General features: G+C 68.5%; 51 protein-coding genes (2 of these 51 cut by a window edge). 35 read left to right on the forward strand and 16 right to left on the reverse strand.

What is annotated here, in order from left to right:
• The 3 genes in view from AC07AG_RS32835 to nusB are tightly spaced (at most 59 nt apart) and all read left to right on the forward strand, a layout consistent with a single transcriptional unit that may run on beyond the window.
• On the forward strand, window positions 1-512 hold the 3' end of the coding sequence (locus AC07AG_RS32835; protein ID WP_478759743.1) for a M24 family metallopeptidase. Its footprint begins 595 nt before the window's first position; only the last 512 of its 1,107 coding nucleotides appear in the window; its start codon lies off the left edge, out of view; the stop codon is at window positions 510-512.
• Window positions 513-571: 59 nt separating this feature from the next.
• Entirely contained in the window at window positions 572-1,138 is a 567-nt protein-coding gene (efp, locus tag AC07AG_RS32840; RefSeq protein WP_249591131.1) for an elongation factor P, read from the forward strand.
• Between the two features lie 2 nt (window positions 1,139-1,140).
• Window positions 1,141-1,575 (forward strand): transcription antitermination factor NusB, encoded by a 435-nt coding sequence (nusB, locus tag AC07AG_RS32845; protein WP_249591132.1) that lies wholly within the window; start codon window positions 1,141-1,143, stop codon window positions 1,573-1,575.
• 237 nt (window positions 1,576-1,812) lie between these two features.
• Here nusB and bldD read toward each other — a convergent pair whose 3' ends face one another.
• Complete coding sequence (gene bldD, locus AC07AG_RS32850) at window positions 1,813-2,313, reverse strand: transcriptional regulator BldD (RefSeq protein WP_135330908.1); 501 nt, start codon at window positions 2,311-2,313, stop codon at window positions 1,813-1,815.
• 198 nt (window positions 2,314-2,511) lie between these two features.
• On the opposite strand from bldD, the gene pyrR reads away from it, so the two are divergent.
• The 14 genes from pyrR (at window position 2,512) to AC07AG_RS32920 (ending at window position 19,252) form a co-directional block, all read left to right on the forward strand.
• Window positions 2,512-3,084 carry a bifunctional pyr operon transcriptional regulator/uracil phosphoribosyltransferase PyrR gene (pyrR, locus tag AC07AG_RS32855; RefSeq protein WP_383271943.1) on the forward strand — a complete coding sequence of 191 codons (573 nt, stop codon included), beginning with the start codon at window positions 2,512-2,514 and terminating at the stop codon, window positions 3,082-3,084.
• Between the two features lie 82 nt (window positions 3,085-3,166).
• Window positions 3,167-4,153, forward strand: coding sequence for an aspartate carbamoyltransferase catalytic subunit (locus AC07AG_RS32860; RefSeq protein WP_361057803.1), 987 nt, complete (start codon window positions 3,167-3,169; stop codon window positions 4,151-4,153).
• A 3-nt stretch (window positions 4,154-4,156) separates the two neighbouring features.
• Window positions 4,157-5,446, forward strand: a complete 1,290-nt coding sequence (locus AC07AG_RS32865; RefSeq protein ID WP_478759744.1) for a dihydroorotase — start codon at window positions 4,157-4,159, stop codon at window positions 5,444-5,446.
• Window positions 5,443-6,045, forward strand: a complete 603-nt coding sequence (locus AC07AG_RS32870; protein ID WP_478759746.1) for a PH-like domain-containing protein — start codon at window positions 5,443-5,445, stop codon at window positions 6,043-6,045. The genes AC07AG_RS32865 and AC07AG_RS32870 overlap by 4 nt, the downstream gene beginning before the upstream one ends.
• A complete protein-coding gene (carA, locus tag AC07AG_RS32875; RefSeq protein WP_478759748.1) occupies window positions 6,042-7,184 on the forward strand; it encodes a glutamine-hydrolyzing carbamoyl-phosphate synthase small subunit in 1,143 nt (380 codons plus the stop codon). Before AC07AG_RS32870 ends, carA begins: the two co-directional genes overlap by 4 nt.
• Window positions 7,177-10,485, forward strand: a complete 3,309-nt coding sequence (gene carB, locus AC07AG_RS32880; RefSeq protein ID WP_478759750.1) for a carbamoyl-phosphate synthase large subunit — start codon at window positions 7,177-7,179, stop codon at window positions 10,483-10,485. Before carA ends, carB begins: the two co-directional genes overlap by 8 nt.
• A 91-nt stretch (window positions 10,486-10,576) precedes the next feature.
• A complete protein-coding gene (locus tag AC07AG_RS32885; protein WP_478759964.1) occupies window positions 10,577-11,683 on the forward strand; it encodes a quinone-dependent dihydroorotate dehydrogenase in 1,107 nt (368 codons plus the stop codon).
• A complete protein-coding gene (gene pyrF / locus AC07AG_RS32890; RefSeq protein ID WP_478759752.1) occupies window positions 11,680-12,525 on the forward strand; it encodes an orotidine-5'-phosphate decarboxylase in 846 nt (281 codons plus the stop codon). The genes AC07AG_RS32885 and pyrF overlap by 4 nt, the downstream gene beginning before the upstream one ends.
• Window positions 12,526-12,801: 276 nt before the next feature.
• Window positions 12,802-13,125, forward strand: coding sequence for an integration host factor (locus AC07AG_RS32895; protein ID WP_005319887.1), 324 nt, complete (start codon window positions 12,802-12,804; stop codon window positions 13,123-13,125).
• Between the two features lie 38 nt (window positions 13,126-13,163).
• Complete coding sequence (gene gmk, locus AC07AG_RS32900; protein WP_478759753.1) at window positions 13,164-13,757, forward strand: guanylate kinase; 594 nt, start codon at window positions 13,164-13,166, stop codon at window positions 13,755-13,757.
• Between the two features lie 72 nt (window positions 13,758-13,829).
• The gene (rpoZ, locus tag AC07AG_RS32905) at window positions 13,830-14,102 is read left to right on the forward strand and encodes a DNA-directed RNA polymerase subunit omega (protein WP_005319902.1); all 273 of its coding nucleotides are present in this window, start codon (window positions 13,830-13,832) and stop codon (window positions 14,100-14,102) included.
• A gap of 118 nt (window positions 14,103-14,220) precedes the next feature.
• A complete protein-coding gene (gene coaBC / locus AC07AG_RS32910) occupies window positions 14,221-15,432 on the forward strand; it encodes a bifunctional phosphopantothenoylcysteine decarboxylase/phosphopantothenate--cysteine ligase CoaBC (protein ID WP_478759755.1) in 1,212 nt (403 codons plus the stop codon).
• Window positions 15,433-15,744: 312 nt separating this feature from the next.
• A complete protein-coding gene (gene metK / locus AC07AG_RS32915) occupies window positions 15,745-16,953 on the forward strand; it encodes a methionine adenosyltransferase (protein WP_249591142.1) in 1,209 nt (402 codons plus the stop codon).
• Window positions 16,954-17,086: 133 nt separating this feature from the next.
• Window positions 17,087-19,252: a primosomal protein N' gene (locus AC07AG_RS32920; RefSeq protein ID WP_478759758.1), complete on the forward strand. Its 2,166-nt coding sequence runs from the start codon at window positions 17,087-17,089 to the stop codon at window positions 19,250-19,252.
• 232 nt (window positions 19,253-19,484) lie between these two features.
• Here the strand turns inward: AC07AG_RS32920 and AC07AG_RS32925 are convergent, their stop codons facing one another.
• Window positions 19,485-20,051: a hypothetical protein gene (locus tag AC07AG_RS32925; protein ID WP_478759759.1), complete on the reverse strand. Its 567-nt coding sequence runs from the start codon at window positions 20,049-20,051 to the stop codon at window positions 19,485-19,487.
• Between the two features lie 320 nt (window positions 20,052-20,371).
• Here AC07AG_RS32925 and fmt point away from each other — a divergent pair, with 320 nt between their 5' ends.
• Together fmt and AC07AG_RS32935 are read left to right on the forward strand one after the other, a co-directional pair.
• Complete coding sequence (gene fmt / locus AC07AG_RS32930; RefSeq protein WP_478759761.1) at window positions 20,372-21,316, forward strand: methionyl-tRNA formyltransferase; 945 nt, start codon at window positions 20,372-20,374, stop codon at window positions 21,314-21,316.
• 34 nt (window positions 21,317-21,350) lie between these two features.
• Window positions 21,351-22,790 carry an RsmB/NOP family class I SAM-dependent RNA methyltransferase gene (locus tag AC07AG_RS32935; RefSeq protein ID WP_478759762.1) on the forward strand — a complete coding sequence of 480 codons (1,440 nt, stop codon included), beginning with the start codon at window positions 21,351-21,353 and terminating at the stop codon, window positions 22,788-22,790.
• A gap of 533 nt (window positions 22,791-23,323) precedes the next feature.
• Here the strand turns inward: AC07AG_RS32935 and AC07AG_RS32940 are convergent.
• Window positions 23,324-24,319: a hypothetical protein gene (locus AC07AG_RS32940; RefSeq protein WP_478759764.1), complete on the reverse strand. Its 996-nt coding sequence runs from the start codon at window positions 24,317-24,319 to the stop codon at window positions 23,324-23,326.
• A gap of 173 nt (window positions 24,320-24,492) precedes the next feature.
• On the opposite strand from AC07AG_RS32940, the gene AC07AG_RS32945 reads away from it, so the two are divergent.
• Window positions 24,493-26,739, forward strand: coding sequence for a WD40 repeat domain-containing protein (locus AC07AG_RS32945; protein WP_478759766.1), 2,247 nt, complete (start codon window positions 24,493-24,495; stop codon window positions 26,737-26,739).
• A gap of 62 nt (window positions 26,740-26,801) precedes the next feature.
• The gene (locus AC07AG_RS32950; RefSeq protein WP_468612725.1) at window positions 26,802-26,954 is read left to right on the forward strand and encodes a hypothetical protein; all 153 of its coding nucleotides are present in this window, start codon (window positions 26,802-26,804) and stop codon (window positions 26,952-26,954) included.
• A 133-nt stretch (window positions 26,955-27,087) separates the two neighbouring features.
• Here the strand turns inward: AC07AG_RS32950 and AC07AG_RS32955 are convergent, their stop codons facing one another.
• The 5 genes from AC07AG_RS32955 to AC07AG_RS32975 form a co-directional block, all read right to left on the reverse strand.
• Window positions 27,088-27,831: a hypothetical protein gene (locus AC07AG_RS32955; protein WP_478759768.1), complete on the reverse strand. Its 744-nt coding sequence runs from the start codon at window positions 27,829-27,831 to the stop codon at window positions 27,088-27,090.
• A 542-nt stretch (window positions 27,832-28,373) separates the two neighbouring features.
• Window positions 28,374-29,990: a UvrD-helicase domain-containing protein gene (locus AC07AG_RS32960; protein ID WP_478759770.1), complete on the reverse strand. Its 1,617-nt coding sequence runs from the start codon at window positions 29,988-29,990 to the stop codon at window positions 28,374-28,376.
• Between the two features lie 5 nt (window positions 29,991-29,995).
• Window positions 29,996-31,999: an AAA family ATPase gene (locus tag AC07AG_RS32965; protein ID WP_478759771.1), complete on the reverse strand. Its 2,004-nt coding sequence runs from the start codon at window positions 31,997-31,999 to the stop codon at window positions 29,996-29,998.
• A gap of 513 nt (window positions 32,000-32,512) precedes the next feature.
• Window positions 32,513-33,601: a helix-turn-helix domain-containing protein gene (locus AC07AG_RS32970; protein WP_478759773.1), complete on the reverse strand. Its 1,089-nt coding sequence runs from the start codon at window positions 33,599-33,601 to the stop codon at window positions 32,513-32,515.
• A gap of 72 nt (window positions 33,602-33,673) precedes the next feature.
• Window positions 33,674-34,330, reverse strand: coding sequence for a hypothetical protein (locus AC07AG_RS32975; RefSeq protein ID WP_478759775.1), 657 nt, complete (start codon window positions 34,328-34,330; stop codon window positions 33,674-33,676).
• Window positions 34,331-34,697: 367 nt separating this feature from the next.
• On the opposite strand from AC07AG_RS32975, the gene AC07AG_RS32980 reads away from it, so the two are divergent.
• From AC07AG_RS32980 to AC07AG_RS32990, 3 genes are all read left to right on the forward strand, one after another.
• Window positions 34,698-36,032 (forward strand): YopA family protein, encoded by a 1,335-nt coding sequence (locus AC07AG_RS32980; RefSeq protein WP_478759777.1) that lies wholly within the window; start codon window positions 34,698-34,700, stop codon window positions 36,030-36,032.
• Window positions 36,033-36,511: 479 nt separating this feature from the next.
• Entirely contained in the window at window positions 36,512-37,543 is a 1,032-nt protein-coding gene (locus tag AC07AG_RS32985; protein ID WP_478759778.1) for a hypothetical protein, read from the forward strand.
• Between the two features lie 225 nt (window positions 37,544-37,768).
• Window positions 37,769-39,100, forward strand: a complete 1,332-nt coding sequence (locus AC07AG_RS32990; RefSeq protein ID WP_478759780.1) for a hypothetical protein — start codon at window positions 37,769-37,771, stop codon at window positions 39,098-39,100.
• Between the two features lie 151 nt (window positions 39,101-39,251).
• Here AC07AG_RS32990 and AC07AG_RS32995 read toward each other — a convergent pair whose 3' ends face one another.
• Window positions 39,252-39,566: a class I SAM-dependent methyltransferase gene (locus AC07AG_RS32995; protein WP_478759782.1), complete on the reverse strand. Its 315-nt coding sequence runs from the start codon at window positions 39,564-39,566 to the stop codon at window positions 39,252-39,254.
• A 738-nt stretch (window positions 39,567-40,304) separates the two neighbouring features.
• Here AC07AG_RS32995 and AC07AG_RS33000 point away from each other — a divergent pair.
• The 3 genes from AC07AG_RS33000 to AC07AG_RS33010 all read left to right on the forward strand — a co-directional run bounded on the left by AC07AG_RS33000 (window position 40,305) and on the right by AC07AG_RS33010 (window position 41,767).
• Window positions 40,305-40,928 carry an RNA polymerase sigma factor gene (locus tag AC07AG_RS33000; RefSeq protein WP_478759783.1) on the forward strand — a complete coding sequence of 208 codons (624 nt, stop codon included), beginning with the start codon at window positions 40,305-40,307 and terminating at the stop codon, window positions 40,926-40,928.
• Between the two features lie 91 nt (window positions 40,929-41,019).
• Complete coding sequence (locus tag AC07AG_RS33005; protein ID WP_478759785.1) at window positions 41,020-41,298, forward strand: hypothetical protein; 279 nt, start codon at window positions 41,020-41,022, stop codon at window positions 41,296-41,298.
• 94 nt (window positions 41,299-41,392) lie between these two features.
• The gene (locus AC07AG_RS33010; RefSeq protein ID WP_478759787.1) at window positions 41,393-41,767 is read left to right on the forward strand and encodes a hypothetical protein; all 375 of its coding nucleotides are present in this window, start codon (window positions 41,393-41,395) and stop codon (window positions 41,765-41,767) included.
• 364 nt (window positions 41,768-42,131) lie between these two features.
• On the opposite strand, the gene AC07AG_RS33015 is transcribed toward AC07AG_RS33010, so the two are convergent.
• Window positions 42,132-42,806 carry a HEPN domain-containing protein gene (locus AC07AG_RS33015; RefSeq protein WP_478759789.1) on the reverse strand — a complete coding sequence of 225 codons (675 nt, stop codon included), beginning with the start codon at window positions 42,804-42,806 and terminating at the stop codon, window positions 42,132-42,134.
• Window positions 42,807-43,408: 602 nt separating this feature from the next.
• Window positions 43,409-44,470 carry an aldo/keto reductase gene (locus AC07AG_RS33020; RefSeq protein ID WP_478759791.1) on the reverse strand — a complete coding sequence of 354 codons (1,062 nt, stop codon included), beginning with the start codon at window positions 44,468-44,470 and terminating at the stop codon, window positions 43,409-43,411.
• A gap of 117 nt (window positions 44,471-44,587) precedes the next feature.
• Here AC07AG_RS33020 and AC07AG_RS33025 point away from each other — a divergent pair, with 117 nt between their 5' ends.
• Window positions 44,588-45,505: a helix-turn-helix transcriptional regulator gene (locus tag AC07AG_RS33025; RefSeq protein WP_478759793.1), complete on the forward strand. Its 918-nt coding sequence runs from the start codon at window positions 44,588-44,590 to the stop codon at window positions 45,503-45,505.
• 26 nt (window positions 45,506-45,531) lie between these two features.
• Here the strand turns inward: AC07AG_RS33025 and AC07AG_RS33030 are convergent, their stop codons facing one another.
• Window positions 45,532-47,751 (reverse strand): MMPL family transporter, encoded by a 2,220-nt coding sequence (locus AC07AG_RS33030; RefSeq protein WP_478759795.1) that lies wholly within the window; start codon window positions 47,749-47,751, stop codon window positions 45,532-45,534.
• A 133-nt stretch (window positions 47,752-47,884) separates the two neighbouring features.
• Here AC07AG_RS33030 and rpe point away from each other — a divergent pair, with 133 nt between their 5' ends.
• From rpe to AC07AG_RS33055, 5 genes are all read left to right on the forward strand, one after another.
• Entirely contained in the window at window positions 47,885-48,571 is a 687-nt protein-coding gene (gene rpe / locus AC07AG_RS33035; RefSeq protein ID WP_478759797.1) for a ribulose-phosphate 3-epimerase, read from the forward strand.
• A gap of 216 nt (window positions 48,572-48,787) precedes the next feature.
• Window positions 48,788-49,786, forward strand: coding sequence for a sugar-binding transcriptional regulator (locus tag AC07AG_RS33040; RefSeq protein ID WP_453399652.1), 999 nt, complete (start codon window positions 48,788-48,790; stop codon window positions 49,784-49,786).
• 82 nt (window positions 49,787-49,868) lie between these two features.
• Window positions 49,869-50,288: a guanyl-specific ribonuclease gene (locus tag AC07AG_RS33045; protein ID WP_478759799.1), complete on the forward strand. Its 420-nt coding sequence runs from the start codon at window positions 49,869-49,871 to the stop codon at window positions 50,286-50,288.
• Window positions 50,285-50,647, forward strand: a complete 363-nt coding sequence (locus tag AC07AG_RS33050; protein ID WP_361057729.1) for a barstar family protein — start codon at window positions 50,285-50,287, stop codon at window positions 50,645-50,647. The genes AC07AG_RS33045 and AC07AG_RS33050 overlap by 4 nt, the downstream gene beginning before the upstream one ends.
• 174 nt (window positions 50,648-50,821) lie before the next feature.
• Window positions 50,822-52,264: a GuaB1 family IMP dehydrogenase-related protein gene (locus tag AC07AG_RS33055; protein ID WP_478759801.1), complete on the forward strand. Its 1,443-nt coding sequence runs from the start codon at window positions 50,822-50,824 to the stop codon at window positions 52,262-52,264.
• A gap of 73 nt (window positions 52,265-52,337) precedes the next feature.
• Here AC07AG_RS33055 and AC07AG_RS33060 read toward each other — a convergent pair whose 3' ends face one another.
• From AC07AG_RS33060 to AC07AG_RS33070, 3 genes are read right to left on the reverse strand one after another with little or no spacing between them, the layout of a single operon-like run.
• The gene (locus tag AC07AG_RS33060) at window positions 52,338-53,264 is read right to left on the reverse strand and encodes a GDSL-type esterase/lipase family protein (RefSeq protein WP_478759802.1); all 927 of its coding nucleotides are present in this window, start codon (window positions 53,262-53,264) and stop codon (window positions 52,338-52,340) included.
• Window positions 53,265-53,272: 8 nt separating this feature from the next.
• Window positions 53,273-54,082 carry an SDR family NAD(P)-dependent oxidoreductase gene (locus AC07AG_RS33065; protein ID WP_478759804.1) on the reverse strand — a complete coding sequence of 270 codons (810 nt, stop codon included), beginning with the start codon at window positions 54,080-54,082 and terminating at the stop codon, window positions 53,273-53,275.
• A complete protein-coding gene (locus AC07AG_RS33070; protein ID WP_478759806.1) occupies window positions 54,079-55,194 on the reverse strand; it encodes an LLM class flavin-dependent oxidoreductase in 1,116 nt (371 codons plus the stop codon). Before AC07AG_RS33070 ends, AC07AG_RS33065 begins: the two co-directional genes overlap by 4 nt.
• A 349-nt stretch (window positions 55,195-55,543) precedes the next feature.
• On the opposite strand from AC07AG_RS33070, the gene AC07AG_RS33075 reads away from it, so the two are divergent.
• Window positions 55,544-57,013: an amino acid permease gene (locus tag AC07AG_RS33075; protein ID WP_478759808.1), complete on the forward strand. Its 1,470-nt coding sequence runs from the start codon at window positions 55,544-55,546 to the stop codon at window positions 57,011-57,013.
• A 10-nt stretch (window positions 57,014-57,023) separates the two neighbouring features.
• Window positions 57,024-57,479, forward strand: coding sequence for an Lrp/AsnC family transcriptional regulator (locus AC07AG_RS33080; RefSeq protein ID WP_190084898.1), 456 nt, complete (start codon window positions 57,024-57,026; stop codon window positions 57,477-57,479).
• Between the two features lie 64 nt (window positions 57,480-57,543).
• On the opposite strand, the gene AC07AG_RS33085 is transcribed toward AC07AG_RS33080, so the two are convergent.
• Window positions 57,544-57,671 carry the 3' portion of a hypothetical protein gene (locus AC07AG_RS33085; RefSeq protein ID WP_478759810.1) on the reverse strand. It continues 31 nt past the right edge of the window, so only the last 128 of its 159 coding nucleotides appear in the window; the start codon falls outside the window, past its right edge; it ends in the stop codon at window positions 57,544-57,546.

Below are 57,671 nucleotides of genomic sequence, written 5' to 3' on the forward strand. Positions count from 1 at the left end.
GGCCGAACTCGGGCAGGGGCGCCCACCGGCCGTCGGACCGGCGAGTGGAGGAAGGGGATTTCCTCTCCGTGTGCCTGGGGGCGAGCTATCGCGGCTATCGTTGTGAGATCGGGCGTACGTTCGTCATCGGTACGTCTCCCGCGGACTGGCAGATCGAGCTGTACGACCTCGTCTTCGCCGCTCAGCGGGCCGGCAGGGAGGCTCTCGCACCGGGCGCCGCCTACCGCGACATCGACCGTGCGGCACGGCATGTACTGGACTCCGCGGGGTATGCGGACGGTCTCGCTCCGCTGATGGGACACGGTGTGGGGCTCGAAATCGACGAGGACCCGCAGTTGGCGCCCGCGGCCATGGGTAAACTGGACGCCTGCGTGCCGGTCACCGTCGAACCGGGGGTTCACATCCCGGGACGGGGTGGTGTCCGGATCGATGACACGCTCGTCGTGCGCCCCGAGGCGGACGGCGGACCCGAGCTACTCACCATTACGACCAAGGAGCTGCTCGCGCTCTAGCTTTTCAGCTGTGCGCGTGCGCCGGGGTCGTCCACGTCAGTCCAGGAGATTCCGCAACCGTGGCTTCCACGAACGACCTCAAGAACGGCCTGGTGCTCAAGCTCGACGGGGGCCAGCTCTGGTCCGTCGTCGAGTTCCAGCACGTCAAGCCCGGCAAGGGCCCCGCCTTTGTGCGCACGAAGCTCAAGAACGTGCTGTCCGGCAAGGTCGTCGACAAGACCTTCAACGCCGGCGTCAAGGTCGACACGGCGACGATCGACAAGCGCGACATGCAGTTCTCCTACATGGACGGCGACTACTTCGTCTTCATGGACATGGAGACGTACGACCAGCTGCACGTCGACCGCAAGTCCGTCGGTGACGCCGCCAACTTCCTGATCGAGGGCTTCACGGCCTCCGTCGCGCAGCACGAGGGCGAAGTCCTCTTCGTCGAGCTGCCGGCCGCCGTCGAGCTGGTCATCCAGGAGACCGAGCCCGGCGTCCAGGGCGACCGCTCCACCGGCGGCACCAAGCCCGCGACGCTGGAGACCGGCCACCAGATCCAGGTGCCGCTCTTCATCACCACCGGCGAGAAGATCAAGGTCGACACCCGTGACAGTGGCTACCTCGGCCGGGTGAACAGCTAACCGTGGCTGCTCGTAATACGGCCCGCAAGCGCGCCTTCCAGATCCTTTTCGAGGCCGACCAGCGTGGTACCGACGTCTTGACGGTCCTCGCGGACTGGGTGCGTCACTCGCGGTCCGACACCCGGCAGCCGCCGGTCAGCGAGTTCACGATGGAGCTGGTCGAGGGGTATGCCCAGCACGAGCGCCACATCGACGAGCTGATCTCGCAGTACGCCGTCGGGTGGACCCTGGACAGGATGCCGGTCGTCGACCGCAACATCCTGCGGATCGGTGCCTACGAGCTGATCTGGGTCGACGCGACGCCGGACGCCGTGGTGATCGACGAGTCCGTGCAGCTCGCCAAGGAGTTCTCCACGGACGACTCGCCGTCCTTCGTGAACGGCCTGCTCGGCCGCTTCAAGGACCTGAAGCCGAGTCTGCGCCGCGACGAGGCGTAGGACGCCGCGACAAGGCCAAGGGCGAGGCGTCAGCCTCCCGCGCCGCTCAGAGGGCCCGCAGTGACATGCTGCGGGCCCTCTGGCGTTGCCCTGGGGCTCCTCTGGGGTCCCTGTGGCTCCAGGGGCCCGTGTGGCCTCCCGAGGGCTCACAGGCGTACGCAGAACGCCGGGGTGGCCGGAACCCATCGGTTCCGGCCACCCCGGCGTTACGTTTCTGCTCAGCTCTCGCTTGAGGGATCAGACGTCGTCGTGGGCGACGGCGCGGCGCGCGTCCGCGTCCAGGACGCCCCAGCTGATCAGCTGCTCGGTGAGAACCGAGGGCGACTGGTCATAGATCACGGCGAGGGTGCGCAGGTCGTCCTGGCGGATCGAGAGCACCTTGCCGTTGTAGTCACCGCGCTGCGACTGGATCGTGGCGGCATACCGCTGCAGGGGTCCTGCCTTCTCGGCCGGGACGTGCGCGAGGCGCTCAAGGTCGAGAACGAGCTTGGGCGGCGGCTCGGCCGCACCGCCGGGAGCGGTGCCGGGCAGCAGCTCCTGGACCGGGACGCCGTAGAAGTCCGCCAGCTCGGCAAGGCGCTGTACGGTCACGGCGCGGTCGCCGCGTTCGTACGAACCGACCACGACCGCCTTCCAGCGTCCCTGGGACTTCTCCTCGACGCCGTGGAGGGAAAGGCCCTGCTGGGTACGGATGGCGCGGAGCTTGGCCCCGAGCTGTTTGGCGTATTCGCTGGACATATAGCTCCCCGGACGAAGAACGGTAACTCACTGTGAGGTTACGCAGCGTTACTTGGGTGCGTCAAGCCGAATGGTCCGTACCGACCCCTCTCAGGGGGGTCGTGACCGGCGGTGTTGTCGGTGCTGGTACCGTGGATGGCGCAATTTCGACGTCCTTTAAGGTCCGTCCCGTGAGGCGGAGAAGGAGGTCCGTTTCATATGGACTCGCACGACACGAACGAACCCGATGTCGCCCGGCCCGTGCTCGAAGGCCCGGACATCGCACGGGTGTTGACCCGTATCGCACACGAGATCGTCGAGCGCGCCAAAGGCGCCGAGGACGTGGTGCTGCTCGGCATTCCCACGCGGGGTGTCTTCCTCGCGCGGCGACTCGCCGAGAAGCTCGAAGAAATCACCGGACGGACGATCCCGGTTGGCTCACTCGACATCACGATGTACCGCGACGATCTGCGCATGCACCCGCCGCGCGCACTCGCCCGCACCGAGATCCCCGGTGACGGCATCGACGGCCGCCTCGTCGTCCTCGTCGACGACGTGCTCTTCTCCGGCCGCACCATCCGCGCGGCCCTCGACGGCCTGAACGACATCGGCCGTCCGCGCGCGGTGCAGCTCGCCGTCCTCGTCGACCGCGGCCACCGCGAACTTCCGATCCGCGCCGACTACGTCGGCAAGAACCTCCCCACGTCGTTGCGGGAGACGGTCAAGGTCCAGCTCGCCGAGGAGGACGGCCGCGACGCCGTGCTGCTCGGCGCCAAGCCCGCTTCCGCGTAGCACCGGCTCCCTCCACGGGCACCGGGGCACACCCCTGCGCGCCCGCGTGCCCGCACACCTCCACATGACGGAGTACACCCAGATGATGCGACACCTCATCTCGGCCGCCGACCTCACCCGCGACGACGCCGTTCTCATCCTCGACACCGCCGAGGAGATGGCCCGGGTCGCCGACCGGCCGATCAAGAAGCTGCCCGCGCTGCGCGGCCGCACGATCTGCAATCTGTTCTTCGAGGACTCGACCCGGACCCGGATCTCCTTCGAGGCCGCCGAGAAGCGCCTCTCCGCCGACGTCATCAACTTCGCCGCCAAGGGCTCCAGCGTCTCCAAGGGCGAGTCGCTCAAGGACACCGCCCAGACCCTGGAGGCGATGGGCGTCGACGCCGTCGTCATCCGGCACGGCGCGTCCGGCGCCCCCTACCGGCTCGCCACCTCCGGCTGGATCGACGCCCCGGTGATCAACGCCGGCGACGGCACCCACCAGCACCCCACGCAGGCCCTGCTCGACGCCTTCACCATGCGGCGCCGTCTCGTCGGCAAGGACGAGGGCCTCGGCAAGGACCTGAGCGGCAAGCGCATCACGCTCGTCGGCGACGTCCTGCACAGCCGGGTCGCGCGCTCGAACGTCGACCTGCTGCACACCCTGGGTGCCCAGGTCACCCTCGTCGCCCCGCCCACACTCGTACCCGTCGGCGTCGACAGCTGGCCCTGCGACGTGTCGTACGACTTGGACCGCGTGCTCCCGAAGTCCGACGCCGTGATGATGCTGCGCGTGCAGCGCGAGCGCATGAACGCCGCGTTCTTCCCGACCGAGCGCGAGTACTCGCGTCGCTACGGCCTGGACGGCGAGCGCATGGCGAAGATGCCCGAGCACGCCATCGTGATGCACCCGGGCCCGATGGTGCGCGGCATGGAGATCACCGCCGAGGTCGCCGACTCCGACCGCTGCACGGTCATCGAGCAGGTCGCCAACGGCGTCCACACCCGGATGGCCGTCCTGTATCTGCTCCTGGGCGGGAACGAACCCGCCGTCACCCACACCCGCCCCACCGGTTCCGAGGAGAAGTAAGACATGAGCAAGACCCTGATCCGTGGTGCGAAGGTCCTTGGCGGCGAGCCCCAGGACGTCCTGATCGACGGCGAGACGATCCTGGAGGTGGGGACCGGCATCGCGGCCGGCGACGACGTGACCGTCGTCGAGGCCGACGGCAAGATCCTGCTGCCCGGCCTCGTCGACCTGCACACCCACCTGCGCGAGCCCGGCCGCGAGGACTCCGAGACCGTCCTGACCGGCACGCGCGCCGCCGCGTCCGGCGGCTACACCGCCGTGTTCGCCATGGCCAACACCTTCCCCGTCGCCGACACCGCGGGCGTCGTCGAGCAGGTCTACCGGCTCGGCCAGGAGGGCGGGTACGCGGACGTCCAGCCGATCGGCGCCGTCACCGTCGGTCTTGAGGGCAAGAAGCTCGCCGAGCTCGGCGCCATGCACGAGTCCGCTGCCGGTGTCACCGTCTTCTCCGACGACGGCAAGTGCGTCGACGACGCCGTGATCATGCGCCGCGCCCTGGAGTACGTGAAGGCGTTCGGCGGAGTCGTCGCCCAGCACGCGCAGGAGCCCCGCCTGACCGAGGGCGCCCAGATGAACGAGGGCGTCGTCTCCGCCGAGCTGGGGCTCGGCGGCTGGCCCGCCGTCGCCGAGGAGTCGATCATCGCGCGTGACGTGCTGCTCGCCGAGCACGTCGGCTCGCGGGTGCACATCTGCCACCTGTCGACCGCGGGCTCGGTCGAGATCGTGCGCTGGGCGAAGTCGCGCGGCATCGACGTGACCGCCGAGGTCACCCCGCACCACCTGCTCCTGACCGACGAGCTGGTCCGCTCGTACAACCCGGTCTACAAGGTCAACCCGCCGCTGCGCACCGAGCGCGACGTCATGGCGCTGCGCGAGGCCCTGGCCGACGGCACGATCGACATCGTCGCCACCGACCACGCCCCGCACCCGCACGAGGACAAGGACTGCGAGTGGGCCGCGGCCGCCATGGGGATGGTGGGCCTGGAGACCGCGCTCTCCGTCGTCCAGCAGACGATGGTCGAGACGGGCCTGCTCACCTGGGCCGCGGTCGCCGACCGGATGTCCGTCAAGCCGGCCGAGATCGGGCAGGCCAAGAGCCACGGCCGCCCCGTCTCGGCAGGTGAGCCCGCGAACCTCACGCTCCTCGATCCGGCTTACCGTGGTGTCGTGGACCCCGCGGGCTTCGCCTCGCGCAGCGGCAACACCCCCTACGAGGGCCGTGAGCTGCCGGGCCGCGTGACGCACACGTGGCTGCGGGGCCGCGCCACGCTCGTCGACGGGAAGCTCGCGTGACCTCTCTGATCTCCACCGCCGCAGGAAGTGCCGTCACCCTCGCAGCCGAGAAGAAGTCGGCGGACGTGACGGACTGGGCCGCCCGCGCGGGCTGGGTCGTCGGACTGCTGCTCTTCATCGCGCTCGTCTACTGGCTGATGCGCGAGGGCTGGAAGTGGCGCGGCACGCTCCAGGGCGACCTGCCGCCGCTTCCCGTGGTGCCGGATGACGCGGGCCCGGTGAGACTTGAGCTCAGCGGCCGCTACCACGGCTCGACCACGGCAGGGCAGTGGCTCGACCGCATCGTGGCGCACGGCCTCGGTACCCGCAGCCGCGTGGAGCTGACGCTCACGGACGCGGGCCTCGATGTCGTACGCCCCGGGGCAGCCGACTTCTTCATCCCGGCCGCACAACTGCGCGAGGCCCGCCTCGACAAGGGCATCGCCGGAAAGGTCCTCGCGGAGGGCGGTCTGCTGATCGTCACCTGGGAGCACGGCGAGAAGCAGATCGACTCGGGCTTCCGCTCGGACCACGCGGCCGAGCAGGCCGAGTGGGTCGAGGCCGTCAACAACATGATCAACACGAACACGAACGACCTGAAGGAAGGCACCGCACGATGACGACCTCCACAAGGGGAGCCGCCAAAACTCCCGCCGTACTCGTCCTGGAGGACGGCCGCATCTTCCGCGGCCGCGCCTACGGGGCCGTGGGGGAGACCTTCGGCGAAGCGGTGTTCTCCACCGGCATGACCGGCTACCAGGAGACCCTCACCGACCCCTCGTACCACCGCCAGGTCGTCGTCATGACGGCCCCGCACGTCGGCAACACCGGCGTGAACGACGAGGACCCCGAGTCGCAGCGGATCTGGGTCGCCGGATACGTGGTGCGGGACCCCGCGCGCGTGCCCTCCAACTGGCGCTCGCAGCGCACCCTCGACGAGGAGCTCGTCAACCAGGGTGTCGTGGGCATCAGCGGCATCGACACGCGTGCGCTCACCCGCCACCTGCGCGAGAGCGGCGCGATGCGGGTCGGCATCTTCTCCGGCAACGCGCTCCCCGACGAGGGCGTGATGCTCGCCGAGGTCCGCCAGCAGCCCGAGATGAAGGGCGCGAACCTCGCCGCCGAGGTCGCCACCAAGGAGACGTACGTCGTCCCCGCGGTCGGCGAGAAGCGCTTCACCGTCGCAGCCGTCGACCTCGGCATCAAGGGCATGACCCCGCAGCGCATGGCCGAGCGCGGGATCGAGGTGCACGTCCTGCCCGCGACCGCGACCGCCCAGGACATCTACGCGGTCCAGCCCGACGGCGTGTTCTTCTCCAACGGTCCCGGCGACCCGGCGACCGCGGACGGCCCAGTCGCCGTCATGCGGGCCGTCCTGGAGCGCAAGACCCCGCTCTTCGGCATCTGCTTCGGCAACCAGATCCTCGGCCGCGCGCTCGGCTTCGGCACGTTCAAGCTGAAGTACGGCCACCGCGGCATCAACCAGCCGGTGCAGGACCGCACCACCGGCAAGGTCGAGGTCACCGCGCACAACCACGGCTTCGCCGTCGACGCGCCGCTCGACAAGGTCTCCGACACCCCCTACGGGCGCGCCGAGGTCTCCCACGTGTGCCTCAACGACCAGGTGGTGGAGGGGCTCCAGCTCCTCGACCAGCCCGCGTTCAGCGTCCAGTACCACCCCGAAGCCGCTGCCGGCCCGCACGACGCCGCGTACCTCTTCGACCGCTTCGTATCCCTGATGGAGGACCAGCGTGCCTAAGCGCTCCGATATCCAGTCCGTCCTGGTCATCGGCTCCGGTCCGATCGTCATCGGCCAGGCCGCCGAGTTCGACTACTCCGGCACCCAGGCGTGCCGCGTGCTCAAGGCCGAGGGCCTGCGCGTCATCCTCGTCAACTCCAACCCGGCGACGATCATGACCGACCCGGAGATCGCCGACGCGACGTACGTCGAGCCGATCACCCCGGAGTTCGTCGAGAAGATCATCGCCAAGGAGCGCCCCGACGCGCTGCTCCCGACCCTCGGTGGCCAGACCGCGCTCAACACCGCGATCTCCATGCACGAGCAGGGTGTCCTGGAGAAGTACGGCGTCGAGCTCATCGGCGCCAACGTCGAGGCCATCAACAAGGGCGAGGACCGCGACCTCTTCAAGGGCGTCGTCGAAGAGGTCCACAAGAAGATCGGGCACGGCGAGTCCGCCCGCTCGTACATCTGCCACTCCATGGACGACGTCCTCAAGGGCGTCGACGAGCTCGGCGGCTACCCCGTGGTCGTCCGCCCCTCCTTCACCATGGGCGGCGCCGGCTCCGGCTTCGCGCACGACGAGGAGGAGCTGCGCCGCATCGCCGGACAGGGCCTCACGCTCTCGCCGACCACCGAGGTGCTCCTTGAGGAGTCCATCCTCGGCTGGAAGGAGTACGAGCTGGAGCTGATGCGCGACAAGAACGACAACGTCGTGGTCGTCTGCTCCATCGAGAACTTCGACCCGATGGGCGTGCACACCGGCGACTCGATCACCGTCGCGCCCGCGATGACGCTGACCGACCGCGAGTACCAGACCCTGCGCGACGTGGGCATCGCGATCATCCGCGAGGTCGGCGTCGACACCGGCGGCTGCAACATCCAGTTCGCCATCGACCCGACCGACGGCCGGGTCATCGTCATCGAGATGAACCCGCGCGTCTCGCGGTCCTCCGCCCTTGCGTCGAAGGCCACCGGATTCCCGATCGCGAAGATCGCAGCGAAGCTGGCAGTCGGCTACACGCTGGACGAGATCCCGAACGACATCACCGAGAAGACCCCGGCCTCCTTCGAGCCGACGCTCGACTACGTCGTGGTCAAGGCCCCGCGTTTCGCCTTCGAGAAGTTCCCCTCGGCGGACTCGACCCTGACGACCACCATGAAGTCGGTCGGCGAGGCCATGGCGATCGGCCGCAACTTCACCGAGGCGCTGCAGAAGGCGCTGCGCTCCCTGGAGAAGAAGGGCTCGCAGTTCACCTTCGTGGGCGAGCCCGGCGACAAGGCCGAGCTCCTGGCCGAGGCCGTGCGCCCGACCGACGGGCGCATCAACTCCGTCATGCAGGCCATCCGCGCCGGAGCCACTCCGGAGGAGGTCTTCGAGTCCACGAAGATCGACCCGTGGTTCGTCGACCAGCTCTTCCTGATCAAGGAGATCGCGGACGAGCTGACCGCCGCCGAGCGCCTGGACGCCGATCTGCTCGCCGAGGCCAAGCGGCACGGCTTCTCCGACGCCCAGATCGCCGAGATCCGTGGCCTGCGCGAGGACGTCGTGCGCGAGGTGCGGCACGCCCTCGGTGTCCGCCCGGTCTACAAGACGGTCGACACCTGCGCCGCCGAGTTCGCCGCCAACACGCCGTACTTCTACTCCTCGTACGACGAGGAGAACGAGGTCGCCAAGCGCGAGAAGCCCGCGGTCATCATCCTGGGCTCGGGCCCCAACCGCATCGGCCAGGGCATCGAGTTCGACTACTCCTGCGTCCACGCCTCCTTCGCCCTGAGCGACGCGGGCTACGAGACCGTGATGGTCAACTGCAACCCCGAGACCGTCTCGACGGACTACGACACCTCGGACCGTCTGTACTTCGAGCCGCTGACGCTCGAGGACGTCCTGGAGATCGTCAACGCCGAGGCGCAGGCAGGGCCGATCGCGGGCGTCATCGTGCAGCTCGGCGGCCAGACCCCGCTCGGCCTCGCGCAGGCGCTCAAGGACAACGGCGTACCGGTGGTGGGCACCTCGCCCGAGGCCATCCACGCCGCCGAGGACCGCGGCGCCTTCGGCCGGGTGCTCGCGGAGGCCGGTCTCCCGGCGCCCAAGCACGGCACCGCCACCACCTTCGCCGAGGCCAAGGCCATCGCCGACGAGATCGGCTACCCCGTCCTCGTACGCCCGTCGTACGTGCTCGGCGGCCGTGGCATGGAGATCGTCTACGACGAGACCCGCCTCTCCGCGTACATCGAGGAGTCGACCGAGATCAGCCCCTCGCGGCCGGTGCTCGTCGACCGCTTCCTGGACGACGCGATCGAGATCGACGTGGACGCGCTCTACGACGGCGAGGAGCTCTACCTCGGCGGCGTCATGGAGCACATCGAGGAGGCCGGCATCCACTCCGGTGACTCCGCGTGCGCGCTGCCCCCGATCACGCTCGGCGGCTATGACATCAAGCGCCTTCGTGCCTCCACGGAGGGCATCGCCAAGGGCGTCGGCGTCCGCGGGCTCATCAACATCCAGTTCGCGATGGCCGGGGACATCCTCTACGTCCTTGAGGCCAACCCGCGTGCCTCGCGCACTGTCCCCTTCACCTCGAAGGCGACCGCGGTGCCGCTGGCCAAGGCCGCCGCGCGCATCTCGCTCGGCGCGACCGTCGCCGAACTGCGCGCCGAGGGCATGCTCCCGGCGACCGGCGACGGCGGCACGCTGCCGATGGACGCGCCGATCTCGGTGAAGGAAGCCGTCATGCCGTGGTCGCGCTTCCGCGACATCCACGGGCGTGGCGTCGACACCGTCCTCGGCCCGGAGATGCGCTCCACCGGTGAAGTCATGGGCATCGACTCGGTGTTCGGCACGGCCTACGCCAAGTCGCAGGCGGGCGCGTACGGTCCGCTGCCGACCAAGGGCCGCGCCTTCATCTCCGTCGCCAACCGCGACAAGCGCACGATGATCTTCCCGGCGCGTGAACTGGTCGCGCACGGCTTCGAGTTGCTCGCCACGTCCGGCACGGCCGAGGTGCTCAAGCGCAACGGCATCAATGCCACGGTCGTGCGCAAGCAGAGCGAGGGCGAGGGTCCGAACGGCGAGAAGACGATCGTCCAGCTGATCCACGACGGCGCGGTCGACCTCATCGTCAACACCCCGTACGGCACGGGTGGCCGCCTCGACGGCTACGACATCCGTACGGCGGCCGTGTCCCGCTCGGTGCCGTGCCTGACCACGGTCCAGGCGCTCGCCGCCGCCGTCCAGGGCATCGACGCGCTCAACCACGGGGACGTGGGCGTCCGGTCGCTCCAGGAACACGCGGAGCATCTGAACGCGGCCCGCGACTAGCAGCCCACCAGGGGGACACCGATCCGGTGTCCCCCTTCTGGTGAGCACTCCGACTTCCGGTACTTCCGGTGAGGACACCGAGGACACCACCTTGTACAAACTCTTCTTCAACCTCGTCTTCAAGCGCATGGACCCGGAGCAGGCCCACTACATGGCCTTCCGCTGGATCCGGCTCGCGGCCCGCGTCCCCGTCCTGCGCACGTTCGTCGCGGCCGTGCTCGCCCCGCGCCACAAGGAACTGCGCACCGAGGCCTTCGGGCTGCGGATGCACGGCCCCTTCGGGCTCGCGGCGGGCTTCGACAAGAACGCCGTCGCGATCGACGGCATGTCGATGCTGGGCTTCGACCACATCGAGATCGGCACGGTCACGGGGGAGCCGCAGCCCGGCAACCCCAAGAAGCGGCTGTTCCGCCTCGTCCAGGACCGGGCGCTGATCAACCGCATGGGCTTCAACAACGAAGGCTCCGCGGCCGTGGCCGAGCGCCTGGGCGCCCGCAAGGCCGTCTTCAGGACGGTCGTCGGCGTGAACATCGGCAAGACCAAGGTCGTCCCCGAGGAGGAGGCCGCCGCCGACTACGTGAAGTCGACCGAGCGGCTCGCCGTCCACGCCGACTACCTCGTGGTGAACGTGTCGTCCCCGAACACCCCGGGCCTGCGCAACCTCCAGGCCACGGAGTCCCTGCGGCCGCTGCTCACCGCCGTACGCGAGGCGGCCGACCGCAGCGTCACCGGGCGGCGTGTGCCGCTCCTCGTGAAGATCGCTCCCGACCTCGCGGACGAGGACGTCGACGCGGTCGCCGACCTGGCCGTCGAGCTCGGCCTCGACGGCATCATCGCCACGAACACGACCATCGCGCGCGAGAGCCTCGGTTTGCAATCCGAACCTTCGCTCTACGGAGAGACCGGCGGCATGTCGGGGGCGCCTCTCAAGGAGCGCTCGCTGGAGGTCCTGCGCCGCCTCTACGCGCGCGTGGGCGACCGCATCACGCTCGTGGGCGTCGGCGGCATCGAGAACGCCGAGGACGCCTGGCAGCGGATCCTCGCGGGCGCCACCCTGGTGCAGGGCTACAGCGCGTTCATCTACGAAGGTCCCTTCTGGGGCCGTGCGATCCACAAGGGCCTCGCCGCCCGCCTGAACACCTCCCCGTACGCCACGCTCGCCGAGGCCGTCGGCGCCGACGCAAGGAAGCCCGCATGAGTGCCCTCGAACCCTTCGGTACGCGCCTTCGCCACGCCATGGACGAGCGCGGGCCGCTCTGCGTCGGCATCGACCCGCACGCGTCCCTGCTGGCCGCCTGGGGCCTGAACGACGACGTCGCGGGCCTGGAGCGCTTCACCGCGACCGTCGTCGAGGCGCTGGCCGGCACGGTGGCGGTCTTCAAGCCGCAGAGCGCGTTCTTCGAGCGCTTCGGCTCGCGCGGCATCGCCGTACTGGAGAAGGCGGTCCAGGAGCTGCGCGCGGCCGGCGCGCTGGTCGTCATGGACGCCAAGCGCGGCGACATCGGCTCGACCATGGCCGCGTACGCGGAGACCTTCCTGCACAAGGACTCGCCGCTGTTCAGCGACGCCCTCACGGTCTCGCCCTACCTCGGCTACGGCTCGCTGAAGCCGGCCGTCGACCTGGCGCGCGAGAACGGCACCGGGCTCTTCGTGCTCGCCCTCACCTCGAACCCCGAGGGCGCCGAGGTGCAGCACGCGGTGCGCGAGGACGGCCGCACGATCGGCGCGACGATGCTCGGACACCTGGCGGCCGAGAACGCCGGTGCTCAGCCCCTGGGCTCCTTCGGCGCCGTCGTCGGGGCGACGCTGGGTGACCTGTCCTCGTACGACCTCGCGGTCAACGGCCCGCTGCTCGCCCCCGGCATCGGGGCGCAGGGTGCCACCCCCGCGGATCTGCCGGGTGTCTTCGGGGACGCGGTGCGCAATGTCGTGCCGAGCGTCAGCCGGGGTGTCCTGCGTCACGGTCCCGACGTGGCGGGGCTTCGCGTCGCGGCGAGCCGCTTCGCGGACGAGATCCGTGAGGCCGTCGCCTCGGCCTGAGGGTGTTTTTCCGTCTTCGAAGGACGTGTCCGGCCACGTCCCTACGTTTCGTTGATGGCCTGCCAGGCCAAATCCGGGGTGAAATGCCCGGAATGTACACCTCGGCAGAGGCTGACCAGGACTTTTCGTCTGTTCTCGCTGACTCCGGCGGCCATGCCCGCTAGTCTCCGACGAGAGCGAACGGGCAAGCGCGTTGCACGTTGCTCACCAGGTGTGGGGCGACTAGGTTCCTCACCGGTCCGTATCCGACAGTTCGACATCCGAGGTGACGTAGGCGTGGCTCTTCCGCCCCTTACCCCTGAACAGCGCGCAGCCGCGCTCGAAAAGGCCGCCGCGGCTCGCCGGGAGCGGGCCGAGGTCAAGAATCGACTCAAGCACTCCGGTGCCTCGCTTCACGAGGTCATCAAGCAGGGTCAGGAGAACGATGTCATCGGCAAGATGAAGGTCTCCGCCCTCCTGGAGTCCCTGCCCGGCGTGGGCAAGGTCCGCGCCAAGCAGATCATGGAGCGTCTTGGCATCTCCGAGAGCCGCCGTGTGCGCGGTCTCGGCTCCAACCAGATCGCCTCCTTGGAGCGTGAGTTCGGCGGTGGCGCTGCCTGACGTTCTCAGGCACTCCTGAGAACCTGGATAATCGCTGCATGGCTGCAACATCCCGGGGGACGACCCCCGTGCCCCCGGACGTACGTCCGCGGCTGACCGTGCTCTCCGGCCCCTCTGGGGTCGGCAAGAGCACGGTCGTCGCTCATATGCGCAAGGAACACCCCGAGGTCTGGCTCTCCGTCTCGGCCACCACCCGCAAGCCGCGCCCCGGCGAGAAGGACGGTGTCCACTATTTCTTCGTCTCCGACGAGGAAATGGACAAGCTGATCGCCAACGGCGAGCTGCTCGAGTGGGCGGAGTTCGCGGGCAATCGCTACGGCACGCCCCGGGGCGCCGTCATCCAGCGCCTGGAGGCGGGCGAGCCCGTCCTCCTGGAGATCGATCTGCAGGGCGCGCGCCTGGTCCGCGAGTCGATGTCCGAGGCGCAGCTGGTCTTCCTCGCACCGCCGAGCTGGGACGAGCTGGTCCGCCGGCTCACCGGCCGGGGGACCGAGGCGCCGGAGGTGATCGAGCGCAGGCTCGGCGCGGCGAAGATCGAACTCGCCGCCGAGGCCGAGTTCGATACGACCCTGGTCAATACCTCCGTCGAGGATGTGGCGCGTGAGCTGCTAGCCTTGATGAAAGTTGTTTGATCTTCATCCTCAGTAACCCCGGTTTGATCTTCAATTTCCATTCGAAGGTCAATCCCCATCGGAAGGCAGAGAGTGTCCTCTTCCATCACTGCGCCCGAGGGCATCATCAACCCGCCGATTGATGAGCTCCTCGAAGCGACCGACTCGAAGTACAGCCTCGTGATCTACGCCGCCAAGCGCGCGCGCCAGATCAACGCGTACTACTCGCAGCTCGGTGAGGGCCTGTTGGAGTACGTCGGCCCGCTGGTGGACACGCACGTCCACGAGAAGCCGCTCTCGATCGCGCTCCGCGAGATCAACGCGGGTCTGCTGACGTCCGAGGCCATCGAGGGCCCGGCTCAGTAGTCGCCGTTCTTTTCTTGCAGTTCTTCATCGCAGGCCCGGCAGCGCGACTGCCGGGCCTGTGGTGTGTCATGGAGTCGTACGTTCCCGAGTGCGGGGATCACGAGTGCGGGGAGGCACGGTGGGCAAGCCCAAGGTCGTTCTGGGGGTCAGCGGCGGTATCGCCGCGTACAAGGCCTGTGAGCTGCTGCGGCGGCTGACCGAGTCCGGCCATGACGTACGCGTCGTGCCGACCGAGGCGTCGCTGCACTTCGTGGGGGCCGCGACCTGGTCGGCGCTGTCGGGCAACCCGGTGTCGACCGAGGTGTGGGACTCCGTCCACGAGGTGCCGCACGTACGGATCGGCCAGGCCGCCGACGTCGTGATCGTCGCCCCGGCGACCGCCGACATGATGGCGAAGGCGGCCCACGGCCTCGCCGACGACCTCCTGACGAACACGCTCCTCACCGCCCGCTGTCCGGTGATCTTCGCCCCCGCCATGCACACGGAGATGTGGGAGCACCCGGCCACGCAGGAGAACGTCGCCACGCTGCGTCGCCGCGGCGCCCTGGTCATCGAGCCCGCCGTCGGCCGCCTCACCGGCGTGGACACGGGCAAGGGCCGGTTCCCCGACCCCGTGGAGCTCTTCGAGGTCGTACGCCGTGTCCTGGCGCGCGGAGACCTGGCCCGCGACCTCACGGGGCGGCACGTCGTCGTCAGCGCGGGCGGGACGCGCGAGCCGCTCGACCCGGTCCGCTTCCTGGGCAACCGTTCCTCCGGCAAGCAGGGGTACGCGCTGGCCCGCAGTGCGGCGGCGCGCGGCGCCCGCGTCACGCTCGTGTCGGCGAACGCGGCGCTTCCTGAACCGGCGGGCGTCGACATCGTGCCCGTCGGCACCGCTGTCCAGCTCCGCGAGGCGATGCTCAAGGCGTCCGCGGACGCCGACGCGGTGGTGATGGCGGCCGCCGTGGCCGATTTCCGCCCGGAGACGTACGCGACCGGAAAGATCAAGAAGAAGGACGGCCAGGAGCAGCCCCCGATCGCCCTGGTCCGCAACCCCGACATCCTCGCCGAGATCGCCGGTGACCGGCCGCGCCCCGGCCAGATCGTCGTCGGTTTCGCCGCCGAGACGGACGACGTGCTCGCCAACGGCCGCGCCAAGCTGGAACGCAAGGGCTGCGACCTGCTCGTCGTCAACGAAGTCGGCGAGCGCAAGACATTCGGCTCCGAGGAGAACGAGGCGGTCGTGCTCGGCGCCGACGGCAGCGAGACGCCCGTGCCGTACGGACCGAAGGAAGCGCTCGCCGACACGGTCTGGGATCTCGTGGCGAGCCGCCTGCCGAAGAATTCCTGAAGAAATAGCGGTGCCTCGCAGAAGAAGCCCCCGCTCGAGCCACGGCAGAATAGTGCTTGAAACCTGGGTGCGAATGTCACATTCGCCCCACTGGGCGCCTCAAACCCGGGAAATTCGGGCGCGAGGCCCTCTGGTGGAGACCGATCGTCGTACCGCACAATGCAGTGCCGCAGGTCACAGCGCTCCCAAGTGGCGAGACACGTGCTCCGGCGGCCGAGTGTGACCGATAAACTGGTCTCGGACGACGCCGGGCGCAGCTCCCGGCCGTCCACCAATGATCAGCCAGCAGCCGCTGCAACCACAGGGAGCGATGTGTCCCGCCGTCTCTTCACCTCGGAGTCTGTGACCGAGGGTCACCCCGACAAGATCGCTGACCAGATCAGCGACACCATTCTCGACGCCCTTCTGCGGGAGGACCCGAAATCCCGGGTCGCCGTGGAGACGTTGATCACCACCGGCCTGGTGCACGTGGCAGGCGAGGTGACGACCAAGGCGTACGCGCCGATCGCGCAGCTGGTGCGCGAGAAGATCCTCGAGATCGGTTACGACTCCTCGAAGAAGGGCTTCGACGGCGCCTCCTGTGGCGTCTCGGTGTCCATCGGCTCGCAGTCCCCCGACATCGCGCAGGGCGTCGACACGGCGTACGAGAAGCGCGTCGAGGGCGACGAGGACGAGCTCGACAAGCAGGGCGCGGGCGACCAGGGCCTGATGTTCGGCTACGCCTGCGACGAGACGCCGGAGCTGATGCCGCTCCCGATCCACCTCGCGCACCGTCTGTCGCGCCGCCTGTCCGAGGTCCGCAAGAACGGGACCATCCCGTACCTGCGCCCCGACGGCAAGACCCAGGTCACCATCGAGTACGACGGCGACAAGGCCGTCCGCCTCGACACGGTCGTCGTCTCCTCGCAGCACGCGTCGGACATCGACCTGGACTCGCTCCTCGCCCCCGACATCCGGGAGTTCGTGGTCGAGCCCGAGCTGAAGGCGCTCCTCGAGGACGGCATCAAGCTGGAGACCGAGGGCTACCGCCTCCTGGTCAACCCGACCGGACGCTTCGAGATCGGCGGCCCGATGGGCGACGCCGGCCTCACCGGCCGCAAGATCATCATCGACACGTACGGCGGCATGGCCCGCCACGGCGGCGGTGCCTTCTCCGGCAAGGACCCGTCCAAGGTCGACCGCAGCGCCGCCTACGCGATGCGCTGGGTCGCCAAGAACGTCGTCGCCGCAGGCCTCGCGGCCCGCTGTGAGGTCCAGGTCGCGTACGCGATCGGCAAGGCCGAGCCGGTGGGCCTGTTCGTGGAGACGTTCGGCACGGCCACGGTCGACACCGACAAGATCGAGGCCGCCATCGCCGAGGTCTTCGACCTGCGCCCGGCCGCGATCATCCGCGACCTCGACCTGCTCCGCCCGATCTACGCGCAGACCGCCGCGTACGGCCACTTCGGCCGGGCGATTGCGGACTTCACGTGGGAGCGGACGGATCGTGTGGATGCGTTGCGGAAGGCTGCGGGGCTGTAAGGAGCTGTAACGCTCCTTCGCTGCGCGCGTTCTGACGAAGCCCGGTGCCCCTGGTGGGGGCGCCGGGCTTCGTCGTGCCGTGGTGGACATCGGGCCGACGGCCGTGTCAGTGCGGTCTGGTAGGAATGCTGCTGTGAGCAGCGAGAACCAGAAATCCGAGGGGGCGGGCGGGGCCGAGCCTCCGGAGCAGCTTGCACTCATTCGGGAAGCGGTGCGCAAGGCCGATGTGCCGCGGGCCAAGCCGCGGACGTGGCGTGGGGCTCCGTTGGCGAAGCATCTGCCCGTGGCTCGGGTGCTGGTCGACAAGGGCGTGCTGCATCTTGACCGGTACTTCGACTACGCGGTGCCCGAGGAGTTGGACGAGCAGGCGCAGCCCGGGGTGCGGGTTCGGGTGCGGTTCGGGGCCGGGGCGCGGAACGTGCGGGGCGGGCGGCGCGAAGGTGGGGGGCTGATCGACGGGTTTCTCGTCGAGCGGGTCGCCGAGTCGGATTACTCGGGGCCTCTTGCCGCTCTGGCGCAGGTCGTTTCGCCCGAGCCCGTGCTCGACGGTGAGTTGCTCGGGCTTGCCCGGGCCGTCGCCGATCGGTACGCGGGCAGCCTTGCCGATGTTCTGCAGCTGGCCGTCCCGCCTCGTCATGCTCGCGCCGAGGCGCGGGAGATGGAGGAGGCTCCGGCCCCTCCGGCGGCGCCGGAGGCCGGGTCCTGGAGGCGGTACGGACATGGGGCGGAGTTCTTGGGGGCGCTTGCCTCTGGGGGTGCGCCCCGGGCTGTGTGGACCGCCCTTCCCGGGCCGGAGTGGGCCGAGGACATCGCGCGGGCCGTGCAGGCGACGCTTGCCTCGGGGCGGGGGGCCTTGGTCGTCGTGCCTGCCGGGCGGCCCGCCGCGAGGGTCGATGCGGCGCTGACCCAGCTGATGGGGGCGGGGCAGCATGCTCTGCTCACCGCTGATGTGGGGCAGGAGCGGCGGTATCGGGAGTGGCTCTCCGTGCGGCGCGGCGCCGTGCGGGCCGTCGTGGGCACGCGGGCCGCCATGTTCGCGCCCGTGCGCAATCTCGGGCTCGTCGTGATCTGGGACGACGGCGATGCCAGTCACAGCGACGACAATGCTCCCTTTCCGCATGTGCGTGAGGTGCTCGAGCTTCGGGCCTCGCGGGACAAGTGCGGCTTCTTGCTGGGGAGTTGGAGCTGCACGGTCGAGGCCGCGCAGCTCGTGGAGAGCGGGTGGGCGGCGCCGCTGATCGCCGACCGAGAGCAGGTACGGGGGAGCGCGCCGCTCGTACGGACCGTGGGGGACGGAGACCTTGCCCGGGACGAGGCGGCTCGTGCCGCGCGCCTTCCGACGCTGGCCTGGAACGTGGTGCGGGAGGGCCTGAAGCACGGCCCTGTGCTGGTGCAGGTGCCTCGGCGTGGATATGTGCCCCGACTCGCCTGCGAGAGGTGCCGGGAGCCCGCGCGGTGCCGGCACTGTGCGGGGCCGTTGGAGGCGCGGGACGGCGGAGGGCTGTGGTGCGGCTGGTGCGGGGTGGAGGAAGGCGCCTGGCACTGCGGGGAGTGCGGGGGGTTCCGGCTGCGGGCGCAGGTGGTGGGGGCGCGGCGTACGGCCGAGGAGTTGGGGCGGGCGTTTCCCGCGGTACCGGTGCGGACGTCGGGGCGGGAGCAAGTGCTTGACACCGTGCCGGGGTCGCCCGCGTTGGTGGTGAGCACACCGGGGGCGGAGCCTGTCGCCGAAGGCGGTTATGCCGCGGCCCTGTTGCTCGACGGGTGGGCCATGCTGGGGCGGCCCGATCTGCGGGCCGGTGAGGATGCGCTGCGGCGGTGGATCGGCGCGTCTTCGCTGGTGCGGCCGCAGGGGGATGGCGGGACCGTGGTGGTCGTCGCCGAGCCGACTCTGCGGCCCGTGCAGGCGCTCGTGCGGTGGGATCCCGTGGGGCATGCGGTGCGGGAGCTCTCCGAGCGGGCCGAGTTGGGGTTTCCGCCCGTGTCGCGGATGGCCTCCGTGGCGGGTACCGCGGAGGCGCTTTCCGCATTTCTCGCTGCGGCTGAGCTTCCGGGGGATGCGGTGGTGCTGGGGCCTGTTCCCGTGCCGGACGCGGGGCCTGGCCCCTCGGCCGCGCGGCGGGGCGGGACTGCGCCTGCCGGGGAGCGGTGGGAGCGGGTGCTCGTTCGGGTGCCGCCGGGGAGCGGGGCCGCGCTTGCCGCTTCGCTGAAGGTGGCGCAGGCGGCTCGGATGGCTCGGGGGACGGGGGCCGCGGGGGCGGAGCCTGTGAGGATTCGGGTGGACCCGCTGGATATCGGCTAGGCGTGGTGGTTCCCCCCTCCGCCGGGGGTGCTTGCTGCCTCTCGGTGTCTGCCTTCTGCGGGGTGCTCGTCGGCCTTGTGGTGCTTGCCGCCTCGTTCATCGGTGCCCGGCAGTGGGGCGTTGTGCCCACCCGTTCCGCCGTGCGGAACGCCTGTCCACAACGGGGGCTGCGCACAACGGCGGCGGCTGTCCTGCCGGGGAAACCGGTGGGGCAGCCGCCGAGTTGTTGTGTTCAGCCGTTCCTGGGGCCGGGGAAGGCGCTTGGGCGGGGGTCCTCGCGGAGGGCGGGACTGCCCGCCGTGGGCTGGGTCGGCATCGCGCGGGCCGCGGGGACCGAGGGGACCGAGGGGACTGAGGGGAGGGGAGCGCCGACCGGGACCGGGGGGCGGGCGGTCGCGGAGGAGGGCACCGTCTCCGTGGCGCGCTCGGCTTCGGCCGCCGCCTGTGTCGTGGCCCTGCGTGCGCCGTAACGGCGGTGCACCGCCTGCTTGGTGACCCCGAGGGCCGAGCCCACCGCGTCCCACGAGAAACCCAGCGAGCGGTCGAAGTCCACCGCGGCGGTCACCAGTGTCTCGACGCTGTCCCGAAGCTCCTGGGCGAGGCGGACGGTCGGGGCGGGGGCGCGCCCGTACACCACGAAGCCCGCGGAGGGGCTGGAGCGGCGCGGGCGGTAGACGTTGCCGAGCTGGGCGGTGAGCGTACGCAGTGCGTCCACCTGCCGGCGGACCCGCTCGATGTCCCGAACCAGGAGGTGCAGGCTGGCCCGTGCCTGGGCGTCGTGGGTTGCGTGGTCGGCCATGAACAAGCCTCTCGAACCGGCGTTGAAAAGGATCGGGCCGCGTCGGCGGCCCGTTGTGGTCAACTCTTTCTTGACCAACGCGCTAGTTCGTGTGGGGTCACGGTGCGGGGGCGTATGCGCATATGCACAGGGCGCGCGTCCGCGCGTACGCCCCCGGGCGAGCCGCCACGCTGGGGAGAGAGGACGCAACTTCTGGGGAGAGGGGGCAGGGGACAGAGGGACAAGGGGACAGGTGGCCCCGCGGAGAGCGGCCCGGCAGAGCGGCTCATAGACTGGTGCGCTCCCCGCACGTTCCCGTCCCGAGAGGCCGAAAGGCAACGATGAAGCTCGTCTTCGCAGGCACCCCCGAGGTCGCCGTCCCCGCCCTGGACGCCCTGATCGCCTCCGACCGGCACGAGGTGGCAGCCGTCGTCACCCGGCCCGACGCTCCCGCGGGCCGTGGCCGCAGGCTCATCGCGAGCCCCGTCGCCCAGCGCGCGGAGGAGGCCGGGATCGAGGTCCTCAAGCCCGTGAAGCCGCGCGACGAGGAGTTCCTGGCCCGGCTGCGCGAGATCGCGCCCGACTGCTGCCCGGTCGTCGCCTACGGCGCGCTGCTGCCCAAGGTCGCCCTGGACGTCCCGGCCCGCGGCTGGGTCAACCTGCACTTCTCGCTCCTTCCCGCCTGGCGCGGTGCCGCGCCCGTCCAGCACGCGGTGATGGCGGGGGACGAGATCACCGGTGCCTCCACCTTCCTCATCGAGCAAGGGCTCGACTCCGGGCCGGTGTACGGCACGGTCACCGAGGTCGTCCGGCCCACCGACACCAGCGGTGACCTGCTCACCCGCCTCGCCTTCGCGGGCTCCGGGCTGCTCGCCGCCACCATGGACGGCATCGAGGACGGCTCCCTGAAGGCCGTACCGCAGCCCGCCGACGGCATCACGCTCGCCCCGAAGATCACCGTCGAGGACGCCCAGGTGGACTGGGCCGCCCCGGCTCTCCGTGTCGACCGCGTCGTGCGCGGCTGCACCCCGGCTCCCGGTGCCTGGTCCGTGTTCCGGGGGGAGCGTCTGAAGATCGTCCAGGCCGCGCTCGTACCGGACCGCACCGACCTCGCGCCCGGCGAGCTCGCCGCCGCCAAGAACAATGTGTACGTCGGCAGCGGCTCGCACGCCGTGGAGCTGCTCTGGGTCCAGCCGCAGGGCAAGAAGCCGATGCGCGGCGCCGACTGGGCGCGTGGGGTGCGGATCGCCCCGGGCGAGCGGCTCGGGGCAACCGACGTAGGCTGAACAGGTTCGGCCCTCACCCAATAGCGGAGCACCTTTGAACGACCAGCCAAGCCGGCGACCCCAGAAGCAGGGCAAGCCCGGCAAGCCCCACCGCCGCCCCAAGAAGGACCCCGTCCGCTTCCTTGCCTTCGAGGCGCTGCGGGCCGTGGACGAGCGCGACGCGTACGCGAACCTCGTCCTGCCGCCCCTCCTGCGCAAGGCCCGCGACAAGGGCGATTTCGACGCGCGTGACGCGGCGCTCGCCACCGAGCTGGTCTACGGCACGCTGCGCAGGCAGGGTACGTACGACGCGATCGTGGCCGCCTGCATCGACCGGCCGCTGCGCGAGGTCGACCCGCCGGTCCTGGACGTGCTCAACATGGGCGTGCACCAGTTGCTCGGGACGCGCATCCCGACGCACGCCGCCGTCTCCGCCTCCGTGGAGCTGGCGCGCGTGGTGCTCGGTGACGGGCGGGCCAAGTTCGTCAACGCGGTCCTGCGCAAGGTCGCCGCCGACGATCTGGACGGGTGGGTGGCGAAGGTCGCGCCGTCCTACGACGAGGACCCCGAGGACCATCTCGCCGTCGTCCACTCGCACCCCCGCTGGGTCGTCTCCGCGCTCTGGGACGCGCTCGGCGGCGGCCGTGCGGGCATCGAGGACCTCCTGGAGGCCGACAACGAGCGGCCCGAGGTCACCCTCGTGGCCCGCCCCGGCCGCACCACCGCCGATGAGCTCCTCGACGCGGTCGGCGAGGAGTCCGCGCTGCCGGGGCGCTGGTCGCCGTACGCCGTGCGGCTCAGCGAAGGCGGCGAACCGGGATCGATCGACGCCGTGCGCGAAGGCCGCGCCGGGGTCCAGGACGAGGGCAGCCAGCTCGTCGCGATCGCACTCGCGAACGCCCCGGTCGAGGGGCGCGACGAGAAGTGGCTCGACGGATGCGCGGGGCCCGGCGGCAAGGCCGCCATGCTCGCCGGACTCGCCGCCCAGCGCGGCGCCGCCCTGCTGGCCGCCGAGAAGCAGCCGCACCGGGCCCGTCTGGTCGCGCAGGCGCTGCGCGGCAACCCGGGCCCCTACGAGGTCATCGCCGCCGACGGCACCCGGCCGCCGTGGCAGCCCGGCACCTTCGACCGCGTCCTGATGGACGTGCCCTGCACGGGACTCGGCGCCCTGCGCCGCCGCCCCGAGGCCCGCTGGCGCCGCCGCCCGGAGGACCTGGACGGCTTCGCGCCGCTCCAGCGGGGGCTGCTGCGCACCGCGCTGGAGTCCGTGCGCGTCGGGGGCGTCGTCGGGTACGCCACGTGTTCCCCGCACCTCGCGGAGACGCGTGCCGTAGTCGACGACGTGCTCAAGCAGCACGAGGGCGCCGAACTGATCGACGCGCGCCCGCTGCTGCCCGGCGTCCCGGCCCTGGGCGACGGCCCCGACCTGCAGCTGTGGCCGCATCTGCACGGCACGGACGCGATGTACCTGGCGCTGATCCGGCGGACTGCCTGACGGAGGCCGCTGTAGCGTCTCAGAATGAATGACCCTTTCTCATTTTCTGTGGCCCTTGTCTGGCCCATGGGCCACGGGAATGAGACGTTCCGTCGGCTCGTTCGCTGTCCCGTCTCGCTTAGCTTGGAGGAGTCGTACTGATCTCAGTGGGGCGGCCTCGAATCTCACGTCCGGTGGCTGTTGTCGAGAGTGCGGTCCCCCACAGGGGTGACCCGTGTCCCGTTCTATGTGGCTTGTCTCATGGCATCCGTGATGGTCGATGCATGGGTGGGGTACAGGTCCTGCGGGTGGGACTCCGCCAGACGTCTCGGATTTCGATCTGGCCTGGCTGGAGCATGGCGACGAGGTCCGAAAGCCCGCCCCCGCTACACGATCGATCCAGAACCGGCCAACGACGTAAGCCCCATGGGACCCATCGGACATGATCTAGCAATGCGTCCCAGGCCACACCACAGTCCCAGCTACCGGCGCCCACGATGATCCATGGCTCGCCCTTGCGGGTGGCGACCGCGTAAAGGCGTGCCATTTCGCCTTTAGTCCAGGATGGACTCGTCGAAGACGGTCTTCGACCACTTGTGAGTGTTGAGATCTTGCTTCCACGCCCGGCGTTCGAGTCCGGTGGTCGAGATGGTGCGGAAGTCCTTCCCGTCGATCCGGAACTCGGTGGTCTTCGTCTCGCCGTCCTTGGACCAGACGATCTCGGGGACCCACACGCAGTCACAAGCGCGGGTCTCCACAGTGAGCTCGATGTTGAGTGTCCTCCCGCCGACGAGCTCCTGAGGCATTTTGTCCCCGCCCTCGAAGCTGACGGTGGCGAAGTCGGCGCCGCCGTCGAGATCCGCGTACGCCATTAGCTCTTCGGGCCCGCCGCCGCACCCGCCGTTCTGCAGTCCCACCAATGTCGCCCGGTCGGCCCCCGGTGCTGCCCTTCGGTCGAGGACCTTGATACGTAGTTCCTTCACCTGTAAGGGCCTGTTGTCCACCGGCTGGATACCAATACTGAGATGCGTGGTGGCCGGGTCTCCTGTGGTCTTGTCGTTGATGAGTTCCGAGTCCGGAGTCCCATCCTCCGAGACGGGGATTTCTGTGAATTCACTGGGCGGCTTGGTCACCACCCACGCTTCCCAGGGGCACAGGTAGCCACTACGCGAATACCGAATACCTTGCGCCTCCGCTTCGGACTGGCCGGAGGCAGAAGGGGCGGCTTGGGGTGGCGTCGTCCATACGGAGCCGGACGGCTGCACTTCCGGCGGCTTGGTGGAGACCCCGACCCTTGGCGAGCGGGAGCCCGATACATACACGGGCGGCTTCTTCTCCTTGAACTGATCGCCGATCCACGAGAATCCGCCGTTCAGACCGATCACGATGAGGGAGACGAAAACCGGGGCGATGATCGCTGTGGCGATGAAGCTCTTGTCCCGCCACGGGAAATGGTGTCGCCTGTCGGGAGGCGGGTCGGATGCGTCGGGTGGATCAGTTGTACCCGATGGTTCGGGTGGTTCAGGTGACTGTGAGACATCGTCGGACATAAAGCCCTCCCCCGAGGTGAATTGATCCCTTAGGACTTTCATCGCGCCCATAACCCAAGGTAGCGAATAGCCGCCCGCACGGGGTGCCCGCGTAAAACTTCTTCGACTAGATTCGACTGTCACTGCCCTCAGTCCGAGGGCAACAGGACATCCTGTCGAGGTCTGGGGGAACCGTGAGTCCAGAAGAGGCAGATGTCGCGACACGCTATCGCAGCACCCTCCGCGTCAAGCTCCTTATCGCTGCCCTCATCGCCTCCTTGATCGCCAGTTCGCTGATCATCTGGCAACGCGAAAAGGACATGAAATCGGCACGGCAGAAAATTGAATCGCGGGAGCGTTCCATCTCGCGATTACTCGCCCTTGAATCCAGTGAGACGATTGACGAAGATCCGGATCTCGCATCGCTTCTCGCCGCTCGGGCATTCCGTATCAGCGCCACCAAGGAAGCGAAGACAAGCCTTCGTAACGCCGCGGCCCTCCCCCTCGAACACCGCTTGACCGGACACCAAGATGCGGTGATTCGATTGGCATTCAGCCCTGACGGTCGCGCTCTGGCCACTGCCGGGGGATCCGCGGACAGTTCACGGTCGGTGAGACTGTGGGACACGGCAAACGGGCGAACCCGAGCGACCATCCCGTACGACCCGGGAACCCTTGTGCAAGCACTGGAGTTCAGTTCCAGCGGTAGAAGTCTCGCTCTCGGCAAGAGCGATGAGACCGTGCAATTGTGGGAGGTGGCCACCGGACGCCCGCGCCCGACCGTCACTCTCGACTCTCCCGGCCTAGACGCGGCGCAGTTCAGCCCCGACGGCCGTCTCTACGCCACCAGCGGCTCCCACAAGATCCAGGTATGGGATACGGCGACCGGTCGCCTGCGCAGCACCCTCGCTTACCCCACGGACGACCTTGTCTGGGAGATGGAGTTCACCGCGGACGGCCGCACCCTCGCCACCTCCAGCAACGACTTCAAGACGGTGCGCTTGTGGGATGTTGCTCGTGGTCGGCTCCGCAGCACCCTCACCGGACGTCAAAACAGTGTGTCAGCGCTGGCGTTCAGCCCGGACGGCCGGGCACTGGCCGTCGGCGGCTCCAGCATTGTCCAGGTCTGGGACACCATGACCGGCCGACTGCGCACCTCCCTCACCGGCAATCAGGACAACGTGACATCCGTCGCGTTCAGCCCTGACGGTCGTTCTGTCGCCGCCGGCGGCTGGGGCACCATCGAGGTCTGGGACTCCACCAACCCTGAAAAGCCCGCAGCCCACACGCTCAACCGGCCACACACCACCCTCGCCGGACACACCGGCGCCGTCGGGTCCTTGGCGTTCAGCCCCGACGCCGGCACTCTCGCCTCCGGCAGCGACGACCACACCGTGCGGCTGTGGAACATACCCGTCAGCAGGCCCCTCAGTGGCTCTCGCAACAGTGTGTACGCGATGGCGTTCAGCCCGGACGGCCACACCCTCGCGACCACGGCCGGCGACGCGGTGCGGCTGTGGAACACGCGGACCCGCCGCCTCCGCGCCACGCTCGGCAGGCACGAGAACGGCGTCGACGCCCTCGCGTTCAGCCCGGACGGCCGCACCCTCGGCGCCGCGAGCGGTGACACCGTACGACTGTGGAACACGCGGACCCGTCACCTCCGCACCACTCTCACCGCACACCAGAAAGGCATCCACGCGATCGCCTTCAGCCCCGACGGACACACCCTCGCCACCGGCGGCCACGATCACACCACTCGCATCTGGAACACCAGGACCGGCCGCCTCCGTGCCACACTCACCGGACACCGAAACAGCATCGGATCAGTCGCGTTCAGCCCCGACGGTCATACGCTCGCCACCGCGGGTGACTACACCGTACGGCTGTGGAACATGCACACCATGCGCTCGCATGCGGTCCTGGAACACGATCTGGGAGTTGACGCCGACACAAAGGTGACGTTCAGTCCTGACGGCCGGACCGTGGCTGGCAGCGCCGGTGGTGTCGCATACCTCTGGGACACGGCCACCGGCCAGACGCAACGAAGCCGAACCGAGGGACTCGGAACCATAGCCAGCCAGGACGGCACCATCATGGCGCTAACCTTCAGCCCCGACGGCCACACCTTCGCCACCGCAAGCACAGACCGCCGAACGCGCCTTTGGGATACGACCACCGGCCGTCTGCGCACCACCCTGACCGGCCACACCGGCCCCGTCACAGCCATGGCGTTGAACCGAGACGGCCACACTCTGGCCACCGCTAGCCTCGATCACACTGTGCGGCTGTGGGATATCAGCCTTACCACGCGAGAGGAGGAGGCGATCGACACGATCTGCCGGTCTGTGGGCCGCGACCTCACGGCAGACGAGCGCGCCAAGTACCTCAAAGGTCAGCCCTCAGCTCCGACCTGCCATCAGGCAGCGAAGACCTCGTGATCCGGCACGGGCCAAGCGACCCTGAACCGTCGGCGTCGGTCCCGCAACGAGAAACGCACCGCGTGACCACGCGGCTGCGAGTGCTGCCGCTGTCCCCACCACCCGTGCACGGCGAGACGGTCGGCTCCTACCTGAACCGGCTCACCGACGCCAACCACCGCACCATCCGGCACCTTTCATCCCAGATCGGCCCGTCGCGCTCGGCGCCGCCGTGAGGACAACCGAGTCGGCTACTGGACCCCCGAAGAATTGGTGCGGCTCGCCGTCCTGACCGTTCGGAACCCGGCCTCCGCCCTCCACGCGATGCCTCCGCTCGGCACGATCGGCAGCCTGATCCGGCGGTTGCCGTTATCCGCCACAGAGGAAGTCATCGAGCCACGGCACCGTCCGGTCTGTCGCCTCTGCATGGCTCGCACGCAGCCCTCCGGGCTCGGCGCCGTTGCCGAGATCGATCTTCTTGTCCGAGAAGTACGGCTTGCCGAAGTGGTCGTCGGGGCTAAGGGAGTACGGCGTCTTCGGCTCGGAGAGATTGAAATCGATTCCGTCGTAGGCGCCACCGCCCTCGGGGCGGACCAGGATGACCGTCTTCGCGGTGGCGGGGCCGCATCTCAGGTCCTCGGCCCTCATGCCGGTGATCGTCAGGCTCGCCGATCTGTTGCTGAAGAGATCGATGAGCCACGAGGACGAGTACCCGTCGGACTTGTCCCAGCCCGGGTCCTCAAGACCGTGGCCACCGTGGGCCGCGGCCAGTTCTTCCACCTCCTCTAAGTTGGGGCCGTCGTTGGCGCCGGATTCCCGGAAGGTGCTGGCCTCGGTACGGGTCAGAGGGCGATCCAAGACATAAGCCATGTAGAGCGGGTCCGCGTCCACGCGCGTGGACGCCGTGAAAGCCGGAGCCTCACGGTCGAGGTTCTCCTCGACCTGCTTCGAGTGGCGTGTCGTCGGCTCGGTGGCGAGGTAGTCGAGAGCCGCCGGGACGAGCCAGGCGAGAAGGCCAACGACAGCGCCGCTCGCCAGAGTCCACAGGCCCCTCCGTCGTCTCTGTCCCGGCGGGCTCTCCAGCACGCCCGGCGCGAGAGCCTCGGCGGTCACCTCGCGCCGACGTGGCCCGGGCGAAATCGGGTCGGGCGCTGCGGCCGCGGAAGCGGAAGTCGTCGCGCTCCGGGCCGACGTGAGTGGAGCGGCCGCCGGGGCCGGGGCGGTGCCCCTGCTCTGCGTGGCTGATACGGGCCCGGAAGGCGGTGCGGCCCCGGTGGGCGGTGCGGAGTGCGTGTTGCCCGTGGCGGAGGAGGGCGCTGCCGTCGGGTCCGTACTGTGCATGGCGCCCTCGCGGGGAATCGGCGGCCGGTCGATACAACGGCGCCCAAGGCTCATCCACCAAGACAGCGGCAAGGGAGGGCACTGCGGGCTGGTCGGTAAAGTCGCTCGAGGTGGCTTCGGGAGTACGTAATCGGCCAGACGAACCACAAGATCCTTCGGTGCCGACAGTGACAGGGGCACGGCCTCCAACACGCCGTCCAGGCTGTTTCCCGGGCGCACAAACCTCGTTCGTCCGAATGTGCCGGGTCCGCGCCGACATTGCAGGTCAAGCTGTCAGTTCGCGACCCTCTATAACACGCTTCGCCATGCGTGTCTCACGGATGGACGGTGCCGGACGCGAACCAGTCATGAAGCGTGCGTTCCGCTCCCTCTGGAACATCGTTGATGAACACGACGGCGAGGCCGCGCTGTGCCCGGGAGCAGCACACGTAGAAGAGGTTGCGTGATCGTTCGGTCCGGTCGGCTTTGTCGGTGCCTGCGAGCATCTTGCCGATGCTGTAATTCGTCCAGGCCCTGTCGTCGACTGCAACGAGGACGTTCTCGAACTCGTCTCCCTTGACTCCATGCTGAGTCGAGAAGGGGGTGAGTTCGTCGATGAAGCGGGTGACTCTGATGACCTCCTGGTAGGACACGCTGCGGAGGTTGTTCGAGAAGTCCGCGCGGCGCTGGCCACGCTCGTCCAGGTCGGTTGCGGTCCGTAGGCGTTCGCGGTCTTTGAGCTTTCCAGGCACGGTCAGGAGGTGGCCGTCGGCCATCAGGTCCAGGACATCGCCGACGGTGCCGGTCATGCGTACGGTGTCGAGCATGCGGATGGCCTCGCTGATGGTGCGCTTGTGTACATGCCGGGTGACCCGTGTTCTTCCCTCGTCCAACAGCCTGGACAATTCGGCAAAGTCCTTGGCCTGGAAGGCTGCGGACAGGGCCTCGACGCGCGTCATGTACTGGATGTAGGGCTCGTTGCGTTCCATGAGATCGTCAGGGCCAAAGCGGCCAAGGCGTCTGTATTGGTCCAGGAGGTTGGCGTACTCCAGGGTGCCGGCGATCCCGCGGTGCGTGAGGAGGAGGTACTTGGTGTTCTCCCGTGTCCAGCCGTGTTGGCTGAGAGTCGCTTCGGCCCTGGCGAGGCGCTCGTGTCCGACCGGAATCGCGGTGTTGAGGAAGAGGTGGACCTCGCCGGTTTGCTGCTTGCCGACGGCATCTTGGATGAGCATGGGACGCATCTGGTTGAGGACATCGACGACCGGCGGTGAACACCGGTAGTTCTCGTGCTTGGTGATTTCGGCGAGGCCGGGGCGTTGCACCGCTCCTACACCGGAGGGAAAGATCTTCTGCATGGAGTCACCGAAGAGGCCGACCGTGCATCTCTCGCGACCGGCGCCCGCCAAGTGATCTAGGAGTAGTTCGATCGTCTGCGGTGACGTGTCCTGATATTCATCGACGAAGATGATCGGGTATTGGCTGGCGATGATGCGTACGAGCTTGGGGTGGGTCTTGACCAGCCGCAGCGACAGCGCGAGGACATCGTCGTGAAAGATCCGCCCCTCGCTGAGCCTGCGCCCACGATCGGAGTACTCGATGACAGGGGCAGCGGAGACGTTATCCATCTCTTCGGGCTTGGCCAGCTCCTTATTGTACTCGAGGATTTGCTGCCAGAGCTCGTGCTGGTACGGCTGGATCACGCTCCAGAGAAATTCATGGATGGTGCCGACGTAAACGAGCGGGTCCGCAGCAATGCGTTCAAGGATCTTCTTCTTGGCGATGTTCGTGAACGTGATGCAGGCAATCCGTCGATGGTTAGCCTCCAGCGACACACGGCGATGGGCGAGGAGGTGCTGCAGGGCCCGCACCAGGGTGGTCGTTTTGCCAGCGCCGGCCCCGGCTTCTACAAGAAAGCTGCGCCGCGCCTCCAGCTCCGCGATGACAGCTTCCAAGGTGTCTAGGCGAGCCACTGCAGTCCTTCAGCGATGTAGCGGGGAACGCTCCAGTCCTCCAGGAGCATGACGTCGAAGGCGAAGTCAGTTTTGTGGTCGCTGAGTTGTTGTGCGATGTCGTAGGCCTTGGCTTCGATGTCGTCGGGGGCGGGGTCGGCCCCGACCTCCTTGACGAAGGCCGACTTCAGGGCGAGCTGGCGGAAGTCACGGGCTAGGGGCCCTGCGTTGGCGATGATGAAAGCGTCCTCGAAGCTTCTCGCGCAGACACCCGTATCTCTCTCTGGGATCTGGTAGGCGACGCGGACGTGTCCCTGCTCCTTGTCGACCGAGTCAGTGGCGAGAAGCTCGGCGACGCTGGACTTTGCGGGCAGCCACTTCTTCAGCGTCGAGTTCGCGGTGACGGCCTGACCGAGGCCGGGTGGGCAGGCCTTGCGGTCCTCAGGACACACCGAGTCGATGTCGGTGATGACGAGAGTCTTCACATTCAAGAAGGCGAGCAGCTCTTTGAAGCGGACCGCATAAGAGTCGCCCACCTCGATAACCGACACGTACTGGTGCAGAAGCTCCCGAGCGCACCGGCGGACCATCTCGGGCAGCAGCAGGCGTTCCGCGGTGCCCTCAATCAGGATCACCTTGTCGGCGAAGAACATGTCGCACCGGTGCAACACCATGTACTGGCGAAGGAAGCGCAGGGTCTCGTCCCCCTGCGGGGTGGCCTTGACGTTGGCCTGGAAGGTCGAGAGGTCTTTGATGGCTAGCTGCGGCCCAGAACGGTCGAAATACCGCACGGTGTGGAAGCCGCTGCTGGCAACGATGTGGGAGGAATGCGTGGTGATGACCACCTGCACCATCCACCCCGCCTTGCGGCTGATGAAGTCCTGGATGTTCTTGATGAACGTCTCCTGCATCTGTGGATGCAGATGGGCTTCGGGCTCCTCGATGAACAGCACCTGCAGCGCGGGCTTGGGCAGGGTGCGCTCGTAGGTCTGGTGGAAGCTGATGACCTGAAGAATGGTGAAGATCAGCTTGCTGTAGCCCAGCCCGTTGTGCCCCTCGGGCAGATGGAAGTCATCTTCCCCGGATGGATACTGAATCCGCGTGCTGCCGCGCAGGATGCCTGAGGCCTCAATGAGGGAGACGATCCGCGGCTTCTGAACAGGGGTGATGCTGCCGACGCCGAAGGTGCGCAGATCTTCAAAGATCGGATCGAACAGTGTGGCGTAGTTGTCGTCGAGCTGCTTGGAGGCAGACGCCAGGGCGGTCTCGATCTGTTCGATGCTCTGGTGACGGTCTTCGTGGGCGCTGTTGACCTTGTAATAGGCCTCGAACGTCTTCGAGAGTGTGCGTGTCTTGTCGCCCGGTGTGTCGTCGACCTTGGTCTGCGCGTACACGAACTTCACTGAGAGGATCGCCTCCGCAGCCCCTCTCTTGATCTCCTTCGTGACGTTCTTGTCCACGGGGCTGACCGCTCGGTAGGCCGTTGTGAAGTAGTCCGAGAAGTTCTTACGCAGCCACTTCACGCGGTCGAACGGCTGTCGCTGACTGGCCGCCCAGAAGTCCTGAAGAAAATCGTGCGGGCGCGGGGCTTCCAGCGCCGCTTCAACCTTGACCTCGACACAGGTCTCGTCGAGGTCAAGGATCACGCCTGTGAGCGGGGCGAGGTCTTCCGCCTCTGTGTACTCGATAGTGAGGAGCAGGCGTATGGCCGGAACCAGGTCGTAGGCCTTGGCGCGTAGATCCTCACTGGTCTCTGTGTCGCCCTGCGCAGCGAGTGCCTGGGCCTCGCCGAAGATCTGCCGCGCCTGCTCGATGTCCGCGATACGACAGGTGGAGAAGTCTTCCAGGACGAACCTCGTGTCCTCTTCGCCGAAGAACTTCTCGAAGAGATTGACAAACGAGGTCTTGCCGCTGTTGTTGCGCCCGACGATGAGGGTGGCCGTCGGATCGATCCGAACGTCCACCTTCTCCAAGGTGCGGAAGTTGATCGCTTCCGCGTGAGTCAGCTGCATTGAACTCCTGACATCGTCCCCAACCCCCAGCTCCCGCGACGGCATATGCCTGCGACTGCGGAGCCAGAGCAGTATCTGGTACGTAAGGTGTGAGTGCGCCCACTTGGCTCAAAGTGACTATCGGTGAGCTGGATTACGTCTGTTCCGAACCCAGTCGATCAGTGCCTTGAGGGGCGGGTCATCTTCGTTCAGGGCGGGGCGAAGTCGCCCGGTTCAGCTGGAAGGGCGGATGATCAGTGCGGCATCAGGGCGTGACCTCCAGCCCCACGGCGCTTCTCTCCCGCGTCTTCATCGTGTGCGTCTCACCGGTGAGCAGCAGGCAATCGACATGCAGTGCATAGCCAATGACCACATTCCGTGGACGGTGACACCAGCGATGCCCGGGGAGTCTTCCCCCGAGGGAGTCGTTCTACTGATCACCGGCTTCATCCAAGGCTGGCTACCGGACGCCCTCTCCAGCTGCCGTGAAGCACTCCTGGAGACAGAAGGTGCGGCTCGCTAGAAGGACCGCTGTCAGGGCACCAAGGACAAGGCGCGCCTGGGCTCCGTTGTCGAGCGCTGGCCGCCGCCCTCGACTGTGGTGATGGTGAGACCGAAGAGCATCTTCTTCATCTCATCCGGCGTCAGGCACAGCTCCGCCGCTACTGCGGCCGGCGTGACACCGGTAGACCTGAGCCCTTGGAAGACCTTGGTCAGAACCTGGGATGTCTCCCTCTTCTTCATGCCTTCGGGTTCGTCCCTGCGATAGCCCCGCTTACTGAGTTCGGTACACGCGGAGCGGTACTGCCAGTCGGTGAGGAGATTGAGGTCGTGCATCCGATAGGTCAGAGCCATCGCGGAGACGTCCCAGATGGCTTTGCCTTTGAGGATCTGGTCGACATGGGAGCCGGACGGCATGTGGCCCAATACGCTCGATGCGGGCATGAGAAAAGCACTGGCGAAGTCGTTCGCTTGCCTCTCGGCCTCGGGTCCGGCGCACGCCCTGTCGCTGCCATGCATAACTAGGTGGCCGAGTTCATGGGCGGCGTCGAAGCGTCCACGCTCGATGGACTTCATCGTGCTCAAGAAGACGAACGGGGTGCTCCCTCGCCAGACCGCGAAGGCGTCGACTTCCGCATGGTCGGGCGCTAGCGAGAACACACGGACACCGTGCGCTTCCAGCAGGTGCACCATGTTGGGGGCCGGTGCACTGCCGAGTCCCCAGCGTGTGCGCACCATCTCAGCTGCGGTCTCCGGGTCCGGCTTGCCGAGGGAAGGAACATCGGCAGCTGGCAGGCGGAATCGCTCCTCAATCCAGTCGTACAGCAGCGCGGCGAGAGAGCCAGCTGCTCGCGCCGCATCCAGAGTGCGCGCCGAGGTCTTACTGCGGGCCCGCCACGAGATCCCCTCGGGCGGAAGCTCGTCGATGTGCGGGCTCTTGAAGAAGCCCGCGGGAAAGTCGAGAGCGTCGGCGAGACGCCCGACAGTGGCACGCCGGGGTGATGTGCGCCCTGTCTCGTAGTTGGACAGGCTCTGAAGCGAGATCCCCGCGAGCTCAGAAAGCTCCGCGAGCGTCAGGCCCCGGCGCTTGCGGGCCAGCGTGATTCGGGACGGGGTCACCATGGTGAGACTGCCTCGGGATCCAGGTGGTGCGGGTGGGGCAGCCAGTATGGCGGCCACCCCACATGATGGGCCTCAGCGAAACTCGACTGGGATGTCGATCTCGTCGGGTCCATCTTCGTCCGGCAGTTCGATTTCGTCCATCTCGATGACGGGGAGCGGAATCCGCCGTTCCCACGCGGCGACGAACCCGCGCTCCACCCGGCTGGGCAGCGAAAGCTCACTGTGGATGCGGACCGCGCCCTCGACCTTGACCCGGTAAGAGACAAGGAACCAGGTCTGGAGCTCCAGTGCCTCATCCTCGTCGAGAAGCACCTCATCCGGCCCGACAGGAGGGGGGAAGAGGCCGAGCTGGACGTTGTGCTCAGCTGCTCGCTCCGTGGCCGCACCCCTCTTGTGAAGGTTCGTCGGGTGGAAGCTCGGGTTGCCGGTAGCTGCATCTCCGATCATCGTGCCGATCGCGAGCGTCTTCTGTGGGTTACAGACGAGCTCAAGGTGATCATGGAGGAGCCTCTTCCACCCCGCGTGACGAATGTGCGCCTCCCGAAGAAGCCGCACGTGCTCCTGGTAGGCACGCGTACCGGCGGTGTTCGCCGGGTGGTTGGGGGTGGCCGTTCGCCGCGCCGCTTCGCCAGCATGCAGAGCCGGGTGCAGGTACTCCAACTTCGTTCCGAGCGCTGCCAGCTGGGCATGCATGTCATCGGGAACGGGCGCGACGAGGGACAGAGCCATGAAACCTCCGAAGGATCGGTGAAGTTATAAGGATGCTACCTCAGGCGCGGTGTCAGATTTATAAGATTCACCACGCCCGCTGTGTATGCAAGTGCAATTGATAGCCCGTCAAGTCACGATCTGCCCTTGCACACCGATCTCCGGGGCCGCCTTCGATGCAGCCGAACCGTCGCCCTTCTGACGCGAACCACCCCCGGTTGGACTGGGCAAGGAGGACAAGGAAGGTCCCCGAGGCCATCGCTCAACATGACCAACAAGCGCCGACAAGGGAGACACCGTGGCTGGCGCAACAGACTGACGACCGGCCCCAAGGGGCCGCACATTTTGCTGAGCGGCTGTTCGTAGCCGGAAATGAGGAGGTCCGTACATGCCTGATCCGCTGCGAGATTCGGCGTCGCATCCGGTTCAGCCGCTGCATACCTTCAACGACGTCGGAGAAGCACTCGTCCTTCACTCCGGACCAGTTGGAGGGCTTGAAGGTAAGGCGAGGCCGGGGCACGTAGAACTGTCCTGTTCACCGACCTTGAGCCTGGACTGGTGGATAGAGACAGGCCCGGAAGGCTCTCCGCACCTGCCCGGCGAACCGACTCTGTTGCTTAAGCGGCCCTACGGCGAAGCAAAGATCCCGGCCGTTGGACGCGGCACGGATGAGGGCTGGACGAACGGCGCAGATCTTGGCGACGCCGACGCCGCCTTGAGCAGGATCGTCGCTCACTGGGTAAATCTCCCCCGCTTCCGGGAGCAACACCGTCTGACGCAGATGGTCGACGGTGCAGAGCGGTCCTGGAGCAACGGCCGCTGGTGCCACGAGGTTAGTGGGTGGAAGATCGTCATCGATGTACGGCCGGATCACAAAGTGATCTGGGAGCGTCTGCTGAAGAGCCGGCTCTACGCAATGACGCACGCTATGGAGATCACCCGAGCCGACGGCGGTCAGTTCACGGCGGCCGAAGCAGCACATGTCCTTCGCGCGCTCCACGTTGGGCTTTCCTTCTCACTGGGCCGATGGGTGGCGCCAGTTCTCCCCGTAGGCCTGAACGCAGACGGTGAGGTGGCGTGGGAGGAGTGGCGGGTCCTGCACTGCGACCCTGCGCGGAAGCTCTCTACCGGCTGGTGGCTTCCTACGGAGTCCGACGCCCTCGCCAGGTTCCTGGACGGCCTCATTCCGGCATTTTCGGATGCAGGTAGAGCAGACCTGCTTCAGCTCCAGATCAACTACGCGATCAGCGCGATCCGTGATCACGGCTTCGTCGAGCAGCGCGTGATGATCGGCGCCGCCGGGCTCGAGCATGCGATGTGGCAGCGCCTGCGCTTGAGCGGGGTCCTTACAAAGGACCAATACAAGTCATGGAATGCCCACACACGCCTGAGAAAGATCCTCCAGGACGTCAATATCCCCACGCCACTCGACGCTACGCAACATCCTGCGCTCGCCCAGTTCGCCGAGCAGGAGCGGCTGCGGGGAGGTACAAGAATCGACGGACCAGAGGCCGCGACGAGAATCCGCAATCGGCTGGTGCACCCTGAGGGAACCCAGGACACGATCTATGGCATCAGCGGAGTTACGACAGAGGCGTGGCTTCTGATTCGGCACTATCTGTCACTACTGGTCCTCGAATCCTTGGGCTATCGGGGCCGCTATCAGAACCTGGCGAGAGTACGCGGATGGTCCGGCGAACTCGAGAGCACTCCGTGGCCGTGAACCCGCTATTCCCCGGCGACCAGTCGTCTACGGGATCTTGACCTCGTCGCGGATCGGGCGTACGGCCTCGCGCTAGGCCGATTTTCACGTCCCCGGTACGCCCGGCGCACGATGCTGGACTGTTCACTGCGCCCATGTTCCTGCGACTGATGCCGGTCTGTGCGGAGTGGGCGGACGGCTCAGGCCGCAGCCGATGCGGTGATCTGGAGCATCGGCTTCGCCCTGCCCCTGCCCACCTCGCGTCTCTTGCCTGTCGGGTCCACACGGGTACACCCCGCCGACGGGATGCCTGCCCCGGGCGAGCCGCGGGTGCACCTGCTCGGTTGACAGCGGCCACCTCGAATTCCCCACGTACGGCCAGTTGAGGCGTCACTGTCGGTGAGGGATACCCAGGTCGCCCGGGTGCTCCCTCGGGAGGGGGAGGGAGATCGTTCGGGTGGTCGATGCTGGATCGCTGCTGCCGATGCGAAGTTCACAACATGAGCACTGATCTACGGATGATGAAGGTGCCCTGGCACACGTGGAGGCGGCAGGGGCCACGGCGGGTGGGTCGGGCGGCGATGGTCTGGGCGATGGCGTACGCCGGGTTCGGCCTGGTCTGTGCGCTGCGGGCGACTCCACTGTTCGGCTCCAACGGCATCCTGGGGCCCTCCGCGGCGGGGTGGGCAGTCACGGCGGTGGGGACACTGGCGGCTCTGACCTGTGCGGCGGTGTTGCGATACGGACTGCGGCCCGCACTGCGGGTGTTGCTGTGGACGGTGTGCGGCCTGACCGGGTGCGCCGCGTTCAGCCTGCTCATGGATGTGATCATGCTGATGTTCGGCCAGGGCTTGGGAAACTGGGCCGCCGCTGCCAACCATGGGCTGGCGGCGGCCGGGGCACTCTTGCTCGCCGCTACCGCCCGCTCCGGTCGCCCCGTACCTGCCACCGCAGCAGCCCCGACGCCCTCTGCCGCACCCCGGTCGGTTCAACTCGCCGCCTGGGCCGGCACGGCGTCCTTCCTCCCGTATGCGGCGATGAAGCAGGTCTGGGCCTTCGGCGGCACCTTCGCCGGCACATCCGGCGCGGAGATGCGCGCGATCTCCGAGCGCAACGGTGCCTCGGAAATCTGGCTCACTCTGGAGTCCTGGGGCCTGGACGCCACCATGCTGCTGGCCGCACTCGGCGTCTTCCTCCTCTGGGGCCTTGTCCGACCCTGGGGTCAGGTCTTCCCACGCTGGACGCTTTCCCTGCGTGGTCGTCGCGTTCCCCCATGGCTCCCGTTGGCACCGGCCCTGCTCGGCGCAGCCACGCTTGCCCCGTACGGTGTGCTCGGCCTCGGCTACACCGCTCTTGCCACCATGGACGTGCTGACGATGCGGAGCGGCGATTTCCACTCTCCGGATGACGCACTCGTGGTCAGCTGGATCGGCATGGCCGCATTCGCGGGGTACGGATGCGCGCTGGTAATGGCGACGCGCTCGTACTGGCTGCGGACCCGCCACTTGCCCCGTCGCACTGACGCTGTGTAACTGCCCGCGGCCAGATGGCTCCCCACTAACTGGCCGCGGGCGGGGAATCTGAACTGGCCACTGACACTCGGTTACGGCGACTGGACCAGACCGGCCTGCGCTGCCCTCGTCGGCGTCAGCCGCCCGGCCGGGGCGCCGCCCGGCAAATCCGCAGCCTTCTGTACTGACCGCAGCAGGAGGAAAATCGCGAGCGCTGAGCTCCATGCGGCACGTTCAATAGCCCCTGTGACCGAAAAACCCTCTTCTGCTCTGCAGCGCTTCGTGCAAGACGACGATCCCAGCGCGCTCACGCTCATCGTGGAAACCCCTTTGGGAACGCATGTGCGCCGCATACCGCCCGCGTTGCCCTTGCCGACCCACGTCGATCACGGAGCCGGCGCCGAGGCGGCAGCCCACACGGCCGCCGCCACCTGGGGCATGCCCGACTTCGTATTTCAGCAGCAGGCGCACGCTGCCAAGGGATCGGGACAGCGGGAACTCGGCGACCGGCTGCTGCTTGCCGGCCGCCGCGGTGCGGTCGTGCAGGTCAAGGCTCGCACCATCACGCCCAAGCCGGACGCCCTGGAAGCCGGCTGGATCCAGAAGGTCGCGGCCAAGGCGATGAGCCAGGCAAAGGGCACTGTGCGCCAACTGCGCATGATGCCCGCCGACATGATCAACGGACGGAGCCGTGCGCTGCGCGTCGACGGCGACGCGTTCGAGTGGATCGCAGTGTTCCTGCTGGATCATCCGCAGGTGCCTGAGAGCACTGTGGCCACGTGGCAGCCGATAGGCATGCCTGCCATCGCACTGACCCGCCGCGACTGGGACTTCCTCTTCGACCAGCTGCGCTCGACCACCGCTGTGCTCGACTATCTTTTCCGCGCTGCCGGGGAGCCGGCCATCCCGCTCGGCGAGGAACCGGTGCGCTACTACGAGTTCGCCGCCGCAGACACCGCCGCACCGCCTGCGGACCTCGACACCGAGCTGGTGGGGTCGGGCGGCACCCTCTTCTCCACACCGCGGCTGCCGCAGGCTCCGGCCGGTGCCGACGGAACCAACGTCCACTTGGTGATCCGCCTCATGCTGGAGGACATCGCCCTCAGTCCGCTCGACGACTACCTGAGCGAAGCCAACCGTTTCACCTTGCTGTCCGACCTCGACCGGCTGCCCGTATCGGCACGGGCGCAGTGGGGCCGGCTGCTGCTGGACATGCTGGCCGACGTGCCGCAGGTGCCGGAGGAGCACTCCAAGTGGCGCTTTCGTCGGCTGCTCGATCAAGACGGCGTCCACCAGCTCATCGTGGGCGCCGCCACCCGCTTCGATCCCAGCATCCGGGCCAGCTTCTCGGCGTACGTGCAGCTGCGCCACCACGAAGTGACCTCTCGTACGGGCCGCAGCCAGGAGTCGTCTACGCTCGGCGTGCTGCTCACCCCGCGCCATGACGGCAAGAGGCCGTGGGACACGAGCACGGCGCGCGTGCACGGTGATCTTGAGCTGTCCGAGGAAGTAGTGCAGACCTTCAGCGGCATGTGGAACCGCGCGGCCGACGACGGCACGGACAACGCGGACGACTGAGCGCGAGCCGTGCCGCGCGGCCGGGCAGCGCGAAGCACGCCGCCGACCACCGTGATGTTGGGGCACCTGCTGGATCCAGTAGCCGTTGACCGACCGGTCTTCGGTGACTTTGCTGGGCACCTCACACTCGTCGCGCCGCTGCCCAGGTCCCCTAGCCCGCCTCCGCCTCAACTACTGCCCAGGAGCAAGGCAATGCCGCGGTCACGTCGTGCGCGGGGAGGTACAGAGGGCCGTCCGCCCCCAGCTGGTTGATCCAGAGAGAAACACCATCCGGCCGCAAGATTCGGGTGACCTCGAACGGGAATCGCAGTATGTCGACGGCCACCACGATGCGGGCCGCGCCGTCTGCCACCGGAAGCCTTGCGGCGTCGGCGCGTGCTCGGTGCGGGGAACGACCGACGGCTTGCTGCAGCATCCGTTCCGACAAGTCGATACTCACGATCCGGACCGCGTACTCGGTCAGCAAGGGAGGTGAGTGCGCCAGTGCCCGAGCCGATTTCGAGGCACGGCCCACGAGGCAATGGACTGCCCCGGCGCAGGGCTTCGCGTACCAGCACTGGTCGCGGCCCGTCGCTTAGGTCACGTCCCACTCCGTCGCGAGCTCGTCGAACAACCCGGACACGAACTCCGCGGTTGCGGCTATCCAGTCGGTCCTGCCGTGAGCGAGGTCCCGGGTGAAGACTCTGATGCTGTCGACTTGATCGGCCGGTGGGACGGGCTTGCCGGGGGGTTCAAACAGTGCGCACGTGAGATGGCGAATCAAGGGGCTATACGAGCAGAGCGACGGTGAAATGACATCGGCTCAACGATGTAGACGCCCCTCGATTCCTCGACGGAGTCGTGGATCGGTCCCGGTGAGTGTTCGAGCACCCGCGCTCCGCGAGTGCTGCACTGGCTTCCACTGCCGCCCCGGATGACAACGATCCTCGCCGTGATCACCCTCCTACTGGACAACTCACCTCCCGCTTCGCCAGACGCTGGGGACTTGAGTCAGCTCGTGCGCAAAGCTCCCGTCGCGATGCCCCTCGGGCACCTGATCACTCCAGGTGCCCGAGGGGCTTTTCCGGCCCGGTCTGCGAGGAGTTCACCCGATGGGCTGCCGGTGAGTGTGTGCCGAATACAGCTTTGCTGCCCTCCCCGGCCTAGAGGGTGAGAACGCAACCGGGCGTGCTCGAACCGAACTCGACCACCTGGAGGCCCCCCGGTGAAGCACATCCCTCAGCAGCGGGGTGATGAGCCGTCGCGCGAGATCAAGGACGTCGAGAAGATCAGGGAGATCTTCGAAGCGGTCTACCCCGATCTCGTCGGCGAGCTCCTGACGGGGCTGGACTACCAGCGGCTGCGGCGGGCCGAAAAGGAGGACGTCCTCCAAGATGCCTTTGCCGACGCCTGGTCGAGGCTGGACGAGATCCCGGTCATCAGCGTCGATGCCTTCCGCGCGTACATGGAGAAGCAGGTGTACGCCTTCGCGCGCCGCAAGTCGGCGGAGAGGAGGAAGTCCAGGGACGTGGTCGCCGCGGCCGGTGCACTCGCCGACCGCACCGATGAGTCCGACGAACTCAACAACGAGGACGCCGAGATGCCCGACTCGGTGCGCTACGCCGCACCCGAGGACATCCGGGAGATGTGGCGCATGCTCGGCGAGATCCTCAAGGGGCGGCAACTGCAGGTCATGCAGTTGCACTGCGGCGAAGGGCTCACCGGGGAGGAGATCGCCGAGCGACTCGGCGTGTCCCGTCGGGCCGTACGCAAGGCCATGGAGCGGGCCACCGCCAAGCTGGAGCGTCATCGCCCCGACTTCGCACAGCGCTTCAACATTCACCCATAGAACCGATCCGAGGCGGCGGGGCCAGGCCTGCAAACCGTAGGCCCCGCTTCCTCCGATCAGACATCCTCGCCAACCGTGTCAGGGGTACTTCATGAACAATGTCCACGAGCCTAGTGCGGAGGACTGGTTCACCCAGCACTTCCGCGCTCTGCACACCTGGCTGCTCGCACACCATGCGGCCGCCGCGCGCACCGATGCGCGTGACGCGCTGGACCGCATCTACGCCGAGGGCGACCGGCGCCGCGCGGCCCGTACAAGCAAGCCCGCCCGCCGCCGTCGGGCGGGCAGCAAGTTCGGCAAATTCCAGGCCAACGTGCCCATCCCGATCGTCCTGATCGCGTTGGTCGTCGCGACGTACATCACCGGCTAGACCGCATGAAGCCCGCTGCTCACCTGGCGTTGGAACCGAGAGCAGCGGGCTGTGCGGAATTTCCCTCGGTCTCTCCTCGAGTGAAGGACACTCCATGAGTAGTCTGCCCGATCCGCAGGGCCCGCAACACCGCAATACGCCCACGCTTGCCGAACTCCGCGCCGCTCGTCACAAGCTCACCCGCACCCAGCAGCAGGCGGACCTGGCCAAGAAGGAGCTGCGGCGGTTGAAGTACCAGCAGTACCGGGCCGCCCTCGCGAAGGGGTTGCACCATCTCCGGCACCTGCTGTGCGCCGCTCTGCTCGTCACGGGCACGGCGGCCGTAATGCTGGGGTCGGTGTTGTACTTCACCGGGCATTCGGGCGTCGAGCCCTGCTTCATGGCCGCGGCCGCGTCCTTCACGGGGGCAGCCGCCGTACGTGCCCCCGCGCCGCCCCAGCGTCCCTGGGGTACGCCTCCGGACAGCTGAACCATACGAACGGCTCCGCCGGTGCGGCGAAGGCCCTGTTCCCACCCAACGTGATGGGGACAGGGCCTCATTCGTGCCGTTCGGGCTGGCGCTATGGCGCCATGCTCTCGGCCTTCACGGTAGTCGGGCTGGCCGCCGCTGTCTTCGCGCGCCCCGGCATGAGTGCGACCACGAGGACGGTGGTGACGGCGGCCAGGGTCGCGCAGATCCAGGCCACCGCCTACATGCCGGACACAAAGGCCGTCTGGGCGGTCCGCGATCGCCTTCGCCTGGTCGGCCAGCAGCTGCTCGGTTGCCCGGGCGGCTCCGGCGATCGGCGCCGGAACCGCAGTGCGGCTCCGGGCCGCGAATTCACCCTCGTGGGCTACTCATCACTTGGCCAGGGATCCTTCCCCGTCGACTGGCTGACCTTGGAGGCGACATGCTTTTCCGTGCGGTCCACGAGACGCTCGAGATGGTTGTAATACTCGTTGACCTGCGGCTTTGTCACACTGTTGGCCGCTGACCCGCGGTGCGCGATCTCGCCACGGAGTGTGATGAAGTCGTCGAGCTTCTTCTTCGCCCGCTCAATGGTCATGCCAGGCCAGTACCACGTCTTTGAGACGTCCTCGATGCCCACCGCGCTGCCGAAGAGGGTCTCGATCTGAGGGGTCTTGGGTGTATTGAGCTTGCGGTTGCGTTCCTCCTGAAGTCGCTGAAGGCGAGAGGTCAGTACGGTGCGCCATCCGTCGCCGGCCAGTTGCCAGATCGCGAGGTCGTGCTTCTCTGCCTTCAGCTCCTTGGCCACCAGTTGCTGGAGCGGGCCTGGAAGAGCGCTCGCCTTCGGGGCGTGATCAACAAGATGCGTAAGGGCTTCGGCCGCGAGATCTTCGCAGAATGCCTCCCAGAAGGCGGTCAGGAGCACGATGGCGGACTTGTGGAGGGATTCGACCTTCCAACGCCGGCCGGAGGCGTCGCCGGTGATGTCGGTGTGTATTTCGAGCAGGCGGTCGACGTCCTCACAGTTCTTGTTGAACACGCTGCGGGCCTGACTGGTCATCGGCTCTCTCCTGCTAGTGCCCCGTGGATCTTCATCGCGCGTAGTTCACCGTATGCGCGTGTGACCTGTTCCCGAAGCTGTTGATTTTCCTCCGCCAGTTGGCGGTTGCGGGTGGTCGCGACCTCCAGCCGGCGGAGCAGGGAGGCATCCGACGCGCGTTGCTGGGCGGGAACCGGGGGCGCCAAGACTCTGGCCTCTGTCGCTCGCGAAGGCCGTTCATCTCGGCCCTCAGGTCGGGCTGAGTGTAGAGCTAGGACCGCGAGACGCCGGCCTCGCGGGCGACGGCGTCGAATGAGACGGGCTGGCCGGCGACGTCCACGCGTATGCAGGCTGGTGAGGGGATAGTCGGGGGCTTCACTGACGTGGCCGGCCCGTATGTGCGTGCCATCGGCGTTTCCGCTACTGATCGATGGGGCGCTATGCACTCGCTTCGATGTCAGGCCCCTATGGGCCAAGATCGTGAGACAGGTCAGCGGGGGTCACCACATGAGACAACAGCAGGAGTGCAGGTCAGGGCTGCGCTAGGGGTCATGGGGGATCAGAACCTACAGCCGCTCCGGGGCCGGCGGCAGTGCCGCCGGCCCCGGGCGCTCGATCCGGTGTCAGCGGCGGGCCTCGATCGTCAAGTCGCCCCGGGTCACCGTGCGCATCCTGTCGCTCGCGAGCATGCCGTGCGGGAAGCCGAGCTCGATCGCGCTCGCCTCGGCGAGGCGGGCCAGTTGCGATGCCGTGAAGTCGACCTCCAGGGCGCCCAGGTTGTCCTGCAGCTGTGGCAGGGTGCGGGCGCCGATGAGTGATGACGTCACATCCGGGTTCCGCAGGGTCCAGGCGAGGCCGACCTGGGCCGTTGTGCGGCCCAGCTCCGTGGCCACCTCGCGCACGACATCCGCGATGTCCAAGTTGCGTTCGGTGAGACCGCCGGTGGCGATGGTGAAGTCCTTGCGGGTGCCGTCGGCGGCCGGGGTCGTCGCCGTCAGGTCGTCGCGGCCGTACTTGCCGGTGAGCACCCCGCCCGCCAGCGGCGAGTACGGCACCACGCCGAGGCCCATCTCGCGTGCCATGGGGATTAGGTCACGTTCCCCGGTGCGTTCGATCAGGTTGTACTCGATCTGCAGCGCGACCAGCGGCGACCAGCCGCGCAGGTCGGCGATCGCCTGCATGCGCGACACCTGCCAGGCCGGGGCGTTGGAGATCGCCAGGTACAAGACCTTGCCCTGCCGGACCAGATCGTCCATGCCGCGCAGGATCTCCTCGACCGGTGTCGTGAAATCCCATACGTGCAGGTAGAGCAGATCGATGTAGTCCGTGTTCAGCTGTCGCAGGCTGGCTTCCACCGACGTGAACAGGCTTTTGCGGTGCGGGCCCCCGGAATTCGGGTCACCGGGGCGGCGCAGCGTCGAGTATTTCGTCGACAGGACCAGGCTCTCCCGGTTGTCGCGGGTGAATTCGCCGAGGAGACGCTCGGAGCTGCCATTGGTATAGGTGTTGGCGGTGTCGATGAAATTGCCGCCGTGCTCGACGTAGAGATCGAACAGCTTGCGTGCCTCGTCCTGCTCGGCGCCCCAGCCCCATTCGGTGCCGAACGTCGCCGCGCCCAGAGCCAGCGGTGAGACCCGCAGCCCGGAGCGGCCAAGGAGCCGGTAGGTGTCGAGGGTGAGCGACATCGTGTCCTCCTGTGCTTGGTATCCGTTGCCGGGACCAAGACTGTGACCGCCGCGAGCCGGGGATAAGGGAAAGCACTTCCTGGGAACACCAGTCCCACCCTGGCTGTTGGGCCGACCATGACGACCCGCACCGTGGACATGACGACCCGCACCGTGGACATGACGACCCGCACCGTGGACATGACGACGCGCACCGTGGACACGGCGACCCGCACTGTGGACACGACACAGGAGCTCGCCGCGTTCCTGCGGACCCGGCGCGAACGTCTGGACCCGCACGACTTCGGCCTGCCGACGCGACGGCAGGCCCGGCGGACCCCGGGACTGCGCCGCGAAGAGGTCGCCGAGCTGGCCGGGGTCAGCGTCGACTACGTCGTGCGGCTGGAACAGGGCCGCGGGCTGCGGCCGTCGGCGGACGTGGTGGAGGCGCTGGCCCAGGCGCTGCGCCTGGCCCCCGGCGAACGCGCCTACCTCTTCGACCTGACCCGGCAGCGCCCCCGTAACGCCGACAAGCTCGCCACCACCGCGGCGCCGCCGCTGGCCCGGCTGGTGGCCGATCTGTCGCCGCTGCCGGCCATGCTGATGAACCACCGCTACGACATCCTGGCCTGGAACGGCGAAATGGCCAGGCTGCTCGTCGATTTCGGGACTCTGCCGCCTTCACAGCGCAATGCGATGTGGCTGTGCCTGATGCATCCGCGGATCCGTGAGTTCTATGTCGACCGCGAACGCGTCGTGCGGGAGGGGATCGCCCATCTGCGTGCCGCGTGGGCCGCGCATCCCGAGGACCGGGCGCTGACCGATCTCATCACCGAATTCACCACGGGAAACGAGGAATTCGCGCGGCTGTGGGCCGAGCGGGACATCAAGGTCAACGGCCGCGGGCGCAAGGTGATGCGGCATCCCGAGGCCGGTGAGATCGCCGTGGAATTCGAAGTGCTGATGCCCCTTGAGGACCCGGACCAGCGGCTGCTGATCTACCGCGCCGCGGACGAGGAGAGCCGGTCGGCCTTGGAACGGCTGTGCGCAGCGTGACGTGACGTGGGACGACGGAGAACCGCCTACGCGTCCGGCGGAGGCGTGCTCGGTGGAGGTGCGCTCGGCGGAGGCGCGCTCGGCGGGCTGCCCGAGCGGGTGCCTGCGGGCGCACGCAGCGCCGGGTCCTTGCTCAGGGCGTGCGGCCACCACACCTTCGGCCCCACGTCCAGGAACAACGCCGTGACCAGGACGGACCGTACGACGAAGGTGTCGAGCAGGACGCCGAGCGCCACCGCGAAGCCGATCTCGGCGAACGCCACCATCGGGAGCGTGCCGAGCGCGGCGAAGGTGCCCGCGAGGACCAGACCCGCGGACGTGATGACCGCGCCGGTCGCGGCGAGGCCGGTCACGACGCCCGCACGGGTGCCCTGACGGCCCGCCTCCTCACGGATGCGGGTCGACAGGAAGATGTTGTAGTCGATGCCGAGCGCCACCAGGAACACGAAGACGAAGAGCGGGAAGTCCGTGGACTCGCCCGCGTAGTCGAAGAGGTGGCGGAAGGCGAGCGCACTGATGCCGAGCGCGGCGGAGAAGGAGAGCACGACCGTCGCGATCAGGAGCAGCGGCGCGACCAGGGCGCGCAGCAGCACGGCGAGGATCAGCAGGACGACCAGCAGGACGAGCGGGATCACCAGCTTGTTGTCGTGGGCCGTGGCGCGGTCCATGTCCAGGAGGGCCGCCGTGCCGCCGCCCACCTGCGCGTCCGCGTCCGGGACCGCGTGCACCGCGTCGCGCACCCGCTCCACGGTCTGCTTGGCCGCCTCGCTGTCGGCGGGGTCGGTCGGCGTCGCCTCGAACAGGACCTTGCCCCCGGCCTCCGCCTTCGTCCCCGGCGGCACACCGACGCTCGCCGGGTCCACGCCTTGCGTCCGGGCGACCACACCGCGGACCTCCTCGCCCTGGCCGGCGTTGGCCACGATCACCAGCGGGTCGCCGCTGCCCGCGGGGAAGTACTCGGCCTGCACCTCCTGGCCCACGATCGAGTCCGGCTTGTCCGTGAACGAGTCCGCGTTGCTGAGCCCTTCGGCGCGCAGCTGCGTCAGGCCGAGCGCCAGGGCCGCGAGGGCCACCGCCGTGATGCTCCAGGTCAGGCGCGGGCGGTGGGAGATGCGCCGGCCCATGCGGGCCCACACGCCGTGCTCGGTGGGCTCGTCCGAGCCGTTGTGCGGGATCAGCGGCCAGAAGAGCCACCGGCCGCAGACCACCAGGAGCGCGGGGAACAGGGACAGCATCACGAGCAGGGCGACCGCGACGCCGATCGCGGAGACGGGGCCCAGGCCCCGCGTCGAGTTCATGTCGGCGGTCAGGAGCACCAGCATGCTGACGACGACCGTGGCGCCCGAGGCGATGACCGCGGGGCCCGCCCGGTGCAGGGCCAGCTGCATCGCCTCGTGCCGGTCCTCGTGGCGGCGCAGCTCCTCGCGGTAGCGGGCGACCAGGAGCAGGGCATAGTCCGTCCCCGCACCGAAGACGAGGACCGTGAGGATGCCCGCGCTCTGGCCGTTGACCGTCAGACCGGCGTGCTCCGCCAGGAGGTAGATCAGCGCCTGAGCGGTGAAGAGGGAGACGACCGCCGCGATCAGCGGGACGAGCAGGAGGACAGGGCTGCGGTAGGTGATCAGGAGGATCACGATGACGACACCGGCCGCCGAGAGGAGCAGCGTCGAGTCGATGCCCTCGAACGCCTCGGAGAAGTCCGCCGACGTACCACCGGGCCCGGTGACGTGCACCGTGAGCCCGCCCGTGCCCTGGCCCACGGTCTCCCGGATGGAGTCGACCGCGGGCGCGATCCGCTCCCAGCCCTTCTCGTCCATCGTGATGGGCACGAAAATCTGCGCCGCCTTGGCGTTCCCCGGGTCCTTCGTGTCGAAGGCGGGCCCGCGGGTCTCCGCGCCGCGGATGCCATGGGCGGTCAGGGCCTTGAGCTCGCCGGCGTCCTCGGTGATCTGGGCCCGGTCATCGGCGGTGAGACCGCTCTCGCGTGCGTACACGACGATCGCGGGAATCTGTTCGGGCCTGAACTCCTCGGAGATGTCCAGGACTTGGGTCGACTCCGCGGAACCGGGCAGCCACGACGACGCCTGGTTGTCCTGGGCGTCCGTGAGCTTCTGGGCGAGTGGCGCGGCGACCACGATCGCCACCAGCCAGAACAGCACCACTAGCCACTTGGTGCGCCGCCCGCACACCAGCCAGGCCACGCCTCGGCCCGTCCGGCGCTTTCCGTCCGACCGATCGTCTGGCATGGCTTACCCCCGCTGCCCCACGTGGTGCCGGTGGACCGCCCAGCATGGCACGCGGTCCATGGTCAAAGGAGCCGGTTGGCTCACGCTACGGACCGCGGAAGGCAACCGGCGCCGGGCATGGCAGTCTTGGGGCATGGCCGTGCAGATCAACCCCAGCATCCTGTCCGCGGATTTCGCCCGTCTTGCCGAGGAGGCAACGGCGGTCGAAGGTGCCGACTGGCTCCATGTCGACGTCATGGACAATCACTTCGTCCCTAACCTCACCCTTGGGGTGCCGGTCGTAGAGTCCCTGGCCCGAGCGACGGACACGCCGCTGGACTGCCATCTGATGATCGAGGACGTCGATCGCTGGGCTCCGCAGTACGTCGAAGCGGGCGCCGGGTCCGTCACCTTCCACGTGGAGGCGGCCGCCGCACCCGTACGCCTGGCCCGTGAGATCCGCGCCCAGGGCGCCCGCGCCTCCATGGCGCTGAAGCCCGCGACGCCCATCGAGCCCTACGAGGATCTGCTCTCCGAGCTCGACATGCTGCTGATCATGACCGTCGAGCCGGGGTTCGGCGGCCAGGCGTTCCTCGACATCATGCTCCCGAAGATTCGCCGTACCCGCGAGTTGATCAGCAAGCACGGCCTCGAACTCTGGCTCCAGGTCGACGGCGGCGTCTCGGCCGCGACGATCGAGCGCTGCGCCGAGGCCGGCGCCGACGTCTTCGTGGCGGGCTCGGCCGTGTACGGGGCGAACGACCCCGCGGCGGCGGTACGTGCACTGCGCACCCAGGCGTCCGGGGCGATGTCCTCGGCGGCATGGGCATGCGGCCACTGAGCCACGGATACGTGAACGCAGTCCTTCAGGGCTGATCAAGTACGTCGGATCTGCAAGGATGAACGACGAACCCAGTTGCGCCGCGGCAATGCGCGTGAAGCCGTGGCAATGCGCGCGAAGCCGCACCAATGGGTGCGAATGCGTGAATGACAGTTGCTTGAAGTTGCTTGAAATGACAGTGAGGAGATCGTCGTGTCGACGGGCGGCCGGTCAGCCATGCGGATGGGACCCGCGGAGCTGGTGCAGGCGGCGGCCATGGCCCGCCGCTTCTATCTCGAGGGCAAGTCCAAGATCCAGATCGCCGAGGAGTTCGGCGTCAGCCGCTTCAAGGTGGCCCGGGTCCTGGAGACGGCTCTCGAGCGCGATCTCGTACGGATCGAGATCCGTGTGCCCGCCGAGCTGGACGCGGAGCGCTCGGACGCGCTCCGTGCCCGCTACGGCCTGCGGCACGCGGTCGTCGTCGAGTCGCCGTCCTCCGCCGACGAGGTCGACGAGTCGCCCGACCCCGAGAACCTCGGTGAGGTCGCGGCCGACCTGCTCGGCGAACTGGTGACCGAGGGCGATGTGCTCGGCCTGGCGTGGGGGCGCTCGACCATCCACATGGCCGCCGCCCTCGACCAGCTGCCGCCGTGCACGGTCGTGCAGCTGACGGGTGTGTACGACGCGGGGACCGCCGAACGCGGCTCGGTCGAGGCCGTGCGGCGTGCCGCGCAGGTCTCCGGCGGCGAGGCCCACCCCATCTACGCGCCGATGCTCCTGCCGGACCCGGCCACCGCCGCGGCCCTGCGCAACCAGACCGGGATCGCGCGGGCGTTTGAGTACTTCGACAAGGTCACCGTCGCCGCTGTCTCCATCGGCTCCTGGGAGCCCGGCATCTCCACCGTCCACGACATGCTCAGCGACGAGGAGCGCGCGCACTACGCCTCGCTGGGTGTGGCCGCCGAGATGTCCGCGCACCTCTTCGACGCCGAGGGGCGTCGGGTCGGGCGTGACCTGGGGGAGCGGTGCATCACCGTCGAAGCCGACCGGCTGCGACGGATTCCTGAGGTCGTCGCCATCGCGGGCGGGCAGCGGAAGGCCGCCGCGATCGACGCGGTGCTGCGTTCGGGGCTGGTGACCAGCCTCGTCACGGACACCGCTGCCGCCGATCAGCTGATGGTCATGGGGCACACGCCGCATCCCGCGCTGGACCGGGCGGACCCGGACGGGAGCTGAGGCTCGGCGGGCCCGCTGTGGCTGAGTGCGGCGCTCCTTCGGGGCGCTGCCGTGCGGGGTCGGCTGTGGCAGCATCTGCCCCATGGTGCTCCGGTTTGTCCCCCGTGTGCTGGGTGTGCTGCTGTGCTGTCTCGCGATCCTGGTCACGGGGTGTTCCTCGGGTGGTGGCGGCGAAGCGGAAAGCTCCGCCTCCGCCCCCGCCTCCGCCCCCGCCTGGGCCCACGGCATGGCGACCGTCCCCGTCGACCGGCTGCCCGCCGAGGCCCGGCGGACGTTGCGGCTCATCGATGACGGCGGGCCCTTCCCGTACGCCAAGGACGGCTCCGTCTTCGGCAACTTCGAGGGTGAGCTGCCCCAGCAGCGGCGCGGCCACTACCGCGAGTACACCGTCCGCACCCCCGGCGAACGCGACCGTGGCGCACGGCGGATCGTCACCGGGAGCGGCGGCGAGACCTACTACACCGACGACCACTACACGTCCTTCAAGGCGGTACTGAGATGACGTCCGAGCCGATGCAGCCCGTGCTGGAGGCCGTCCGCGCCGCCGGCATGGCCACCGTCTCGCTCGACCTGAGCGGCGTGAGCGACAAGGCGGCCTTCATGGACCGCTGCGCCCGCGCGCTCGAGCTGCCCGACTGGTTCGGGCGCAACTGGGACGCGCTCGCCGACTGCCTCACCGACCTGGGCTGGGCGCCCGCCGCACCCGGACGGCTGCTCGTCGTCAGCGGCTGGCAGGAGTACGCCGAGGCGGCGCCCCAGGAGTGGATCGTGGCCCAGGAGGTGTTCACCGACGCGGTCGAGTACGCCAGGGGGCGCGGGACGGGCCTGGAGATCGTTCTCGCGCTCGGCACCCGGGCCTGAGCGGACGGTGACCGTCGCGGCCGGTACTTGGAGGTTCCGACCAGGGCTCTTGGGCCCCGGCTGGGTGATCATCCCAGGCGGTGCACCGCCCCGGACATGGGACACTGAAGTACGTGCTTTTCCCTCGGCCTAACTGTCCGGGGGCCACCTCTGATCGACTGGGATGAGCAGCACGTGCGTTTCCTCAATGACATCCAGCCTGCGTACGACCTGACGTACGACGACGTCTTCATGGTGCCGCGGCGCTCCGCCGTCGGATCGCGCCAGGGCGTGGACCTCTCGTCGCCGGACGGCACCGGCACCACGATCCCGCTGGTCGTCGCGAACATGACCGCGATCGCCGGACGCCGCATGGCCGAGACCGTCGCCCGCCGTGGTGGCCTCGTCGTGATCCCGCAGGACATTCCGATCGAGGTCGTCACCGAGGTCATCTCCTGGGTCAAGACGCGCCACCACGTCCTGGACACCCCGATCGTCCTGGCCCCCACGCAGACCGTCGCCGACGCGCTCGCCCTGCTGTCCAAGCGCGCGCACAACGCGGGCGTCGTCGTGGACGCCGACCAGAAGCCGATCGGCGTCGTCACCGACACGGACCTGAACGGCGTGGACCGCTTCACCCAGATCTCCGAGGTCATGTCCAAGGACCTCGTGCTCCTTGACGCGGACATCGACCCGCGCGACGCCTTCAACAAGCTGGACCACGCGAACCGCCGCTATGCCCCCGCCGTGGACAAGGACGGCCGCCTCGCGGGCATCCTGACCCGCACGGGTGCCCTGCGCGCCACGCTCTACTCGCCCGCCGTCGACGCCAACGGCAAGCTGCGCATCGCCGCCGCCGTCGGCATCAACGGCGACGTCGCGGCCAAGGCCAAGCAGCTCCTCGACGCGGGCGCGGACACGCTCGTCGTGGACACCGCGCACGGCCACCAGGAGTCGATGATCGCCGCGGTCAAGGCCGTGCGCGGACTCGACCCGCAGGTGCCGATCGTCGCGGGCAACATCGTGGCCGCCGAGGGTGTGCGGGACCTGATCGAGGCCGGTGCCGACATCATCAAGGTCGGCGTGGGCCCCGGCGCCATGTGCACCACGCGCATGATGACCGGCGTCGGCCGGCCGCAGTTCTCCGCGGTGCTCGAATGCGCCGCCGAGGCCAAGAAGTTCGGCAAGCACGTGTGGGCCGACGGCGGTGTCCGGCACCCCCGTGACGTCGCCATGGCGCTCGCCGCCGGTGCGTCGAACGTCATGATCGGTTCGTGGTTCGCCGGGACGTACGAGTCCCCGGGCGACCTGCAGCAGGACGCCAACGGCCGCCTGTACAAGGAGTCGTTCGGCATGGCGTCGGCCCGCGCGGTCAAGAACCGCACGAGCGAGGAGTCGGCCTACGACCGCGCCCGCAAGGCGCTGTTCGAGGAGGGCATCTCGACGTCCCGGATGTTCCTGGACCCGGAGCGGCCCGGCGTCGAGGACCTGATCGACTCGATCATCGCGGGTGTCCGTTCCTCCTGCACGTATGCGGGCGCGGGGTCCTTGGAGGAGTTCGCGGAGCGGGCCACCGTGGGTGTGCAGAGCGCCGCGGGCTATGCGGAGGGCAAGCCGCTGCACGCCTCCTGGAGCTGACCGCTGCGCGGGGAGCTGCCGTAGGCCACTGGTGCGGATGCGCCGTGGCTGGTCGCGCAGCTCCCCGCGCCCCTTACGGGGCGTCGGCCGCCGCCACGGCTTTCGCCAGCAGGGCGTGGCCCTCGTCGCCCGGATGCACCCCGTCCACCAGGTGCCCGGCGTCCAGCAGTTCGCCGCCCGGCAGCAGATCGGTCCCCGCGTCCAGGGCCGCACGCTCCACGGCGGCCCGCAGGTCCCCGAGCGTGGCGCCGAGCGCGTTCGGTGTCCGCTCGGCGTCCGGGCGGACCACGGGGGAGACCACCAGGAGAGGGGCGTCCGGGTGGCCCCTGCGCACCAGGCCGAGGAACGCCCGAACCGTCTCGTAGAGCAGCCCCGCCGAATGCGGCGTACGCGACCAGCAGTTCGTGCCGAGGGCGATAGTGATCAAGTCGGCGTCCAGCGAGGCGAGTTGCTCGGCCGTCGCCACCTCCCCGCGTGCCGCGCCCGCGTACCCGAGGTTCACCGTCTCCACTCCGAGTGCCCGGCCCGCAAGCGCGGGCCACGCCAGATGGGGACGCGATGCCGACCAGCCTTCCGCGATCGAGTCCCCGTGGACCAGCCAGCGCGGCCGGCGTTCGGCGGGCCGCAGGCTGCCGTCTACCGGGCGTACAGCGTGCAGGACGGGCCGCAGGGCTTCCGGCAGGTACAGGGTGAACTCGCCGTCGGGGCAAGGGAGATGGATCAGTGCCCGGTGTTCGCCGGGAGCCGCGGGGGTGTCCACGCCGTCCTCGCCCGCGAGAAGCGTGAACACCGCGGGCACGTCGCGGTACGAGTCCGCCCCTGAGGGCGGCGACGCGGTGTACTCGACCTCCACCGCGCTCACTCCCCGCGCCTCGAACTCCAGCCTGACCCCGGCCGGGAGGCCCGCCCGCTCCCACGTGTCCCGGGGCAGCCGATCCCGGTCGGCCGGGTCGGCGCGCACCACCCGGCCGTCCTCGGTCCACCAGGGTGCGCCCCGCACGAACTCCCTCACCGCGCACCCCCGATGGTCGGATAGGGGAACTTCACGCCGACCCCGCCGTCCACGACGAGCGTCTGCCCGGTGACGTACGAGGACAGCGGCGAAGCGAAGAAGAGCAGGGCGGATGCGATGTCCGAGGTCTCGGCCACCCGGTCGAGCGGGGCGTTGCGGGCGTTGCGCGCACGGCCCTCCTCGCCGATCAGGCCCGCCACGCGCGGCGTCCAGACGACGCCGGGCGCCACCGCGTTGACCCGTACACCGCGCGGGCCGTACTCCACCGCCGCCGAGCGGACCAGGGAGATCAGGCCCGCCTTGGCCGCGCCGTACGCGGCGTGCAGGGGCGCCGCCGTCAGGCCCGACACCGACGCGACGAAGACCAGAGGGCCGCCGCCCGCTTCGGCCAGCGCCTGCCCGCCGTACTGGACCGCGAGCCAGGCGTGCCGCAGGACGAGGGAGAAGTGCCAGTCCCAGGACGCGTCGTCCAGCTCGTCCAGGGGCGTGTAGCGGGCCATGCCGACGATGTCGACCACGCCGCCGATTGCGCCCAACTCCCGCCGTGCGTAAGCGAAGAGCTCCCGTACCGCGTCGCGGCGAATCACGTCCGCGACGTACGCGACGGAGCCCGTCTCGGCCGCGACCGCTTCGGCGCGGCCCTTGTCGAGATCCACGCACAGGACGCGCGCTCCCGCGGCCGTGAGCGCGTGCGCGGTCTGGCGGCCGATGCCGTTGCCCGCGCCGAGCAGGACGAAGGCACGGTCGTCCAGGCGGTGGAGGGCGGCGTAGTCGGGGACGGGCGAGGTGTCGAGGGGCTCGCTCACGGCGTCGTCCGCCGGGGCTTGTACGACGCCAGTTCCGGGATGACTTCCTTGCCCAGGATCTCGATCGTGCGCAGGATCTCCTGGTGCTCCAGATAGCCCCACTGGACGTAGCAGATGAGCTGGTCGATGCCGAGGTCGGCGTAGTGCTTGGCCTTGCGGACGATCGTCTGGGCGTCGCCGATGAGGATCATGTCGCCGTCGTCGAACTCCTCGACGGGGACGCTCCCTTCGATGATCGGCGTGAGGAGGGGGAAGGTGCGCTCGCGCTCCTCGGGGGTCAGGTGCGGCAGCTCCCAGTCGAGCGTGAACTGGGCCAGGTTGCGGTACCACCAGGCCACCGAGTCCCAGACCCTTCGCGAGGGCCGGTCCGCCACGTGCACCAGCGTGTACGCGCTGACGCGGTCCGTGGTGACGTCCGTGAGGGGGGACGGCGTGCGCGCCGCGGCGCGGTAGGCGGCGACCTGACGGGCCATCGCGTCGAGCGGCTGCATGATCGAGAAGGAGAGCAGGCCGAGGCCCGCCGCACCCGCGACCTCCGCCGAACCGGGTGACGTCGCCGCCATCCAGCACGGGGGATGCGGATCCTGGACCGGCTTCGGTGTGACCATCCGGCGGGGGAAGGAGAACCGCTCGGACTCGTAGGCGAAGTACTCCTCGCGCCACATGCCCGTCACGATCTCGATCGCCTCGCGCCAGTCGGACCGCGACTGCTCCCTGTCGACGCCAAAGGCGCTCTGTTCCATGGGAGTTGAGCGCCCCGTGCCCCACTCCACGCGCCCTTCCGAGAGCACGTCCACCGCCGCCACCTTCTCCGCGATCCGCTGCGGGGGAGTGAAGCCGAAGGGAGTCAGGGTGACGCCGAAGCCGAGGCGTATCCGCTCGGTGAGCGCCGCGAGATGGCCGAGGAGCACCTCGGGTGCCGGGCAGTGCGAGCGGCCCTCGCGGAAGTGGTGCTCCACGGCCCACACCGTGCGGAACCCGACCCGGTCGGCGAGCCGGATCTGCTCCACGGCCTCGCGGTAGGCGCGCTGCTCGGCGGTGCGCTGCCCGTGCGGATGGGGTCCGTTCCAGGGCTTCGGTACGTCGATCTCGTACAGCACATCGAGGTCCATGGCCTGCTGCCTCCCTCTCGACCGGGGCGCGGCCGGGGCGACCGGGGTGCGCGATCGGCTCGACCGGAGTGCACGATGGGGGAGATCTGACGAAGTGTCAATGACTGTCAGGGAGCCTCGGCGCGCAACGGACGAAACGGACCGCGCAACGAAGACCCGCGGGAAGGGGAAGTACGCAACGATCATGCGGTCCTGCGCAAGGTTGCTGCATTACGTACGTGAAGCACGCCTCATAGAGTCATCCGCTGTACGTGGTGTGGCGGGGACCGCCTGCTCGGCGGTCCCCATCCATGCGTGGGGCCTGCCGCCGGTCCCGCCGCCCTGACCGGCAGCGATGAAGGAGCCACGCGTGCTCGACCAAGGCGCACCCCCGCAGAACCGCCCAAGCCCCCCGGGGGTCACGGGACTTGGCCGCCGCTTGATGCGGCGCAAGCCGGTGGAACTCCTGGTCGCGGAGGGCGGCCAGGGCGAGGGCGGCTCCCTGCGGCGCTCCCTCGGCATGTGGCAGCTGACCATGATCAGCATCGGTGCCACGCTCGGCACCGGCATCTTCGTCGTCCTCGGCGAGAGCGTCCCCAAGGCCGGGCCCGCCGTCACGATCTCCTTCGTGATCGCCGGACTCACCGCGCTCTTCTCCGCGCTCTCGTACGCCGAGCTCGCGGGCTCCATACCGGTCGCGGGCTCCTCGTACTCATACGCGTACGCAACGATGGGTGAACTCATCGCCTGGGTCTGCGGCTGGTGCCTGGTCCTGGAGTACGGCGTCTCGGTGGCGGCGGTCGCCGTCGGCTGGGGCGAATACCTCAACGAGCTGCTCGACGGGACCATCGGCGTCACGATCCCGGACGCGCTCTCCGCGGCGCCCGGTGAGGTCGACGGCGCCATCATCAACCTGCCCGGCCTGATCGTCGTGCTGCTCGCCATGGTGTTCCTGCTCGGCGGCGCCAAGGAGTCGGCGACGGCCAACACGATCATGGTCATCGTGAAGATCGCCGCGCTCGTGCTCTTCTGCACCATCGGCTTCATGGGCTTCAAGTCCGGCAACTACTCGGACTTCATGCCGCTGGGCACCGCCGGGGTCAGCGCCGCCGCGGCGAGCCTCTTCTTCTCGTACATCGGCTTCGACGCCGCATCCACCGCCGGTGAGGAAGCGAAGAACCCGCAGCGCGACCTGCCCCGCGCGATCATGCTCTCGCTGATCATCGTCACGTCCCTCTACGTCCTGGTCGCGGCCGTCGCCGTCGGCGCCTGGAACTGGAAGGACTTCGAGGGCTCCGAGGCCACGCTCGCCGCGATCATGAACGACGTCAGCGGCCAGAGCTTCTGGGGCACGCTGCTCGCCGCCGGCGCGGTCATCTCCATCGCGTCCGTCGTCCTGACCGTCCTCTACGGCCAGACCCGCGTCCTGTTCGCCATGTCCCGCGACGGCCTGGTCCCCAAGGTGTTCGGCAAGGTCAGCAAGAAGACCGGCACGCCCCGCGTGAACACGGTCATCGTGTCGCTGTTCTGCGCCGCCCTCGCCTCCGTCATCCCGCTCGGCAAGCTCGTCGACGCCACCAGCATCGGTACGCTCTTCGCCTTCGGCCTGGTCAACATCGCGGTGATCGTGCTGCGCCGGACCCGCCCGGACATGCCCCGCACCTTCCGGGTGCCGCTCGGCTGGCTCTTCCCGGTGCTCGGCTTCGGCTTCTGCGCCTACAACATGTTCAGCCTCGACTCCATCACCTGGACGGTCTTCGGTGTCTGGATGGCCGTCGGCCTCGTGTTCTACTTCCTGTACGGCATGAGCCGCTCCCGATTGGCCTCCGCAGAGAAGTGATCCACCCCCAGTGCGACTGAACGATCTCGACGAACGCATCGTGCACGCCCTCGCCGAGGACGCCCGCCGTTCCTACGCCGACATCGGCCAGCTGGTCGGGCTCTCCGCGCCCGCCGTGAAGCGGCGCGTGGACCGGCTCCGGGAGACCGGGGCGATCACGGGATTCACCGTGCGGGTCGACCCGGCCGCGCTCGGCTGGGAGACCGAGGGGTTCATCGAGATCTACTGTCGCCGCAACACCTCGCCGGAGGCGATCCGGCGGGGGCTCGAGCGCTATCCGGAGATCGCGTCCGCCTCCACCGTCACCGGGGAGGCGGACGCGGTCGTCCAGGTCTTCGCCGCCGACATGCGGCACTTCGAGCGGGTACTGGAGCGGATCGCGGGCGAGCACTTCGTGGAGCGGACGAAGTCCGTGCTGGTGCTTTCTCCTCTGATGCGGAGATTCTCCTCGGGGTCGCCCGCCTAGCCCATCGGCCGCGGATGCGTTGTGGCTGGTCACGCAGTTCCCCGCGCCCCTTCGGGGAGCTCCCCTAAGCCCGCGGCTGCGTCATGTAGCTGGTCAGTGCCACAGTCTCGCGCTCGTGCCGGACCTCCGACGCGGCGGCCGGAACCGATGCCCCGATGGCGAGCACGAGCAGGACTCCCAGGGCTACGGCGA

The sequence above is a fragment of the Streptomyces sp. NPDC044044 genome (assembly GCF_056434405.1).

What these genes read in the sequence shown, in the direction of transcription:
- bldD (WP_135330908.1), bottom strand. Translation starts at nt 2,313, where the DNA reads ATGTCCAGCGAATACGCCAAACAGCTCGGGGCCAAGCTCCGCGCCATC.
- pyrR (WP_383271943.1), top strand. Translation starts at nt 2,512, where the DNA reads ATGGACTCGCACGACACGAACGAACCCGATGTCGCCCGGCCCGTGCTC.
- AC07AG_RS32860 (WP_361057803.1), top strand. Translation starts at nt 3,167, where the DNA reads ATGATGCGACACCTCATCTCGGCCGCCGACCTCACCCGCGACGACGCC.
- AC07AG_RS32865 (WP_478759744.1), top strand. Translation starts at nt 4,157, where the DNA reads ATGAGCAAGACCCTGATCCGTGGTGCGAAGGTCCTTGGCGGCGAGCCC.
- carA (WP_478759748.1), top strand. Translation starts at nt 6,042, where the DNA reads ATGACGACCTCCACAAGGGGAGCCGCCAAAACTCCCGCCGTACTCGTC.
- pyrF (WP_478759752.1), top strand. Translation starts at nt 11,680, where the DNA reads ATGAGTGCCCTCGAACCCTTCGGTACGCGCCTTCGCCACGCCATGGAC.
- gmk (WP_478759753.1), top strand. Translation starts at nt 13,164, where the DNA reads ATGGCTGCAACATCCCGGGGGACGACCCCCGTGCCCCCGGACGTACGT.
- AC07AG_RS32925 (WP_478759759.1), bottom strand. Translation starts at nt 20,051, where the DNA reads ATGGCCGACCACGCAACCCACGACGCCCAGGCACGGGCCAGCCTGCAC.
- fmt (WP_478759761.1), top strand. Translation starts at nt 20,372, where the DNA reads ATGAAGCTCGTCTTCGCAGGCACCCCCGAGGTCGCCGTCCCCGCCCTG.
- AC07AG_RS32940 (WP_478759764.1), bottom strand. Translation starts at nt 24,319, where the DNA reads ATGTCCGACGATGTCTCACAGTCACCTGAACCACCCGAACCATCGGGT.
- AC07AG_RS32965 (WP_478759771.1), bottom strand. Translation starts at nt 31,999, where the DNA reads ATGCAGCTGACTCACGCGGAAGCGATCAACTTCCGCACCTTGGAGAAG.
- AC07AG_RS32970 (WP_478759773.1), bottom strand. Translation starts at nt 33,601, where the DNA reads ATGGTGACCCCGTCCCGAATCACGCTGGCCCGCAAGCGCCGGGGCCTG.
- AC07AG_RS32975 (WP_478759775.1), bottom strand. Translation starts at nt 34,330, where the DNA reads ATGGCTCTGTCCCTCGTCGCGCCCGTTCCCGATGACATGCATGCCCAG.
- AC07AG_RS32980 (WP_478759777.1), top strand. Translation starts at nt 34,698, where the DNA reads ATGCCTGATCCGCTGCGAGATTCGGCGTCGCATCCGGTTCAGCCGCTG.
- AC07AG_RS32985 (WP_478759778.1), top strand. Translation starts at nt 36,512, where the DNA reads ATGAGCACTGATCTACGGATGATGAAGGTGCCCTGGCACACGTGGAGG.
- AC07AG_RS33005 (WP_478759785.1), top strand. Translation starts at nt 41,020, where the DNA reads ATGAACAATGTCCACGAGCCTAGTGCGGAGGACTGGTTCACCCAGCAC.
- AC07AG_RS33010 (WP_478759787.1), top strand. Translation starts at nt 41,393, where the DNA reads ATGAGTAGTCTGCCCGATCCGCAGGGCCCGCAACACCGCAATACGCCC.
- AC07AG_RS33015 (WP_478759789.1), bottom strand. Translation starts at nt 42,806, where the DNA reads ATGACCAGTCAGGCCCGCAGCGTGTTCAACAAGAACTGTGAGGACGTC.
- AC07AG_RS33020 (WP_478759791.1), bottom strand. Translation starts at nt 44,470, where the DNA reads ATGTCGCTCACCCTCGACACCTACCGGCTCCTTGGCCGCTCCGGGCTG.
- AC07AG_RS33025 (WP_478759793.1), top strand. Translation starts at nt 44,588, where the DNA reads ATGACGACCCGCACCGTGGACATGACGACCCGCACCGTGGACATGACG.
- AC07AG_RS33030 (WP_478759795.1), bottom strand. Translation starts at nt 47,751, where the DNA reads ATGCCAGACGATCGGTCGGACGGAAAGCGCCGGACGGGCCGAGGCGTG.
- rpe (WP_478759797.1), top strand. Translation starts at nt 47,885, where the DNA reads ATGGCCGTGCAGATCAACCCCAGCATCCTGTCCGCGGATTTCGCCCGT.
- AC07AG_RS33040 (WP_453399652.1), top strand. Translation starts at nt 48,788, where the DNA reads ATGCGGATGGGACCCGCGGAGCTGGTGCAGGCGGCGGCCATGGCCCGC.
- AC07AG_RS33045 (WP_478759799.1), top strand. Translation starts at nt 49,869, where the DNA reads ATGGTGCTCCGGTTTGTCCCCCGTGTGCTGGGTGTGCTGCTGTGCTGT.
- AC07AG_RS33050 (WP_361057729.1), top strand. Translation starts at nt 50,285, where the DNA reads ATGACGTCCGAGCCGATGCAGCCCGTGCTGGAGGCCGTCCGCGCCGCC.
- AC07AG_RS33070 (WP_478759806.1), bottom strand. Translation starts at nt 55,194, where the DNA reads ATGGACCTCGATGTGCTGTACGAGATCGACGTACCGAAGCCCTGGAAC.